This window comes from Sulfolobales archaeon, assembly GCA_038881635.1.
Classification (GTDB): domain Archaea; phylum Thermoproteota; class Thermoprotei_A; order Sulfolobales; family AG1; genus WYEN01.
The window spans coordinates 120369-178039 of record JAVZPJ010000002.1 but is presented as its reverse complement, the minus strand read 5'-3'; the positions used below and the strand labels follow the sequence as shown (position 1 = coordinate 178039).

Annotated in this window: 57 protein-coding genes and 1 tRNA gene (1 of these 58 only partly in view); 21 read left to right on the top strand and 37 right to left on the bottom strand. The window is 39.2% G+C overall.

Translation table 11 applies throughout. The features are described 5' to 3' along the window. On the bottom strand, window positions 1–104 hold the 5' end (the start) of the coding sequence (locus QXS89_02620; protein ID MEM3831074.1) for a twin-arginine translocase subunit TatC. It extends 754 nt beyond the left edge of the window; 104 of the gene's 858 nt are visible here — the first part of the coding sequence; its start codon is at window positions 102–104; the stop codon falls past the left edge of the window. Between the two features lie 226 nt (window positions 105–330). Here QXS89_02620 and QXS89_02615 point away from each other — a divergent pair, with 226 nt between their 5' ends. The 5 genes from QXS89_02615 (at window position 331) to QXS89_02595 (ending at window position 5293) form a co-directional block, all read left to right on the top strand. Further along, on the top strand, window positions 331–927 hold the full coding sequence (locus QXS89_02615) for a hypothetical protein (GenBank protein ID MEM3831073.1): 597 nt from the start codon (window positions 331–333) through the stop codon (window positions 925–927). Between the two features lie 14 nt (window positions 928–941). Continuing rightward, on the top strand, window positions 942–1781 hold the full coding sequence (locus QXS89_02610) for a TIM barrel protein (GenBank protein MEM3831072.1): 840 nt from the start codon (window positions 942–944) through the stop codon (window positions 1779–1781). A gap of 68 nt (window positions 1782–1849) precedes the next feature. Continuing rightward, entirely contained in the window at window positions 1850–2170 is a 321-nt protein-coding gene (locus QXS89_02605; GenBank protein ID MEM3831071.1) for a hypothetical protein, read from the top strand. 174 nt (window positions 2171–2344) lie between these two features. Then, window positions 2345–4888 (top strand): penicillin acylase family protein, encoded by a 2544-nt coding sequence (locus tag QXS89_02600; protein MEM3831070.1) that lies wholly within the window; start codon window positions 2345–2347, stop codon window positions 4886–4888. Between the two features lie 9 nt (window positions 4889–4897). Further along, complete coding sequence (locus QXS89_02595) at window positions 4898–5293, top strand: hypothetical protein (GenBank protein MEM3831069.1); 396 nt, start codon at window positions 4898–4900, stop codon at window positions 5291–5293. A 377-nt stretch (window positions 5294–5670) separates the two neighbouring features. On the opposite strand, the gene QXS89_02590 is transcribed toward QXS89_02595, so the two are convergent. Further along, entirely contained in the window at window positions 5671–6153 is a 483-nt protein-coding gene (locus tag QXS89_02590; GenBank protein MEM3831068.1) for an Lrp/AsnC family transcriptional regulator, read from the bottom strand. A gap of 135 nt (window positions 6154–6288) precedes the next feature. On the opposite strand from QXS89_02590, the gene glnA reads away from it, so the two are divergent. The 3 genes from glnA to QXS89_02575 all read left to right on the top strand — a co-directional run bounded on the left by glnA (window position 6289) and on the right by QXS89_02575 (window position 8650). Further along, window positions 6289–7608, top strand: coding sequence for a type I glutamate--ammonia ligase (glnA, locus tag QXS89_02585; GenBank protein ID MEM3831067.1), 1320 nt, complete (start codon window positions 6289–6291; stop codon window positions 7606–7608). Window positions 7609–7862: 254 nt separating this feature from the next. Beyond that, window positions 7863–8351 (top strand): Mut7-C RNAse domain-containing protein, encoded by a 489-nt coding sequence (locus QXS89_02580; GenBank protein MEM3831066.1) that lies wholly within the window; start codon window positions 7863–7865, stop codon window positions 8349–8351. Further along, a complete protein-coding gene (locus QXS89_02575) occupies window positions 8348–8650 on the top strand; it encodes a hypothetical protein (GenBank protein ID MEM3831065.1) in 303 nt (100 codons plus the stop codon). The genes QXS89_02580 and QXS89_02575 overlap by 4 nt, the downstream gene beginning before the upstream one ends. Window positions 8651–8883: 233 nt before the next feature. Here QXS89_02575 and QXS89_02570 read toward each other — a convergent pair whose 3' ends face one another. The 9 genes from QXS89_02570 to guaA form a co-directional block, all read right to left on the bottom strand. Then, entirely contained in the window at window positions 8884–9087 is a 204-nt protein-coding gene (locus tag QXS89_02570) for a hypothetical protein (GenBank protein ID MEM3831064.1), read from the bottom strand. 268 nt (window positions 9088–9355) lie between these two features. Continuing rightward, window positions 9356–10150, bottom strand: a complete 795-nt coding sequence (locus tag QXS89_02565; GenBank protein ID MEM3831063.1) for an electron transfer flavoprotein subunit beta/FixA family protein — start codon at window positions 10148–10150, stop codon at window positions 9356–9358. Further along, window positions 10147–11130 (bottom strand): electron transfer flavoprotein subunit alpha/FixB family protein, encoded by a 984-nt coding sequence (locus QXS89_02560; protein MEM3831062.1) that lies wholly within the window; start codon window positions 11128–11130, stop codon window positions 10147–10149. The genes QXS89_02565 and QXS89_02560 overlap by 4 nt, the downstream gene beginning before the upstream one ends. A 5-nt stretch (window positions 11131–11135) precedes the next feature. Then, window positions 11136–12281, bottom strand: a complete 1146-nt coding sequence (locus QXS89_02555) for a (Fe-S)-binding protein (GenBank protein MEM3831061.1) — start codon at window positions 12279–12281, stop codon at window positions 11136–11138. A 4-nt stretch (window positions 12282–12285) separates the two neighbouring features. Further along, on the bottom strand, window positions 12286–15681 hold the full coding sequence (locus QXS89_02550) for an FAD-dependent oxidoreductase (protein ID MEM3831060.1): 3396 nt from the start codon (window positions 15679–15681) through the stop codon (window positions 12286–12288). A gap of 1 nt (window position 15682) precedes the next feature. Beyond that, window positions 15683–16240 (bottom strand): 2-oxoacid:acceptor oxidoreductase family protein, encoded by a 558-nt coding sequence (locus tag QXS89_02545; GenBank protein MEM3831059.1) that lies wholly within the window; start codon window positions 16238–16240, stop codon window positions 15683–15685. Continuing rightward, window positions 16237–17121 carry a thiamine pyrophosphate-dependent enzyme gene (locus QXS89_02540; GenBank protein ID MEM3831058.1) on the bottom strand — a complete coding sequence of 295 codons (885 nt, stop codon included), beginning with the start codon at window positions 17119–17121 and terminating at the stop codon, window positions 16237–16239. Before QXS89_02540 ends, QXS89_02545 begins: the two co-directional genes overlap by 4 nt. Then, window positions 17118–18272 (bottom strand): 2-oxoacid:acceptor oxidoreductase subunit alpha, encoded by a 1155-nt coding sequence (locus tag QXS89_02535; protein ID MEM3831057.1) that lies wholly within the window; start codon window positions 18270–18272, stop codon window positions 17118–17120. The genes QXS89_02540 and QXS89_02535 overlap by 4 nt, the downstream gene beginning before the upstream one ends. Window positions 18273–18824: 552 nt before the next feature. After that, a complete protein-coding gene (gene guaA / locus QXS89_02530) occupies window positions 18825–20363 on the bottom strand; it encodes a glutamine-hydrolyzing GMP synthase (protein ID MEM3831056.1) in 1539 nt (512 codons plus the stop codon). 197 nt (window positions 20364–20560) lie between these two features. Here guaA and QXS89_02525 point away from each other — a divergent pair, with 197 nt between their 5' ends. Then, complete coding sequence (locus QXS89_02525; GenBank protein ID MEM3831055.1) at window positions 20561–20872, top strand: MTH1187 family thiamine-binding protein; 312 nt, start codon at window positions 20561–20563, stop codon at window positions 20870–20872. Window positions 20873–20946: 74 nt separating this feature from the next. Further along, complete coding sequence (locus tag QXS89_02520; GenBank protein MEM3831054.1) at window positions 20947–22059, top strand: M42 family metallopeptidase; 1113 nt, start codon at window positions 20947–20949, stop codon at window positions 22057–22059. Between the two features lie 3 nt (window positions 22060–22062). Here the strand turns inward: QXS89_02520 and QXS89_02515 are convergent, their stop codons facing one another. Then, complete coding sequence (locus QXS89_02515; protein ID MEM3831053.1) at window positions 22063–22317, bottom strand: MazG nucleotide pyrophosphohydrolase domain-containing protein; 255 nt, start codon at window positions 22315–22317, stop codon at window positions 22063–22065. Window positions 22318–22402: 85 nt separating this feature from the next. Between QXS89_02515 and QXS89_02510 the strand changes: the two genes are divergently transcribed. After that, a complete protein-coding gene (locus QXS89_02510) occupies window positions 22403–24187 on the top strand; it encodes an aldehyde ferredoxin oxidoreductase family protein (protein ID MEM3831052.1) in 1785 nt (594 codons plus the stop codon). On the opposite strand, the gene QXS89_02505 is transcribed toward QXS89_02510, so the two are convergent. Beyond that, on the bottom strand, window positions 24150–24998 hold the full coding sequence (locus QXS89_02505) for a DNA methyltransferase (GenBank protein ID MEM3831051.1): 849 nt from the start codon (window positions 24996–24998) through the stop codon (window positions 24150–24152). The two genes, QXS89_02510 and QXS89_02505, sit on opposite strands and share 38 nt — an antisense overlap. Window positions 24999–25140: 142 nt before the next feature. Between QXS89_02505 and QXS89_02500 the strand changes: the two genes are divergently transcribed. From QXS89_02500 to QXS89_02490, 3 genes are all read left to right on the top strand, one after another. Then, a complete protein-coding gene (locus QXS89_02500) occupies window positions 25141–25818 on the top strand; it encodes a VTT domain-containing protein (GenBank protein ID MEM3831050.1) in 678 nt (225 codons plus the stop codon). 158 nt (window positions 25819–25976) lie between these two features. Next, entirely contained in the window at window positions 25977–26591 is a 615-nt protein-coding gene (locus QXS89_02495) for a hypothetical protein (GenBank protein ID MEM3831049.1), read from the top strand. A gap of 33 nt (window positions 26592–26624) precedes the next feature. After that, window positions 26625–27194, top strand: a complete 570-nt coding sequence (locus tag QXS89_02490; GenBank protein ID MEM3831048.1) for a hypothetical protein — start codon at window positions 26625–26627, stop codon at window positions 27192–27194. A 7-nt stretch (window positions 27195–27201) separates the two neighbouring features. Here QXS89_02490 and QXS89_02485 read toward each other — a convergent pair whose 3' ends face one another. From QXS89_02485 to alaS, 5 genes are all read right to left on the bottom strand, one after another. Next, entirely contained in the window at window positions 27202–28032 is an 831-nt protein-coding gene (locus tag QXS89_02485; protein MEM3831047.1) for a metal ABC transporter permease, read from the bottom strand. Then, window positions 28013–28765: a metal ABC transporter ATP-binding protein gene (locus tag QXS89_02480; protein ID MEM3831046.1), complete on the bottom strand. Its 753-nt coding sequence runs from the start codon at window positions 28763–28765 to the stop codon at window positions 28013–28015. The genes QXS89_02485 and QXS89_02480 overlap by 20 nt, the downstream gene beginning before the upstream one ends. 7 nt (window positions 28766–28772) lie before the next feature. Further along, window positions 28773–29819 (bottom strand): zinc ABC transporter substrate-binding protein, encoded by a 1047-nt coding sequence (locus QXS89_02475; protein ID MEM3831045.1) that lies wholly within the window; start codon window positions 29817–29819, stop codon window positions 28773–28775. Between the two features lie 72 nt (window positions 29820–29891). Next, on the bottom strand, window positions 29892–30629 hold the full coding sequence (locus QXS89_02470; protein ID MEM3831044.1) for a DUF434 domain-containing protein: 738 nt from the start codon (window positions 30627–30629) through the stop codon (window positions 29892–29894). A 6-nt stretch (window positions 30630–30635) separates the two neighbouring features. Continuing rightward, entirely contained in the window at window positions 30636–33371 is a 2736-nt protein-coding gene (gene alaS / locus QXS89_02465) for an alanine--tRNA ligase (protein MEM3831043.1), read from the bottom strand. A 48-nt stretch (window positions 33372–33419) separates the two neighbouring features. Between alaS and QXS89_02460 the strand changes: the two genes are divergently transcribed. Further along, the gene (locus QXS89_02460; protein ID MEM3831042.1) at window positions 33420–34454 is read left to right on the top strand and encodes a MarR family transcriptional regulator; all 1035 of its coding nucleotides are present in this window, start codon (window positions 33420–33422) and stop codon (window positions 34452–34454) included. Window positions 34455–34469: 15 nt separating this feature from the next. Here the strand turns inward: QXS89_02460 and QXS89_02455 are convergent, their stop codons facing one another. The 3 genes from QXS89_02455 to QXS89_02445 form a co-directional block, all read right to left on the bottom strand. Then, window positions 34470–34985 (bottom strand): transcription elongation factor Spt5, encoded by a 516-nt coding sequence (locus QXS89_02455; GenBank protein MEM3831041.1) that lies wholly within the window; start codon window positions 34983–34985, stop codon window positions 34470–34472. A 283-nt stretch (window positions 34986–35268) separates the two neighbouring features. Further along, window positions 35269–36624 (bottom strand): hypothetical protein, encoded by a 1356-nt coding sequence (locus tag QXS89_02450; GenBank protein ID MEM3831040.1) that lies wholly within the window; start codon window positions 36622–36624, stop codon window positions 35269–35271. Window positions 36625–36816: 192 nt separating this feature from the next. Beyond that, on the bottom strand, window positions 36817–36939 hold the full coding sequence (locus QXS89_02445) for a hypothetical protein (protein ID MEM3831039.1): 123 nt from the start codon (window positions 36937–36939) through the stop codon (window positions 36817–36819). Between the two features lie 215 nt (window positions 36940–37154). Here QXS89_02445 and QXS89_02440 point away from each other — a divergent pair, with 215 nt between their 5' ends. Beyond that, the gene (locus QXS89_02440) at window positions 37155–38288 is read left to right on the top strand and encodes a hypothetical protein (protein MEM3831038.1); all 1134 of its coding nucleotides are present in this window, start codon (window positions 37155–37157) and stop codon (window positions 38286–38288) included. Here QXS89_02440 and QXS89_02435 read toward each other — a convergent pair whose 3' ends face one another. The 3 genes from QXS89_02435 to QXS89_02425 form a co-directional block, all read right to left on the bottom strand. Next, complete coding sequence (locus QXS89_02435; GenBank protein ID MEM3831037.1) at window positions 38289–39482, bottom strand: pyridoxal-phosphate dependent enzyme; 1194 nt, start codon at window positions 39480–39482, stop codon at window positions 38289–38291. Window positions 39483–39491: 9 nt separating this feature from the next. Next, window positions 39492–40034: a ParB N-terminal domain-containing protein gene (locus tag QXS89_02430; protein MEM3831036.1), complete on the bottom strand. Its 543-nt coding sequence runs from the start codon at window positions 40032–40034 to the stop codon at window positions 39492–39494. Between the two features lie 68 nt (window positions 40035–40102). Beyond that, window positions 40103–40813: a hypothetical protein gene (locus QXS89_02425; protein ID MEM3831035.1), complete on the bottom strand. Its 711-nt coding sequence runs from the start codon at window positions 40811–40813 to the stop codon at window positions 40103–40105. Between the two features lie 264 nt (window positions 40814–41077). Here QXS89_02425 and QXS89_02420 point away from each other — a divergent pair, with 264 nt between their 5' ends. Further along, on the top strand, window positions 41078–41524 hold the full coding sequence (locus tag QXS89_02420; protein MEM3831034.1) for a DUF123 domain-containing protein: 447 nt from the start codon (window positions 41078–41080) through the stop codon (window positions 41522–41524). A gap of 269 nt (window positions 41525–41793) precedes the next feature. Here QXS89_02420 and QXS89_02415 read toward each other — a convergent pair whose 3' ends face one another. The 5 genes from QXS89_02415 to QXS89_02395 form a co-directional block, all read right to left on the bottom strand. Further along, window positions 41794–43038 (bottom strand): DUF401 family protein, encoded by a 1245-nt coding sequence (locus tag QXS89_02415; GenBank protein ID MEM3831033.1) that lies wholly within the window; start codon window positions 43036–43038, stop codon window positions 41794–41796. Between the two features lie 78 nt (window positions 43039–43116). After that, entirely contained in the window at window positions 43117–43950 is an 834-nt protein-coding gene (locus QXS89_02410; GenBank protein ID MEM3831032.1) for a sulfite exporter TauE/SafE family protein, read from the bottom strand. Window positions 43951–43965: 15 nt separating this feature from the next. After that, window positions 43966–44121 carry a hypothetical protein gene (locus tag QXS89_02405; GenBank protein MEM3831031.1) on the bottom strand — a complete coding sequence of 52 codons (156 nt, stop codon included), beginning with the start codon at window positions 44119–44121 and terminating at the stop codon, window positions 43966–43968. A 333-nt stretch (window positions 44122–44454) separates the two neighbouring features. Continuing rightward, a complete protein-coding gene (locus QXS89_02400; protein ID MEM3831030.1) occupies window positions 44455–45819 on the bottom strand; it encodes a digeranylgeranylglycerophospholipid reductase in 1365 nt (454 codons plus the stop codon). A 204-nt stretch (window positions 45820–46023) separates the two neighbouring features. After that, window positions 46024–47301: a radical SAM protein gene (locus tag QXS89_02395; GenBank protein MEM3831029.1), complete on the bottom strand. Its 1278-nt coding sequence runs from the start codon at window positions 47299–47301 to the stop codon at window positions 46024–46026. A gap of 33 nt (window positions 47302–47334) precedes the next feature. Between QXS89_02395 and QXS89_02390 the strand changes: the two genes are divergently transcribed. After that, window positions 47335–47673 (top strand): hypothetical protein, encoded by a 339-nt coding sequence (locus tag QXS89_02390; protein MEM3831028.1) that lies wholly within the window; start codon window positions 47335–47337, stop codon window positions 47671–47673. Between the two features lie 14 nt (window positions 47674–47687). Here the strand turns inward: QXS89_02390 and QXS89_02385 are convergent, their stop codons facing one another. The 5 genes from QXS89_02385 to QXS89_02365 form a co-directional block, all read right to left on the bottom strand. Then, a complete protein-coding gene (locus QXS89_02385; GenBank protein MEM3831027.1) occupies window positions 47688–48911 on the bottom strand; it encodes a tRNA (guanine(10)-N(2))-dimethyltransferase in 1224 nt (407 codons plus the stop codon). Further along, window positions 48908–49450, bottom strand: coding sequence for an NTPase (locus QXS89_02380; GenBank protein ID MEM3831026.1), 543 nt, complete (start codon window positions 49448–49450; stop codon window positions 48908–48910). Before QXS89_02380 ends, QXS89_02385 begins: the two co-directional genes overlap by 4 nt. Window positions 49451–49466: 16 nt before the next feature. After that, the gene (locus tag QXS89_02375) at window positions 49467–50444 is read right to left on the bottom strand and encodes a helix-turn-helix domain-containing protein (protein MEM3831025.1); all 978 of its coding nucleotides are present in this window, start codon (window positions 50442–50444) and stop codon (window positions 49467–49469) included. Continuing rightward, on the bottom strand, window positions 50434–50928 hold the full coding sequence (locus QXS89_02370; GenBank protein MEM3831024.1) for a DUF61 family protein: 495 nt from the start codon (window positions 50926–50928) through the stop codon (window positions 50434–50436). Before QXS89_02370 ends, QXS89_02375 begins: the two co-directional genes overlap by 11 nt. An 87-nt stretch (window positions 50929–51015) precedes the next feature. After that, window positions 51016–51807, bottom strand: a complete 792-nt coding sequence (locus QXS89_02365; protein MEM3831023.1) for a 4-phosphopantoate--beta-alanine ligase — start codon at window positions 51805–51807, stop codon at window positions 51016–51018. 743 nt (window positions 51808–52550) lie between these two features. Here QXS89_02365 and QXS89_02360 point away from each other — a divergent pair. Continuing rightward, complete coding sequence (locus QXS89_02360; GenBank protein MEM3831022.1) at window positions 52551–53411, top strand: hypothetical protein; 861 nt, start codon at window positions 52551–52553, stop codon at window positions 53409–53411. 387 nt (window positions 53412–53798) lie between these two features. On the opposite strand, the gene QXS89_02355 is transcribed toward QXS89_02360, so the two are convergent. Then, window positions 53799–56027, bottom strand: coding sequence for an STT3 domain-containing protein (locus QXS89_02355; protein ID MEM3831021.1), 2229 nt, complete (start codon window positions 56025–56027; stop codon window positions 53799–53801). Window positions 56028–56152: 125 nt separating this feature from the next. Here QXS89_02355 and QXS89_02350 point away from each other — a divergent pair, with 125 nt between their 5' ends. Continuing rightward, window positions 56153–56566 (top strand): hypothetical protein, encoded by a 414-nt coding sequence (locus tag QXS89_02350; protein MEM3831020.1) that lies wholly within the window; start codon window positions 56153–56155, stop codon window positions 56564–56566. A gap of 41 nt (window positions 56567–56607) precedes the next feature. Beyond that, window positions 56608–56685 (top strand) — tRNA-Arg (locus QXS89_02345). Between the two features lie 73 nt (window positions 56686–56758). Here QXS89_02345 and QXS89_02340 read toward each other — a convergent pair. Further along, window positions 56759–57163: a DNA-binding protein gene (locus QXS89_02340; protein MEM3831019.1), complete on the bottom strand. Its 405-nt coding sequence runs from the start codon at window positions 57161–57163 to the stop codon at window positions 56759–56761. 97 nt (window positions 57164–57260) lie between these two features. After that, window positions 57261–57671: hypothetical protein (locus QXS89_02335; GenBank protein ID MEM3831018.1), on the bottom strand; the 411-nt coding region annotated here is incomplete at its 5' end.

Below are 57671 nucleotides of genomic sequence, written 5' to 3'. Positions count from 1 at the left end.
GCCGAAACAATCACATAGAATACTATTATCCTTTTAATCCTCACACCAAGTTCTTGGAAGTGCTCCATTAGAGGAGCTCTCTTTTCTTCTACTTCTTCACTCATGGCATTATTATCCGAATACTTATAATGAGGAGCGGGATATTAACTTCAGCTCATCAACCCGTAATCATCTCTCATACTATGTCGGCTTCATCATCTAATAATATATCTGATAATCCCAGCATATATGCTATAAATCTTGACAGTAGCTACCTACCTATGATATTATGTGTAAATGAATCTTCTTAATATTTTAACTCTTGAGTTATTCTAATCTGGTAGGGTTTGCTTGAGAAAGAGGTTCAATAGGATTCTTATACCGCTCCTGATCATAGTGGTAGTGGTTTCAGGTGTTATAGCGTACTTTAAACTCTCTCAGTCGGGAGCTGTAGAAAACGTTGGAGAAGGATATCTATCTCCTGGAACTCCTCCTAATATGATCCCTAATGGAGTTTATGTATGGGATTGGGATAAGAGTCTTTTCTACAGAGTTAATAGTAGTGGAGGCAGGTCTTATTATCTTCCTGAATCTGATGGGTATTATCTCTACTACTTCCATAATAATCTATGTCCGCACTGTCAGTACTTTGAATCAAAACTCCAGCCATTCTTAAGATCTGGGGGTGCTAACGATCTTAAGGGGAAGATCGAGATAATCCTCGTAGCATGCAACTGGTTTACAAGTGACTGCACAGATCCTATAGCTAGAAATACATTTACAGCGTTTAATGTGCTCTCAAGCCCTACATTTCTCCTGATTAGAATATCTAATGGAAAGATAGCTAATATCGTAGATATATCTCAAGAGTATATAAAGGCATTCCCAGGATCGAGTGAGTTTGAACCCGATAAAGTTTTTCTTCTAGTTAGAGCCTATGTATCTTAGCGAGGTCTAGCTCCATGAGACGTTTCACAAGACTTCTCTTCGGAACAGCTGGGATCCCCCTCTCCACATCTAAGAAAACTTCTCAAGCTGGTATCGTCAGAGTGAGAGAGCTGGGGCTCGATGCTATGGAGCTAGAGTTTGTTAGAGGTGTTAAGATGAGTATGGAGACAGCTCTTGAGGTTAAGAAGATTGCTGAGGAGAACAATGTAGTTCTAACAGTTCACGCACCTTACTATATTAATCTTAATAGCAGTGATAGCTCCAAGGTTAGAGAGAGTGCTGAGAGGATCATACAATCCGCTAGAGTAGGCTTCGCCGCTGGAGCTTTCTCCGTGGTATTTCACGCAGGATACTATGGGGGAGACACTCCTGGCAAGGCTTATCAAAGAATCAAGAATACTGTTAAAGAGATCTCGAGAGCTGTTAGAGATGAGGGGATCGAGATATGGCTCAGACCAGAGACTATGGGAGGACTTGCCGAATTTGGAGATCTTGAGGAGATCATATCTTTATCAGAAGAGATAGAAGGTATTCAGCCTGCAATAGATTTCGCTCATCTACATGCTAGAAGTATCGGTAGGTATAATACTTACGAGGAGATTTCATCGGTTCTCGAGCTCATTGAAAGAAGATTAGGTAGAGAAGCTTTAGAGAGGATGCATATTCATATGTCAGGAATCGAGTATGGTAGGCGTGGGGAGATTAAACATCTTAATTTAGAAGAATCTGATCTAAATTACAGAGATATTCTCAAGGCTCTTAAAGATTTCAAGGTTTATGGAGTAGTTATATCAGAATCACCTAATATAGAGGATGATGCTATTCTAATGAAGAAAACCTATGAGAATCTCTGAGCCTCCGAAGACCCATAATGAAAATACTGATATTAACATGATTGAACAATTTCTATTAGGAGAGTGAAATGTCTCAGGAGATATTTAAAGTCTCTAAAACTAGGAGAGGCTTCTCTATAAAGAATATGAGCAACGAAAAGATAAAATTGATATCTGCCGAGATCTTGTACTACTACACGATCTCATCAACTAAATCCTCTTCTGAGGAATATGCAAGTCAGAGGTATGGAAGAAAGCTAGATAAAGAAGTCATACATCTCGGAAGAGAGATAGGACCTGGAGAGGTCATAGAAATAGAGTTCCACCCTCCAGAATTGATCGAATCGATAAAGATTTTCTATGAAAGTAGAGAAGGGATCATGAAAAACATAGTATTAAAACCCAGCTGAAAGCATGATATTATCTTCTGCATGTACTTCTAGAGAAAATACAGAAACATTATATCGAATGAGAATCTGCTATACAGAGCTCTAGTGAGAGGTAAGATTAAAAAGTCATCATAAAAACATCATATAATGTTTTATATTTTATTATTTGTTTATACATAGATTGGCGACGGTGTTTTGAGCATCTTTAAAGAAACACTTGCTACAGTAATATCTCTCATACTTATAATACTGATAACAATGTCCTTAGGATCTGTGGCTTCTCTTATGAATCCTTACTCTGGTGTGTGGACAGAGATTGGAAGAGGAGATTTTAGAGGCGAAGTAAAGATCAGCATTAAAGGTCTTGACGGTGAGACAGTGATCTTATTTGACAAATATATGATTCCACATATATTTGCATCAAGCGATCGAGATGCTGCTTATGCTCTTGGATATGTTCACGCATACCACAGATTATGGCAGATGGATATTCAAAGAAGACTTGCAGAAGGAAGGCTCTCAGAGATACTGGGTATCTCAACTTTAAAACAAGATATATTTATGAGAATAATAGGACTCTATAGATCCGCTGTAAATACTACGAAATACCTTGAGAGCTCATATCCAGAGGTCTACTCGATACTAAAAGCATATGCAGAAGGAGTTAATAAAGCTATATATGATATGAAAAGTAGCAGAGAACTGCCTATAATGTTTAAGCTATTAGGATACGAGCCTGAACCGTGGAAACCTGAAGATAGTATTGCATGGTCTTTATACATGGCTTGGGAGCTTACAAACTTCTTTGAACCTTTAAAACTCACATATCTAGCGATAAAACTAGGGCCTGAAGATACTAATATCTTATTTCCTACTCATCCCTACTATGCTGATAACGTGACAGTGATTCCTGGTAATGGCAGTATTGATGCTATGAGAATAAATAAGGATCCTGAGTATCTCAGAAGTCTTAATTGGTTTTCACAGTGGGCTACAGGAATAGATCTCAGTGATCAGAATCTTACAAAACAGATCTTAGACGCAATAGAATCTATATTAGATCTCAGCGGTGAAAAACCTGCTAGCATAGGGAGTAATAATTGGGTTGTAGGACCATCTAGATCTGCTGTAGGTGGAGCTATGCTTGCTGATGATCCACATCTCTCTCTCAATATACCAGCTGTATGGTATGAAGCTCATATAAAGACTCCTGATATGAATGTAAGAGGTGTAACTCTTCCAGGCATCCCCTTCATAATAATAGGATTCAACGAGTACATAGCCTGGGGTCTCACAAACACTCAGATAGGAGTTATGGATTTCTATCTAGAGAAGATATCTAATGACTCTTACTATTACAAGGGAGAGTGGAGACCTCTGAAGATCGTTGAAGAACCTATAAAGGTTAAAGGTTATGGAATCTATACGCTGAAAGTTAACATAACAGCTAATGGCCCTATAATGAGCACTAGAGGAGCTCCTATATCGTTTAGATGGGTTGGAAATGCTGGTTATATGAATGATGACAGCGGGATCACCAGACAGTCTATAGCTATATATCTTGTGAATAAAGCTAGAAGCTATAAGGAGCTTATCGAAGCACTCAGATATTGGGATGTACCTTCGCAGAACTGGGCTTTCATAGATAGGGAAAACAATTATGGGATAATAATCCCTGGCCTCTTCCCATATAGAAGTATAAGACTTCCTGATGGCGATATGGTGAAAGTTGTAGGATCCAGATCTATATTAAACGGGAGTGGAGGCTATGAATGGGAGGGCTACATACCTTACGAGCAGCTACCGAGAATTATCAATCCTCAAAGAGGATGGGCTGCAGCACCTAATCAAATGAGTGTAGGCCCTTACTATCCTTATTTCATTCTAGGAGCTTGGTGGGATCCTGGCGCTAGAGCTCAGAGAATATTTCAGCTTCTCTCGAGTAAAGATAGACATTCTGTGGAGGATATGATGAGATATCAAGCTGACATATATCTATGGTACGCCTCGTCCACAACTCCTCTTCTGATTAGAACTCTCGAGAAGTTCAGAGATCTAGATCCTATAGAGATAGAAGCTCTTAAAATCCTCGCATCATGGGATTATAGGATGGGTAAAGATCTTGTAGCACCAACCATATGGTGGGCATGGTTCTCAGCTTTGTACGATGAAGTTTTCTCAAAGATCTACTTAGATAGAGGAATTAATCTTAGATTCTATCCTTCAGAGGATGCGATGATATGGTTGATCCAGAATATGCCGAATTCAAAATGGTTTGGAGGGAATCTAAGCGAGGTATTTAGAAGAGCTTTCTCTAAGGCCTTAAACAGTATTAAATCAGTTTATGGAGATGATATAAACTCCTGGACTTGGGGAAGGATTCATATGCTATATATAGCTCATTTAAGCGGGTTAAAACCTCTTTCTATAGGACCGATACCAGAGGATGGAGCTTCAGCTACTCTCATGAATGCGGGCTTCTCATATGATCTTAGAAACCTTGGTGGTGGTACTTATGTTAGGACAGGTCCTAGCTGGAGGATTGTAGCTTATGTTGAGAAAGGCTCTATAAAAGCCTACGGAATATATCCAGGTGGTCAGAGTGAGAATCCATTCAGCAATTACTACGAGAACTTTTTCAATACCTGGTATAACTACAGCTATAGAGAGCTAGATCTGCCTACATCTCCTGATACTGTAGAAGATCGCATAGCCCTAATAATCATGATCCCTGGATAGGTGGTTTCAATGAGCATAATTAAAGATCATGTCATCCCGATCTCACTAGGAGTAGTACTTGGAGTATCAGGAGGAGTTCTAGGTATCGAGTGGGCGTGGATTTCAATTATCATAGCAGCGCCTGCAGCTCTTCTCTCATCAAAAACTAGTAAGAGCATTCTCAACACTCTTATAACTTCCCTAATAGTCTTTACAACACCTCTCATAGTGTATATCTCTAGAGATTCTCAAGTGATAAAAGTATTAGACATACTATCATCTATAGCAGGAGTCAACCAGATGCTACTCCTAATCCTTCCAGTAAGCATATACGTAGTCATATCAATACTCTCATGCATATTAATAGTATCTTTAAAGAGAATACTATTATCTCTCACATCTACCAGAGGTTCAGCTATTATATAGATTTATATCCGTTGATTCTATCACCTCATTTTTCTCTGTATTTTACTCGGGTTCTCATCGGGCTAAGGGTGTTAGGACAACCCCAGATACTACACATCTCGGGATGTCTCGAGGAGAGCCATATCTAGGGCTTTACAAAGATTTTCAATCTCTTACTCGAGACTGGCTTCATATGTTGCTGGTAGAGTACTTAAGCGTTTTCTATGCACTACACAATAGATATAGAACCCGAAATAGCTACACAAGAACTTGCTTCCTAGATGATTATTATTATCAGCTGCACCTATCTTTTGATTCGAGAGATATTCGACTAGCAGGTAAGATCCATGGGTATGCAGGGATCCTGGTATTATCATTCTCTCATGCCTGAAAATATTCTAAGATGAGAATATCAGCGATAGATCCTCATCTATATTAGGTTTTTCCTTAGCTATTCTAAGAACTATGTTGGTGACAGATCTCTTTATATAGGGGTTTTTCAGTATTCTTTTTATGAAGCTATTGAGATCTTCTACATCTCTAAATGTTGTTATTATAGCTACATCATATTCTCCTGTTATATCATATACAGCTCTCACATTCTTCTCTTCTGAGAGTATTCTCTCGATCTCTTCTATGTAAGCTCCCTCGACTTGTAGAAGTGTTAGAGCATTGATCTGATAGCCTAAAGCCTGGTAGTCTATGATCGCTGTGTAGCCTCTTATAATTCCTAGTTTCTCTAGTCTTTTAATCTTACTTGATATAGTTGAAGGAGGTTTGCCCAGTCTTCTAGCTATCTCTCTTATATTTTCTCGGGAATTTCTTTTGAGAATCTCGAGAATTCTCAGATCGGTTTCATCCAGTATTACCCTCTTGAACATAGTACTCACACCACGTAATATAATATATACAAAAACTATATTTAAGATGGATATGCTCAGAAATCGTTCTAAAAGATCCTCTTAAAAATATTACTCGTCCGAAAAAACATATACCCCGTGAGACGTGAGAATAGAATGAATGAATCTGAGGAGAGAAAGAGATTATTAATACACTACACAGATCTAGCAGGATTCTTAAGAAGTGTTGAAACACAGTATAATAATAGCAGAAAATTCTCAGCAACATTTGATGGAAGTAGTGTGAAAGGTTTTGCAGATATTAATAAGAGTGACATGCTTCTAGACTACGATCCTAGAACCCTAAGGATTGTTCCATGGGATAAGAGCATGTATAGAGCTATAGGGAGGGTATATAATTATGATGAAAGAAGATCTGATAGAGATCCAAGGTATATTGCCGAGAAAACAGATTCATATCTAAAGGATCACGGCTACAACGCTTTAGTAGGTGCCGAGATCGAGTTCTTCATATTCAATTCAGTGAGAATACTTGGAGATAGATCTCATTATGAAAGCGGTTTCTCAGTAGATCCTGGAGATAGATTTAGACCTGAGAAAGGTTATCATACGCTAGACTCAGGAGATAGGATAAGTTCATTCAGACTACTTCTAGCAAAATACCTCGAAGAACTAGGCTATAGTGTTGAAACATCGCATCACGAAGTCGCAACATCACAAATCGAAACATCACTAGGCTCAGGAGATCCTGTGACAGCTGGTGATAGTGTTATCACAATTAAATGGGTTGCAAGACATATCGCTAGAGAAAGCGGCATGATAGCTGTTTTCATGCCTAAGCCTATATATGGTGAGAATGGTAGTGGAATGCATCTCCATATAAGCTTGTGGGATTCTGATAGAAGAAGGAATCTATTCGCCTCGGAAGACAATGGATTAAGCGATGTTGGAAGATACTTCATAGGAGGATTGATAGAGCATTGTAGAAGTCTCTCAGCTATTGTAGCTCCTACTAGTAATAGTTATAAGAGACTTGTTCCAGGCTACGAAGCTCCTGTATACTGTGTGTGGGGTTTCTATAATAGAAGTGCTGGTATTAGAATACCTTATGCAGGAGATCCTAGGAGGATCAGATTAGAGTTCAGAGTACCGGATCCCTCTTCAAATCCCTATTTAGCAATATCCGCAGTTCTCATGGCAGGTCTTGACGGGATCAAGAAGAAGATAGATCCAGGAGAACCTTACGAGGATAACATATATAGATTATCGGAGAAAGAAATTAGAGAGAAAAGATTAAAAGTACTTCCAAGAGATCTAATTCAAGCTCTAGAAGAGCTTGAGAGCGATCAAGAATATCTAAAACCTGTTTTCAGCAGAGATCTCATAGAGAAGTATATAGAGATTAAAAAACAAGAAGCGAGAGAAGTTCTTATGAGACCACACCCCTACGAATATATCTTATACCTAGATCTTTAGTTAGTTTTTAAATCCCCTGAAAACCCTAGCTATAATTCTAACTCAGCCTGAATTATGAGATTTCTCTCGATCACGGAAGAGGATTGTGAAAACTCGTTGATGATAAGTAAGCGAAGCTAAACCAATCAAACCTATGAAAACAGAATCAATTATGCTATATATCTGGCTTCTGATATAAGTGTAAGGATTCTAGATTCCACTCGATTCTGGTGATACTGCTTATATTAGTTGCTAGCATCTATTCTCATAGGTGGATGAGCAGATCAATGTCTCTAGAGCTTAGATTCATAGTTGATACGATGCTTGGCAGTCTCGCCAGATGGCTCAGGATCTTAGGCTATGATTCTCTCTACGATAGAAATTATGATGACTGGAGAATTATAAGGATAGCTTCAGAAGATAGAAGAATTATAATTACAAAAGATAGAGGTCTCTACATAACTGCTAGGAAAAAAGGTTTAGATGCCATACTTATAGAGGATGAAAACATAGCAGAAGCTCTTAAAAATCTTAGAAGAAGATATGGTATAAAACTAGAGATAGATCCGAAGAATACGAGATGCCCTATATGTAATAATCTTCTGAGAAGAACATCATCAGTAATAGATATCGCAGGGAGAGTGCCTGAAAGTGTTGCGAAAAACTATAAAGAGTTCTGGATATGCGATAAATGTGGAAGGGTTTACTGGAGAGGAAGACATTGGAGAAGTATTGAGAAGATTCTTTCTCAGGCGAGATCATGATAGGAGAATCTGAGGATGCTAGAGTTATTGTGAAGATCTATGGAGTTTTAAGAGATACTCTAGGCTGGAGTGAGAAGATCTTTAGAATAGAGAAAGGAATCTCTCTAAAAGAATTTCTAGAAAGAGAAGTACCCGAGATCATAGACTATATAGAAGGAGAGAGCCAACAGAACTTTGAAAGCGATAGAGGAATCATACTACTTGTAGGAGGTGTTATAACACCTCTAAAAGATATTAATAAGATAATGATCTCGAGAGATCTCGAGATCGAGATACTACCATCAATAATAGGAGGCTGATCTCATATATACCTAAGCTTTTGAAGAAGATTCTCTACCTAGAGATGGTATTAGCAGAGGCACTAGAATGCTTCATCATAAAACTTTTCTCAGGATCTTTGGCGACACCTTGAAGCATGATCTAACGAAAAACTCAGAGAATCTCCACATACTATAACCCTGTATAACCTGAGAAAAAGATTACACTAAACACAGAGAGTATAGCATCATACATTTATTCTAAACTCTTAAAATTAGTCGGCGGAATAAGTCTCCTCATATAGCTCAGGATCAGGACATGGAGATACATAAAGCTCGTGAGCTATATGAAGATCATAATCTTCCTTATACACATCATGCCCGCAATTAAGGCACCACATGAAGTCATACCATGATATATTCTTTCTAGCATACTCATGACAGAAACTATCTCTACTAGATATAATCCTTCTCTTCATGCAACATCCAAGAGAAGGATAATGAAGAACAGGTCTCCAATAAATACAATTTCTACAAATCTTTATAGTATAATAACTCATAGAAAACATCCCCATAATATATTATGCTTAAAGGTATATTTATTTATACATATATGTTTTCATAAGATGATCCTCAATTTAATATTAAAATAAATATAGCTGTTAACGTAGATAATACCAATTTATTAAGAAACTGTATTAAACCCCTAAATTACTATCATCACAAGTAAAGTTCTTGGATACTATGTTAGATACTCTTTAGAATTCTGAGGAATTCCTCAACGCCTTCATCTATGTTTTCAATAATTCTTCGAGCTCTTTCAGGAGGCTTGATCTCTACAAGTTCTCTAACTCTAGAAGGAGATCCTATCAGACCTACCTCATCAGGTTTTAATCCGAGATCTGCTGCACTCCATATTGTTAGCTTGTACTCTTTCTCAGCCCACTTCTTTCTCCTGAAGTCCGGGAATCTAGGTGTATTGATACCGAGCTCTATTGAGAGTACTGCAGGTATTGGAAGCTCTATATCTTCATAACCTCCCTTTATAGTTCTTCTTACGACTACTCTTCCCCTCTCGAGATCTAGGTCAAGTATTTTCGATACATATGTGGCTTGAGAGTATCCAAGCCATGCAGCAATTCCTGGAGGAACCTGACCTGTGGAGCCGTCTGAACTTTCTTCGCCACATAGAACTAGAGTTGCCCCACCTATCTTCTGTATAGCTCTTGCCAGGACCATTGATGTGACATAAGCATCGCTTCCTGCAAGAACTCTATCGCTTATTAGTATGGCGTCGTCAGCACCCATTGCTAAAGCTATTCTAAGAAACGGATCGAAGAAGGGAGGTCCCATAGAGAGTACTAGAACTCTGCCGCCATATCTCTCTTTAAGCTTTAGAGCTTCCTCAAGTGCATTCTTATCGGCTTGATTAATCTCGTTTGTTGCCTTAGATCTATCTACAGTTTTTGTATTCGGATCAAATCTGATCTCCTCAGTTTTAGGAACAACCTTCATAGTAACCACGTACAGAGGCTTACTCATCCTCCCACCTCCTCAAGTCTTTTTCTAAGCTTTCTAAGAAACTCATATAGATCTCCTACTATGAATAGATCTGAGTACTCTCTTATAGGAGCCTCAGGATCTATATTCACAGAAACCACATATTTACAATCTCTGATCCCTGAAACAAAATGAGGAGCACCGCTAGCTCCTAGAATCAGAGCTATCTTAGATTTAACAGATATACCTGTAGACCCCACCTGAAGATCTCTTGGAGCGAGTCCTGCATCAGCAATAGGTCTTGTCACGGCGTATTCAGCCCTCATAATTCTAGCCAGATCTTTTACAGCTTCAAGATCTTGAAGACATCCGGCTCCTGCTATCACAATTCTCTCAGCCTTAGAGATGTCAGGTCTAGCTTCCTTGAATCTTCTGATTTTCCTAATGCTACTACTGAGGTCTCTGGCGATCTCGCTTTCATCGATGATCTCAGGCTTCAGATCCTCTCTAGAAACAGGTTTGAAAACACCAGGTGTCACAGTAGCCATCTCGGGGATTGTAGTACACTCGCAAACCGCAGCAATGCTACCTCCAAATCCTGGAACCATCGCGTTCATCCTCATGCTACTAGGCTCTATATCTATAGATATAACATGTGCAAGAAGACATGTTCTAAGCATCACAGCAATTCTACCAGCAAGATCTCTAGAATCTCTTGTTGCAGGAAGTAGAAGGTATCTAGGCTTATACTTTCTAATCAATCTAACCAAAGTTTCTGAGAACAGATCCGAGTGATATGATCTGAAGAGAGGATTCTCAACATATATAATTCTATCAGCACCATAAGAATATATATTCTTCACTATATCTCTCGCAGAATCTGCTAGGAGAAATGCTGACACAGGGATATTAAATTTATCGCCAAGTTCTCTTACTCTTCCTAGTATCTCTAGAGATGTTTCTTCAACAATCCCCTCATCCTGTTCTATATACACTCCAAAACCTCTCCACTCAGCCTCCATAAAGATCACACCATATTAGATGAGATAAGCTCTGAAACATCAGCAACACTTGATATACTAGACTTCCTGATCTTAAGCTCGTCCACGAACATTCTCATACAGAACTGGCATGCTGTGGCAAGAACCTCCGCACCTACAGCCTCAGCTTCTCTAATTCTATTCACAGCTATTCTCACACTACTTTCCCTGGCAAAGATCATCCCACCACCAGCACCGCAGCATAGAGTATTTTCTCTAGTATGCTCCATTTCAATGAATCTTATCCTAGGTATGTTTTCTATGATATTTCTAGGCTCTTCATGTATCCTCAAGTATCTAGCCAGATAACATGGATCATGATATGACACTATATGAATGTTTTCAGGCTCTCTAACTCTTATCTTACCTTTAGAGAGTAGTTCTGAGAGTACCTCTGTATGATGGTATACTTCTACGGGCATTTTAAACCCTAGATCTGGATATATCTTTCTAAACATGTAGAGTGTGTGAGGTGATAGAACTACTAAAGGTGCTTCGATCTTCTCGAGAAGCTCTCTAAGTCTTCCAATATATTCTTCTAGGAAGTAGATCTCTCCAGATTGATATGCTACATCACCACAGCACATGGAATCTACTACCCCAATGTTAAAACCTGCAGCTCTGAAGATCTTTATAACAGATCTAAGAATCTTCTGAGAGAGAGGATCTATGGTTGTGAAACAGCATGGATATATAACATAATCAGGTTTAGAACCGCTAGAAATCTGAAGATCTCTGAAACTGATCCTGAATTTCCTGATCTCGCCAGATCCATAACCCCAAGGATTTCCAGCTTCATAAAGTCTCCAAAGAACTTCTGAAAACCTCTGATCCCTCTTCTTCTCGGATAAAATCTCTCTAAAACCTCTTATTACACCTGGTATGTCAACCCCTCTAGGACAAGATGAAGCGCATACACCGCAGGTTGTGCAGTTCCATACTATTCTAACTAGATCTTCTTCAGACGGTATGATCCCGTACTGAGCGTATTTAACTAGTTTTCTTATATAGTTTACCGAGGAATCTCCTGCTAAAGGACATATAGCAGTGCATGTTCCACATTGGTAGCATAACCCGAGGGTTCCTGAGGATCTTCTTATAAGTCTTTCTCTAATACCTGGATCAACTCTCATAAGATCACCTGCCGATTGATTTACCCAGTTTTACAATAGTTTCTCTGACCTCCTCTGGTTTAAGAGATGCTATAACTCTTTCAGCTTCTCTCATAGCTTCAACAAGATCTGTTACATCGGGGGCTCCGAACAGTCTTAGCTGAAGTCTCTCAGGTCTTATGCCTAGATGCTCGATTCTCTTCCTCCACATTTCAAATCTTCTCACGGTATTGTAATTAGCTGTTATGAAGTGGCAGTCTCCAAGCCTGCATCCCGTCACGAGAACCATTCCAGCACCTCTGGCAAAAGCTCTCTCAATATGCTTCCAAGATACTCTTGAAGAGCATAGAAGTCTTATGGTCCTCCCCACTGCAGGATACTGTAGCTTTAGTATTCCCGCATTATCTGATGCCGCGTATGAACAGTAGGCGCATGTGAATACTATAGCTTTCTTCTCGGGTTCTTCTTCTAGAGCTGCATCTATCTGAGCGAATATATCTTCATCTGTGAATGCTGGTATGGTAATCGCACCTGTAGGACATTCAGCAGCACAAGCACCACAACCCATGCATGCTGCAGGTGAGAAGTTCAGATACTTACCAACCTCACCCTTTAAAGCTCCATAGGGGCATACCTTGGTACAGAGCATGCATAATCTACACTTCTTCATATCGATCTGAGGTATGAAGGGATCTTTCTCGACAAAACCTATGCTGAGAACAGATATAGCTCTAGAAGCTGCAGCCATTCCATGAGCTATACTCTCGCTAATACTCTTAGGACCTTGAGCTACTCCTGCTAGAAAGATCCCTGCTGTAAGAGTTTCTGCAGGACCTAGTTTTGGATGGGCTTCTAGTAGGAATCCTTCTCTATCCTTTGATATTCTAAGTATACTAGCTATCTCATCAATACTCTTCCCAGGCGCAAGCCCTATATTGAGTATCACTGTATCTACGGGGATTTCAATCTCTGAACCCAATTCTCTATCGAATACTTTCAAACCTTCATCATCGAGTCTCACAACTTCTGTAAGATCAGAGTCTCTAGGTATTCTAACGAATATAACACCTTCTCTCGCAGCCTCTCTATATAGATCTTCTGCTTCAGGTGTGTATGCCATCAGATCCTTATATATGAGATATACCTCTCTACCGCTTCTCTTAATCTCCAAAGCCTTGTAAAGTGCCAGCTGGCAGCAGAACCTAGAACATCCTCTGAGCTTGTTTCTAGAACCCACACAATTCACTATAGCAACACTCTTACCCAGACTTTCGATACCTACTCTCTCTAGGTCTAGTGTTGTGAGAACATTCTTTCTAACACCGTAGCCCAGCTCATTAGGCGTGTAAGGTTCTCCGCCTACTGCGACAATTATACCACCTACTGTAAGCTCTTCACCGCTACTTAATCTAACCTGGAACTGTCCTACGAATCCTGAGACCTCTACAACTCTTGTATTTGTAAGTATCTTCACACCTGCCTCAGAAGCTTCTCTAACAAGATCCTCTAAAAGCTCTCTAGCATTCACACCTCTAGGAGCTATTCTGCTGAGGATCCTGAGAAAACCTCCTACCTCAGGTTCTTTCTCTACTAGTATAGTCTCAATTCCTGCTCTCGCAGTTGCTATAGCTGCTGCAAGCCCTGCAGGTCCTCCACCTATTACTAGAACTCTTTTAACCACGGGAACCTTGATCTTCTCCAAAGGTCTTAGATAGAAAGCTTTTCTAACAGCCATTTTAATCATATCAAAAGACTTCCTAGTAGCGATAGAAGTATCCGGATGAACCCATGTACAGAGGTTTCTTATGTTAGCCATGTCAACGGTATAGGGATTCATACCTCCATTAGCTGCAGCATCTCTGAAGAATCTAAGATGAGTTGCAGGACTACATGCTGCTACAATCACTCTATTAAGCTTCTTCTCTGCAATAACCTGGCTAATCCTATCAAGTCCTGACCTGGCGCATGCAAACATGAGATCCTCAGCATGAACAACTCCGGGAAGCTTAGAGCTCATCTCAACAAGCTTAGGAACATCAGCTACACCAGCTATGTTGGTACCACAGTGGCATATGAACACTCCTATTCTAGGTTCTTCATATCTTATCTCGGGATCTGGTTTGAATTCTTTGTAAGGCCACTCTCTAATTCTTATACTTCTCTGAGCCATAGCAGCTGCCGCAGCACCTTCTATAACGCTATCGCATATATCCTTAGGATGCGATGCCGACCCGGCTACATATACGCCCTCTCTAGATGTCTGAACAGGATTAACAGGAGAAGTTCTAATAAACCCGTGTTCATCGATTTCGACACCGATTATCTTAGCCAGCTTCTCAATATCTCTTGAAGGCTTCACCGCCGGAGCTAGAACAACTAGATCGAATTCTCTCTCCTCGATAAAGCCTTTCTCAGTGTTCTCGAATCTAACTAGAAGTTTTCCATTTCTTTCAGCAATGCCTACAGGTTTTCCAAATAATATTTCAACACCTTCTTCTCTAGCTCTTCTATAGAAATGTTCAAAACCTTTACCATAGGTTCTTATATCATTCATATAGAGTATTGAGACATGCTTTATATTATGTATCTTAGCTTGTATAGCTTGTTTAAGAAGATATGTACAGCAAAATGCTGAGCATGTAGGTGTATACCTTCTATCTCTAGAACCAACGCATGATATGAATAGAATACTCTCAGGCTCTCTATGATCGCTTGGCCTCACTATATGACCCATCGAAGGTCCTGCAGCATTGATCATTCTCTCCCACTGATAAGATGTTATAACATTAGGATACTTACTATAGCCAGTCCACGGGATCTTAGCCGGGTCTATGAGTTCATATCCTGTGGCTATTATTATCGATGATACCTCTCTCTCGATTATAGTAGGTTTCATGAGAAAATCGATAGCCTTTATATCGCAGGCTTTGACACATCTATCACAAGGCATATAGTTGGGAGGTTTATTAAGACAGTTGTATATATCGATCATATATCTTCCAGGTTCGGCTTGCGGGAATGGTAGAAATATAGCTTTTCTAAGCCCTATCTCTCCATCAAATTCAGATGGAACTACTACAGGACACTCCTCAGCACACTTACCACATTTAGTGCATGCATCAGTAACATATCTAGGATGCACGAGGATCTTAACCCTATAAGGAGGTTTATCTCCTGAAACCTCTATAATCTCAGCAGGGGCTAGAAGCTCTATATTAGGATGTCTACTTGCATCAGATATCAGAGGTCCTTCTATGCAAATACTACAATCTAACGTGGGAAATGTCTTGTCTAGAAGAGCCATCTTACCTCCTATAGTAGGAGATCTATCTACTAGAACTACTTTAACACCTGAGCTTGCTAGATCTAGAGATGCTTGTATCCCTGCTATACCTCCGCCTATAACCAGAACTCTGTTCACACTACTCAAGTTTGACACCTCCTATCCTCGCGATCTCTCTTACATATTCAAAGCCTTTGTAAAATGCTGTGACATTCATATCTTCAGTTCCCTTCCTCACAATACTTCTTATAGAACTCTCGACATATCTAGGATCTATGAATCCTGAGAGAGCTACTACACCACCTACTAAAACCATGTTCATAGCAATTCTCCTCTTCACACTTTTTTCCGCAATGCTTATCGCTGGGATTCCAATCATCTTGTCAATGGTTTTCGAAGGCTTCACAAGAGAAGACTCATAGATCAGAAATCCCTCGAGAGGTAATGATTCGATTTCTCTCTCATACATCTCCTGAGTGGTTACAACAAGTATATCAGGTTGGATCAGATACGGATAGTCTATCTCCTCATCAGATATTATAACATCAGCTTTAGACCACCCACCTCTCTGCTCAGGACTATACGCTATGGTCATTATAGCATCATAACCAGCATATATGGCTGCAGTACCTAGTACTCTACCTGCTAGAAGTATTCCATGACCTCCTAAGCCTCCAAATCTTACTCTAAGCATCATTCTCTCCCACCTCCTCTAGAGATCTTCTCTACAAGTTCTCTATACATCTCCTCATAGGTCTTCTTTCTAGCTTTGTAGAAGTTTCCTAGAACTAGAGGTTCTGTCTTCTCTAGTGAGATTCCTATCCTCCTTAGATCAGCTTCATGATCTATGATACATCTATCTCTAAAGTACTTTAGCATATCAGTATAGGATGGGAATTGATTCCTCTCACCATATAGAACACATGGAGCTACTATCTCTACCACTGCAAATCCCTTGTGCTCGAACATCTGTAGAAACGCATCAACCATCTGAGCATAGTGAAGAGGAGTCCATCTAGCTATGAATGTAGCTCCAGAAGCATATGCCAGCAGAGGTATGTTAAATGAGTACTCTAGATGTCCATAAGGCGATGTGGTTGTAAGAGATCCCACAGGTGTTGTAGCGCCATACTGTCCTCCTGTCATTCCATATATGAAGTTATTAACTATAACAACATTGATATCATGATTTCTTCTAGCAGCATGAATAAAGTGATTACCTCCTATCGTTACTATATCTCCATCTCCGCCTACTACTGTGACCTCTAGCGCTGGATTAGCAAGCTTAAGTCCTATAGCAAATGGTATAGCTCTTCCATGGGTCACATGATATGCGTCAATTCTCAGATATCCGGGAAGTCTTCCAGTGCATCCTATTCCTGATACTCCTACATGTTTTTCGACTGGTATTCCTGATTTGAGTATAGCTTCCGCCAATCCTTTCAATACTATTCCAAGACCACAGCCTGGACAGAATATATGGGGCATCCTATCTATTCTGATGACACTCTCCAAACCTTCATACTGGCTGGCTAGTGCGATTTTCGAGAATTCTTTTAATCTAAATCTCTCACTCATGCTCCATACACCTTCATTAAAATACTCTCAATATACCCTGGATCCGGCATGTATCCAGGTGCGTAGGGTGCGTGAAGAATCTCTACATCTCTAGCAGCATACTCTCTTACAAGGTGGAAGACCTGACCCATATTAATCTCGAATACAACGATCTTGTTAATCTTCCTTGAAAGTTCTTTAAGTCTCCACCAGGGGAATGGCCATGCTGTCTTAGGTCTATAAAGTCCTACTCTATAACCTCTCTTTCTCATACTCTTAACAACCTCTTTAACAGATCTCGATGTGCATCCATAGGCTACTGTCAGAACCTCGGCATCTTCTGTCTCGTACTCTTCCCACTCAGCGATCTTCATTTCATTCTCTCTGATCTTTCTTACAAGTCTCGATACAAGCTTGAAAGAATCTTCACGATCAACTGTTGGATAGCCTATGTCAGTATGGGTGAGACTATCATAGTTAACTCTATACCCCGACCCTGCGATAGCCATGGGAGGCACTAGATATCTAGAGTCAAACGGCAGATATTCCTCGGGAGGTACCTTAGGAGTTTCTCTATAAACGATCTCTATCTCACTATACTCGGGTACCACAAGCCTCCCAGTCATATGACCTATAACCTGATCTGCTAGGACTATCGATAGAACTCTAAACCTCTCAGAATTATTAAACGCCTTGATAGTCATATCAAAAGCCTCCTGAACACTATTAGGAAGATAAGCTATGATCTCGTAATCACCGTGAGAACCCCATCTAGCCTGCATCACATCTCCCTGCCCAACAAGAGTTGGTATACCAGTGCTAGGTCCGGCTCTCATCACATCAATTATAACCGCAGGAATCTCCATCATAGAAGCCAGTCCAACAGACTCCATCATCAGACTAAAACCAGGACCGCTGGTTGCTGTCATAGCTTTAACACCTGCTGCAGAAGCTCCTAATACAGCTACTATAGATCCTATCTCATCCTCCATTTGAATGAACACTCCACCAACCTCGGGAAGTCTTCTAGACATCCACTCAGCAATCTCATTGGAAGGTGTTATAGGATATCCAGCATAAAACCTGCACCCAGCTATGAGAGCTGCTTCAGCCATAGCTATGTTGCCTTGCATAAAATACTTCCCAGGTTTCAGAAGCTTCTCAGAACTCATTCATTTCACCTCTTTAGAGTAATCTCCTTCGCAGGGGCTCTGATGATCTTTTCAAGATATATCGCATAATCCGGGCAAAGTCTTTGACACATACCACACGCTGCGCAACTCATCTCCATACCCTTCTTGATCTGAGGATAATGATAGCCTTTTAGATTCACGTTTTCAGAAAACTCTAGAATACTTCTAGGACAGAACTCTATACAGAAACCACAGCCCTTACAAAGTTCTGGAGAGATTCTGAGAACGCCTATAGGAATTATAATCCGATCTATGTTTAGAAACCTCAAAATACATAACCCATATAAATGCTTTATTTGCAAGGAATATAAATCTTAATTAAAATATTAAGATAGATTTAATTATGAGAACAATATCATGATAGATAGTGATTCGTATTAAATTAATACACAAACTCTATAGAATAAAGAGATAAGTTCTAATAAAGATCTAGCTAAATTCAGAATTACCCAGATCTGCTTATTAATATCTTATAAGACTAGTATGCGAGAGTAGAAGAGAAGCTTTATATAAAAATCTCTCTCAGCTATTTTACTGAGCTTCTATGGTTGAAGGAGGCTTAGGCGTTACAGCATATGCTACCATTGTAATTTCAGGTATCTCACTTGTTATTCTTAGAGAGATTCTATCCAGAACCTCATAGGGTATCCTAGCCCAGTCAGCGGTCATTCCATCCTCGCTTTCAACAGCTCTCAGGATCAGTATGAATCCTTCTCTTCTTACATCTCCTGCCACACCAACCCACATGCTTTCTGTAAGTACTGGAAACACCTGCCATAATCTCTCATACAATCCTGCTCTTCTGATCTCCTCTTCAACTATAGCTGAAGCTCTTCTAATTATTCTAAGCTTTTCATCGGAAATCTCACCAAGGATTCTCACAGCAAGACCGGGACCTGGGAAGGGGTGTCTTCTGAGGATATTCTCAGGAATTCCAAGTCTTCTCCCGATCTCTCTCACCTCATCTTTGTAGAACTCTCTTAAGGGTTCGAGAAGTTTAAGTCCTAGATCCTTAGGAAGTCCTCCTACATTATGATGAGTCTTGATCTTTGCAGAATGAGGTCTTGAACCGCTCTCTATAACATCAGGATACGTAGTTCCCTGAGCAAGCCATTTTATGCTGGGATCTTCTCTTACTATCTCTATGAATATCTCTGCGAAGATCTTTCCTATGATTCTTCTTTTCTCTTCAGGATCTGAAACACCTTTAAGAGCTCTGAGAAATCTCTCAGAAGCATCTATATATCTAGGCTCTATACCAAGATCTCTGAGACTTCTCAGAACCTCTTCAGCTTCTCCTTCTCTGAGAAAACCATGATTAACGAATACCGCTACAAGTCTATCTCCAATAGCTTTTCTAATTAGAAGAGCTGTGACAGTAGAATCCACGCCACCACTTACAGCACAGAGAACCTTCTCATCCTTGCCAACTCTATCTGATATATCCCTTATAATATTCTCAACCATATCTCCAGCTCTCCAGCTCCTAGAAGCTCCCGATATTCTTATGAAATTATCCAAGATCTTCAAACCTTTCTTCGTATGAGAAACCTCTGGATGGAATTGAACACCATAAACAGGCTTATCTCTAAGTTTGAAAGCTGCTATATACCCTGTATCCTCGGAGACCGCTATCACATCTGAATTCTCAGGAGGTTTCTCAACATAGTCTGAATGGCTCATCCAAACCTCTTCTCTATCTTCCAAACCCTCTACTATAGGATCTTTATAGAGAATTCTTATGAAGGTTCTTCCAAACTCACCTCTCCCCCTCGAAACCTTTCCACCAAACTCCTTAGCCAGAGCTTGATGACCATAACATATTCCGAGAACGGGAATTCCAAGCTCTGTAATCCATCGTGGAGGTAGTGGCGAGCCTGGGTCGAGAACACTTGAAGGACCTCCAGATAGTATGACTCCTTTAGGTCTGATCCTCTCAACAAGATCTCTAGACAGATCTCTTGCAGCCACAATCTCACTATACACGTTCAATCCTCTAATTCTTCTAGCTATAAGATGCGCGTATTGCCCTCCAAAATCTATTATGAGAATGGTATCTCTACTACTCATTAAGATCCTCTCACCATTTTCTATATCTACGATAAATAATATAGTGAGAGATATATAATCATCAGATGTGATATGCTACATCTACACTTTATTAGAGAATACAGAGACACAAGTTCTACCATAGAAAAACGCATACCGCTAGATTTCATCTAATTATATTAGCATTAACAGACCACGTAATAAGGAGGTGATATGTTTTGAAGATCCTTGCAACAATCAGAGTTATCCCTATAGGAACCAGCTCTACTAGTCTTAGCAACTATGTTGCTGAGGTGGTGAAAATACTGGAGAAGAAAGGAATTAGATATGTTATAACACCTTTCAACACGGCTGTAGAACTTGAGAATCTGAAACTTTTAAATGATTTAATCGAGGAGATCTCAAGCAGACTTAGAAGTATAGGTGTTATGAGGATTGCAATAGATATCCAGCTAGATCTCAGATTCGATAAAGAAATATCTTTAGAGTATAAGGTTGAGAGTGTGAAGAAGAAACTAGATGAGGTATGATCGAAGAGGATCTCACACCTTATACTAGCTTAATGATTTTTAAGTTCTATAAACCATTATTCTAGGGTGTGTCTATGGCTAGAGATACAGATCTTAAAGAAGAGATCTTCCAACTTCTCAAGAAGGTTTCTGAGGCTATAGCTCCCTCAGGCTATGAAGATGATGTAAGAGGTATCGTTAAAGATATTCTGAAGAATACGGCAGATGATGCTTATATAGATTCTCTGGGAAATGTAATAGCTGTTAAGAAAGGATCTAGAGGATCTGGGAGGATAATGCTTGCGGGACATATGGATGAGATAGGATTATTCATATCATTTATAGATGAGAAAGGTTTTCTAAGAGCACTCCCCATAGGAGGTGTTTTCGAGAGATCTCTGATCTTCCAGAGGATCGCTATCAGAACTAGAGATGGCAAGATCTATAGAGGTGTCATAGGTTTAAAACCACCTCATATAGCAAAACCTGAAGAAGCTAAGCAGGTTCCTGATCTTAGAGAACTCTTCATAGACGTAGGAGCCTCCTCAAGAGCTGAGGTAGAGAAGTTAGGAATCAGAGTAGGTGATATAGCGGTATTTGATAGAGATCTCACGAGACTTGCAGGAGACAGGGTTACGGGAAAAGCTATAGATGATAGAGTAGGTCTTGTCACGATGATTAAAGCATTCGAACTTGTCGAAAGAAATGAGGCATCAGTTTATGCGGTAGCAACAGTCCAGGAAGAAGTAGGACTTAAAGGAGCTAGAACAGCTGCTTTCAATATATCTCCGGATGCAGCTATAGCTCTCGACGTCACCATAGCAAATGATATACCTGGGGTGGCGGAGTATGAGTGGTACACGAGTCTTGGTAAAGGTCCTGCTATAAAGATCGCTGATGGAAGAGGTGCTAGTGGTCTGATCGCGAACCCTGAGATCATTAATAAACTCATCTCAGTAGCTCAAGAACTTGGAATACCATACCAGCTAGAAGTTGCGGCAGGAGGAACTACCGATGCCTCGGCTATTCAGCTTAATAAAGAAGGTGTGCCGGCAGGTGTTATATCGATACCGTCTAGATACATCCACTCTCCAGTTGAGATGATCGATCTTAATGATGTCGCCAACGCTGTAAAGCTTACCAAAGGGTTCTGCGAGAAAAGCGATGTAGAGTGGCTCTTAAGACTTCGAGGTTTTAAGATAAAGTAGTCTCTAGCCCTTCTCTTCAGAATACTTATTTTTGAAAGCATTCTCAACATCTATCCCGACTAGATTAGCTACTGATAGAAGCCATGCCAGTACATCAGCTATCTCTTCCTCCACAGATCTCATATCTCCTTCTAGTAATGCTTCGGCTAGTTCTCCTACTTCCTCAACAAACCATGTGAATGTAGCGTAAAGCCCTCTACTACTATCTCTATCAAAATATTTTCTCCTAATAAGCTCTTGAGCTTCTTTAATTCTCAAATATCTCACCAAATCCTTTTTCTAGAGCTTGAATTAAGAATTAGAGATATATATCTCTAGAGGAAGAATTTAAGGAGGTATCTATATGGTTTTGAAAGGTTATTCTGAGAAGATTCTTCATATAGATCTCACTAGCAGATCCTTTAGAACAGAAGATCTAGATCCAGGACTTGCCAGAGCCTATATAGGTGGGAAAGGTCTTGCAAACTACTACCTATATAAATACGGGATCTGGAATCACAAACCTTACTCTCCTGAGAATCCTCTGATAATAGCTTTAGGACCTTTCAGCGGTACTCAGATCCCTATGGCTACTAGAGCTTGGGCTGCTTTCAGATCTCCTCTCACAAATATTCTAGGAGGATCTAATGTTGGAGGTGTTCTAGCTGCTATCATGAAATATTCAGGTTATGACATGGTTTTTATAAGAGGATCTTCTGAAAAACCTATTTATATAGTTATCGAGAGAGGATCTGTTGAGTTTAGAGATGCATCACATCTATGGGGTTTAGATGCTATAGAAACCGAAGAGATTCTTAAGAAAGATCATGGGAGAGATTCCGCAGTCCTATCTATAGGACCTGCAGGTGAGAATCTAGTTAGATTCGCCATGATCAACCATGATAAATGGAGGCAGTTTGGAAGAACCGGAGGAGGTGCTGTGATGGGTAGTAAGAAGCTTAAAGCAGTAGTATTCATACCTGGAGATAGAAGAATCGATATTGCATACCCTGATAAGTTCAGAGATTTCATGAGAGATTTTATGGCGAGATTTACCAGAGAAAGCGGTACCCAAGCTCTGAGAGAAGGTGGAACTCCTAGAATCGTTGAAATCGCAAATAGAATGGGTTTCTTCCCCTGCTTCTACTGGGCTCAGGTCACCATAGAAGGGTGGGAGAAGATCGAGTGGAAGGCTTTTAAAAATAACTACTTCATAGGACCTGCAGCATGTTTATACTGTCCTGCCGCATGTCATAGACTTGTTGAGAGCAAGAGATTTTCTACGAGAGTTGATATAGAGTATGAAACCATATTCGCGTTAGGAGGATTGATAGGCGTCACAGACCCTGATTGGATTATACAGTATAATGATCTTGCTGACAGACTTGGGATGGATACTATATCTCTAGGTAACGTGATAGGATTTGCAATAGATCTCGATAGAAGAGGAGTTCTTAAGCTGAACATAAAATGGGGTGACGCTGAGAAGATAAGAGATCTCATATATGATATAGCGTATAGGAGAGGAGTCGGAGATCTTCTAGCTGAAGGTGTTGCAGAGATGTCAAGAAGACTCGGCGTAGAAGATCTAGCGGTACACGTTAAAGGCCTAGAACCAGCCGGCTACGATCCTAGGAGTTTGAAAGGAATGGCATTGGGATACGCTATATCGGGTAGAGGAGCAGATCACCTGGGTACAATGGCTTACGCTATAGATATAGCTGGGAGAGCTGGAGGAAGACAGTACCTAGGGGAAGAGAAGATTAGAGCAATAATAGATTACGAGGATCTAGGTGCTCTAATGGATTCTCTTCTTCTATGTAAGTTCGGTAGATATATATACACATTCGACGTTATAACAGAGCTTCTCAACATAGTCACAGGATTTAACTACACAGTTGAAGATATTAGAAGAACCGCGTGGAGGATTGTGACGGTTACAAGAATTATAAATTCCAGAATGGGTGTCAACAGATCCTCTGACATGCTTCCTAGAAGATTCTTCGAACCTGTGAGATTTCAAGATTCAGAACTCATGTTATCTAGAGAGGAATTCGAGAAGGCTTTAGATACGTATTACAAGCTTAGAGGGTGGAGTTCTAATGGTGTTCCTACCGATGAGACTTTGAAACTACTTGGGATCTTATGATTCTTTCTGCAGCAGCTTCCGCATAGATTCTATTAATTTCTATAAGTATGAATCTTCTTCCAAGCCTTTTCGCGACAACTCCCGTAGTTCCAGTTCCGGCCATGGGATCTAGAATTAGATCTCCTTCTCTCGTTGATATTCTTATAACTCTCTCTAGAATCTCCTCAGGTTTTTGAGTTGGATGAAGTCTTCTACCTTTTTCATCTCTCAATCTCTCTCTACCTACAGCGGATCTAACCCTCCATACATTCAAAGCAATCCTGGATCCGAAGTCTTTCATACTGTACTCTCTGGCTATCTCAGAGTTATAAGTGTAATTCTTAACATTCCTATCTCTAACAGCCCATATAAGGAATTCAGTAGCATTAGACATTCTCACATTATACCAGTTAGGCATTGGATTGGTTTTGAACCAAACAACTGTACCAAGGATCCAGAAGCCTAGGTCTTGTAACAGCCTGCCTATCCTAAATATATTATGATAAGATCCTATAGCCCATAAAGAAGCATTAGGCTTCATTATTCTTCTAATTTCTCTTAATATCTCTTCAAGAAATCTATCATACTCTTCATATGACATGAAACTATCCCACTCGCTATGAACTGTATTAACAAGAGTCTTGCTATGCCATCTCACAAGCTTCTGATTAGGAGGTAGTTGGAGGTAGTACGGCGGATCTAGGAAGATCATGTCTACAGATGTTTCAGGAATCTTTTTAAGAATTCTTCTGGCATCACCGATAATAATCTTGTTAATAAGATCTTCTAGATTAACATTATCTATAGATGCTTCATCAAGTAGAATGCTCATCTTAAATCCTGAGAATTATATTATCTCCGGAAATTAAGAATCATGTCACAGATATCTCATGCTATAAATTTAAGAAGCATAAGACTTATACTATGTGAGGATGTCTTACATAGATCTATTCCATCTGATTAGAGAGATTGGTATGGTGAATCCGGTTCTTCTAATATTCCTAGTCTCACTCATATCTAATATCATACCATTCGCATCAGTGCCCTACCTACTACTTCTAATAAATCTAGCTCATAGATATAGAGATTATACATCATTATTCTCCCTGGTTCTAGCATCAGCTTTAGGAGCTGCGGTAGGTAAGATGGCTATATATCTCATCGGAAGACTCATGTCTAGAGCTGTGTCTGAGAACACTAGAGAGAATCTAAACTATCTATCGCAAAGAATGAGAAAATGGGAGTTCCTCGCTGTATTCATAGCAGCTTCAACACCTGTTCCAGATGATCTGGTTTATATGCCGGTATCTTATGCAGGCTATAATGCTCTCAGCTATTTCATAGCAGTTCTCCTAGGCAAGTTTATATTAAAGCTCGCCACAGTATATCTAGGACTTTCATTCATAGAATTACTAGAGGGCGTCGGTGTGGACTATATATTATCATCAGTGATCCTAGGAGTTCTATCTCTGCTACTCATATACATCATATCAAAGATAAACTGGAGAAAGGCGTTAGAATACTATGATAGAAGAGATATAAGAGGTATGCTCATGTCTATAGCGCGTGATACCATAGATTCTCTTAATATTCTCAGATTGTTAAAGAAATATAACAATAAGATCAAGACATACCTTAGATCTCCACGCTAGCAATTTGATAGCGAAGATTTATTAATTCTCCAGATTATTTATGAAGTTGGCTAGCAATCTAGAGAGTGTGAGTTGAAACGAGTAGCGGTAGTTCCTCTAGAAAACCCTCTTCAAAGATCTCTGAAGTCTTAGGAGTTAGGGGAGAGATTAAAAATGCTTTGAAACTGAAGAGAGTAATAATCTCTCTAGTTCTTCTAATACTATTTCTATTCCTATCTATATTCTACATGATATCCGTGTATAAGAGCTATTACACATATACCTCTGTAGATCTTGATGGCGCGTACTATAGCTACATTGAAAATGGTAAGAATTCCTCTTTATCATTAGGTTATTATATTAGCTTTAAAGGTTCTTATGATGATCTATCTATATCATCATCATCTGTAGCTATCGCATATATATCATATGATAGGAATGCATCCGTATATAATGTTTATTGGATCGGTGATCCTGTGATTCTTCAGAAGATCCTGATAGGACAGAATTCAAGAATCTACTATAGAGTTATTTCCCTAGCAGATATATTCTACAATATTTCTTCCCAGAGTAGTAATATCAGAGCATTAGAACCTGAGAATATCTATATAGATGTAGAGAATCTCAGAAACTCACTAGGTTGGAGAACGGTTATTCCGTATAATATATCTCTCGATAATAACACTATCATCTATATCTATGTAGATGCTATAACTATGATACCTGTCAAGATAGATATAGAGTCACAGAGTTTTAACGCTGAAGCTTTTCTAGTAATAGCTAGAGCATCTTAAAAACTTTCAAGAGAAATAAGTTTAGGGAAGTAAATGAGCATGAGGAAGACTCAGATCCTGATCATGGCATCCTTACTTCTGGCAGGCATCGCCTTAGGAATTGTGATATCGATAATAATCCCACTTCCTTTCAGAGAAGGTTCGACACAGGATCAGTACTATAGTTTGTATCAGGATCTTTCTAGAGGTCTTAGAAGCTATGCTTATCTGAATATACTTTATAACATGAAAGATCTGGTTATATACACAGCTAATGCTAGGATTATGATCATGATAGCTAATATAACTAACTCCACAGATATACTAGCTCTATCGAAAACATCTCTTGAGACAGCTATAAACACTACTAATAGAATTAATCAAGATATAGCCATAATCAAGGCTCTTAATATAAGTCCTACGGAGAGAAACGCTCTAGATCAGGTTGGAGCCGAGATTTCGAGAGTGAGATCATCACTGCAAAATCTTCTGAACATGGTTACGAGCTCTATACAGAGTAAGAGTATAGATCCAGATCTTCTTAATGCAAGTAGTAGCGTTTATAATGATGTTACTCAGAGTGTAGATAGAGCATCCAATATAATTCAGATAATACTTTCATAATACAGCCCTAGGATCTTTTTAGAAACAGGTTTGGCACCACGTAAGCTATTATAGAGAGAACACCTAAAACCGCTCCATATGGCATGTTTGCAAGCAGAGATATAATTAGAGAGCTGAGAGATACTAAAACAGCGTAGGGAAGAGCTGTTCTCACAGATAATATTCTGGTAAAGGGTGTTATTGAGGGAGCTATGAGTAGAATATGAGCGGCGATGGCACCTATAACTCTTGTTAGAAGAACGCTTGAGACTGCTACCATAGAGTACACTAGGATCCTATAGCTCAGAAGACCTCTAGATCCTTTTAGAAACTCGAAGTACTCGGGATCGAAAGATAAAAGCAGTATTCTATGCCATGCGAGTATTAGAATTATGAAGAGCAACAGCGACACTATGGTCACAGCTATAACATCTCTGATCAGAATAAAGAAAGGTGATCCGAACAGTATGTTATAGACTATCGAAGGTCCTACAGGAGACCATAGAGCTAGTCCGTATGATGATATGGTTGCTATCGTTGCTGAGATAAATGCTACCACAGCTATAGAGGTATTCTGCTCAACTCTCTTATAATCTAACACTCCTATTAGTATCATGAGCAGTATCATCAGAGTGTAGGTCGTGATCTCAGGAGGTATAGAGGGGAAGAAGAGATTGATCAGGTAGCCTGTTGAAGCTGCCGCAAGTATCATATGAAGAGATTCTACTGCTAGAAACTGTGTTTGAGTATATCTTATTAGAACGCTCATGACTGCTCCGACTAATGATACTAGGACTACACCTATCAATCCTCTTATCACGTAGGGTTGTAAGAATAATTCAATGATGCCTTGGTCCATGTTCTTCGCCTAGGAAAAATGTTTTCTCTCCAATATATGCCAGCCCGTACATTTTCGATAGATTCTCTATAGTTATAACCTCGCTAGCCTTGCCAAAACCTATTAAAACTCTATTAAGAAGTAGTACATATGGATCGTATTTGAGGCAGTGTGAGATGTCGTGCGACACTACTATTGTACTCATATTCTCTCTTCTAACTATGTTAAATAGAAGATCTATAATACTCTCTCTGCTAGATATATCAACCATCGAAAGAGGTTCGTCGAGGAGTAGTAGTTTAGCTCTCTTAGCTAGAGCTCTTGCGACAAGAACCCTCTGTCTTAAACCTCCTGAAAGCTCGTGAAAGTATTTATCAGCATACTCTTCAAGACCTGTTATCTGTAGAGCTCTATCAACAAGATCTCTCTCCTCACCTCTTAGCACCTGCGATGTTGATACTATCTCTCTAACTCTAAGAGGGATGCCTAGATTAAGATATGAGATCTGAGGCATGTATGAGATGATATCTCTGATAGAATCCTGGTTCTTCTCAGGATCAACTCCAAAGACTTTGAGAACACCTCTATCTCTTCTAATAATACCTGCTATGGTTCTTAGAAGAGTTGTCTTACCACCTCCATTAGGACCCATTATAACTAATACTGAGGGATGCTCTAAGCTGAATGATACATTCTCTAGAACAGTGGATCCTCCTAGCGAGACATAGATGTTACGTGCTTCTACAGCATACATAGAGACTCTACCTTCTCATACTAGCTCTTTTATAGATAATATAGATGAGAGCTATCGAGACAGCTATCGAGTATGCTAGAAGAGCATAGGTTGCAATATTTAAAGTCTGAGAAGCCCCAGCTTCTGAAGACTGAGATCCTGTGCAGGAATTCTCAAGAGCTGAAGCTACGAGAACAGGAGCTATGTATGGAGCTCCTGCTAGCATAGTCTCACGTATGTTAACAATAACAGGCTTCACACCCATACTTTCTATCTCGCTTAAAACTCTATCACTATATTCCTCCATACCTTCTAGAACTAAAATACACTTTGCATTTGAATTTCTCAGATCTACTAATGCTCCCGGAGTAGGCTCTTGATCTGGTTCTTCGAGAAGGGTGTAAACAGGATCTATACCAATAGATCTTACAAGATACAGACTTACAATACTATATAAAGCTACACCCTCTAAGCCTGAAACCTTAGATCTTGCGTACTGATAAGAGTTTTCTACTATTCTCTTGAGAGTATCAGCTGAGGCATTTATGCTAGAGGAAATCTGCATAAACCTAGCCATATCGTTAGAGAGCTTCTCTCTTAGAATAGCTGTTATAGCATCTCTAGCTATGTCTATGAATAAAAGTGTTGCATTTAGATCAAACTCTATATGAATATCAGGAGCTCCCGAACTTTTATTGAGAGGCTTCCAACCTCTTTTAATAAGCTCATCGTATATCACTAGATATTTCACACCTCTCTCTTTAGCCGCTTCAATAAGCTTAGAAGCTATAGGAAGATGACCTATAACATCTACTATGACAAGATCAGAGTTTACAGCGCTACTGATAACTTCCGGCGTAGGCTCATACGTGTGAGGATCAACACCTGGAGGCATAGGGTTTTTAACGTCTACAAACCCGTCTCCTATGAAGCTCAGGTATATGGCGTAGAGTGGCGGTACTGCGGTGACTGTTATCAGAGGCTGGGTCTGAGAGTATGTTATTGAGATCGTAGGTAGAATTAGAGAAGATAAAAATAGAATCATGAGAGATCCGATGATTATATATCTTTTCATAGAGTATCACATCTTATTCTATAAGGACACAAGCTTATAAGCTTTTAGGCTCAACCTAAAATTTTTACTCAATTATTTTAATCTCTTTTCGAGTATGCTCATGAGATCTACTATTCTAGTTCTGAAGATTCTTTCATGAGCACTTCTAATAATAAAGCCTGCTAGATCAAATACTTTTAAAGCTTTCTCTAGGACTAGGAAATCACTTGAGACGACAACTCCTCCTCTAGCTGTTGATAGATCTATTATCTCTCTATCAGCTTTCTCCGCTAGTAAGTAGCTGCTTAATAATCCCGCATGGAATGATCTATCTGTTAATATTCTTGAGATCTCCTTACTTTTAGACCTGCTCTTATCGGCTACATATATGATCTCTCTGACACCTAGATCTCTTAGAAAGCTTACTATGAGGTCTGATGCTTCATGTACCGATTCATTTGATTCAATACTTCTAATACCTCCAATATCCCTTGCAAAACCGTCATCACATAGGTATATGCATCCTCCGGCTAGAGCTGTTGATAGAGTGCTTAGCACGTTAAAAAGATCTATGAGTATAAGCTCTCCTCTCATGTTATCTGGCTTGATTATTCTACCTCTGATTCTCTCCAGATAATCTTTTCTATGAACACATCTCATTATAAGAGATCTCTCAGATCTATTTAAAGCATATCTTCCTGAGATCAGATCTAGTGATGATTTCTGAGGATAACCTCTTTCAAGAAGATATCTATAATCCTCGCAAGCATTTAAAATCCTATCATTAATCTCTATACACTCGGAAGAGTTTTCCTCACCCGAGTTCCTCATATGATCTCACAGAGATCTAAGAAGCTCTTTTAGACTCCTAATTATCTTCTCTGGATCCGCTTTCACAACACCTTGAGAATGATCCTTCTTACCTCCTCCTCTACCTCCAAAGATCTCTGCAAGTCTTCTAATCATTACACTAGCATCAAACCTGTCTAAAAGATCTCCTGATAGAGAGATCTCAACCCTACTACCTTCACCTCCTCCCGACACTATTACCGAAACCACCCCTCCCCTGCTAGTAATCCTTCTAACAAAATCTCTCGCCACATCCTCTTCAGGAGGATCTCTTACTACGAAGAGCTTCACCCCACCAATGATCTCGCTCTCCTCAAACAATCTCTCAAGATTCTCAATCCAGAGAATCCTATACCTCGACAGTGTATTCTGAAGATTTCTGAAACTCTCGGCATAAGATCTAGCTCTAGAAACAATACTCTCATCAGCAGAACCTCCTATAATACTGCTCACATCTCTCAATATACTCTCAAATCTCGAGGCTTCCTCAGCAACCCTACTACCAGCGACATATTCAAATCTGATCACGCCATCAGCGATCTTAGACACGCTTGTTATCTTAAACCCTCCCACCTCTCCTGTATGAGGAAGATGTGTTCCGAAACATGCTTGAGCATCCCATCCTTCGATCTCTACGATTCTAATCATAGGATCCTGAGGAACTCCTCCTTGATATATTGAGAATCCATAAAGCTTTTCAGCTTCATATCTATTCATGATACTCGCTTTGATAGGTCTTCTTTCATCGATAATCCTGTTGACTAGTTCTTCGATCTTCTTTACCTCGATAGGATCAGGCATTTTATAATGTGTTACATCAAGTCTTCCTCTAAACTCATTCTTATCAGCTCCAGCCTGCCACACATGATCTCCTAGAACTCTTCTGAGAGCACCGAGTAGAATATGAGTTGCAGTATGATGTCTCATAGTTCTATATCTCTTCTCCCAGTCCACTACAATCCTAACTCTTCTCCCCACAAGATCTTCTGAGAGAGCTCTGTCAACTCTATGGAGTATGACATCTCCTATCATCAAAACATTTAGAACTCTATATCTGTCTCCGTCAATCTCTATAAAACCTTCATCACTTCTCTGACCTCCTCCTAAAGGATATAGACAGGTTTGATCTAGGACTATAAGATCTTTATTCACACCTATGATCCTACCCTCACAATACTTAGCCATGGGATCCTCATGAAAGATCCTTCTAGTAGAATTAAAAGATGAGACCCATTTAACAAGCTCCTCTGGAACCTCTTCCCTTTTCTTTATAGGAGCTCTAGAATGTCTCGAAGCTACTATCGAGTAGAAGTTCCGCGGGATCTCAATAGAAATACCATTAGAAGAAGCGATATCTGAAACTATCTCAGGAGGTATTCCATGGCTATCATATATTTCTATAAGATCCTTCAGATCAAGACCTCCTCTAGCATATCTTCTCACGATAGAAGGCGCTCTTCTTATATTCTCCTTATATCTCTCCTCCTCAGAATCAACAACCTCTAATATATAACTTGAATTCCTACTAATACTCTTGAAGAAATCACCCCATCTGCTGATCTGGAGTTTCATAAGATCTCTTAGACTTACATCAGATCCTATTCTTGCTAGGTTTCTCATGATTCTTCTCAGAACAAGTCTTGCTAGATAACCTTCACCAGTATTAGAAGGAACTATACCATCTCCAAGCATAAGAGAGAGTGTTCTAGTATGATCTAGTACTGCGAAGACGTTTATAATATCTCTAATGCTACTCTCTACATCAATCTTGTTTCTACCAAGATCCCTAGAGACTCTATCGATGAAATCTGTAAAACTCTGAGGAGAATCAGGATCTATTCTTCCAGAATATATAGATGCCGTCCTAAGAAGCTCTTCATCGGGTTTAGAAACCCCCAACTTATCGAAGAACTTATCAACTAGATCCCTTCCATACACAGCGTGAAATGCTGTAGGAGTCTTATTAACAAGCCACGTGATCCTCTCAATACCATACCCTACATCAACTATCTTAAGAGGGATCTCCTTATAACCGTTCTCAGTAGTTGAATACTGCATGAAAACCAGGGTAGCAACCTCAAGACCTCCTACAGTGACCTCCATGCTAGGTCCTGCGTTTCCTCCACCCTCCCACCAGCTTTCTTTAAATGTAAGTTCATCTTCTGGAACACCTATTAGATCTCCGAAGAACTTCTCAGCATATTCTACAGTCTTATCTTTCCAGTATATGAATCTATCTGGATAATTAAAAGCGTGATGACCTCCCATTATAAAGCTTGTCATATGCCTGCCGAATGTAAGTCCTACGTTATCTATATCTTCAAGTCTTATGCATGGCTGCGCTATGACAAGTGGATTTGCTGGTGGTGGTACTCTCCCTGATGTGACATGTGGTTGAAATACTACTATCGAAGCTATTGTGAGGTAAAGATCCTCTCTCCATCTAGCTACTACAGGAGCCGGATCAACTATTGTGTGACCTTCTCTCTTGAAGAATTCTAGAAAGAGTCTCACAGTATCCTCATAGCTCAGATTCTTAAGTTTTAGAGGTATATCGAAGAATCTATAGTCTGTGCATGGTATGTCATTACATATATCTGAAGATCCTTTGGTCCAGAAAGGTGTTTCGCATACTTTACATATTCTTCTAGAATAGTTCTTCTCATTAAAAATCCTTAACCTGTACTCCGAAGGATCTCCGAGCTTTGGCAATAAAACGCTCACCACTAGCTCATTATTAATAGCCTAGAGATTAATATAAATTTGAGATTAATGAGAGAGCGTAGTAGTATTAAAGATAAGATACTCAGGATCATAGAAGAAGCAGGACCTAGAGGTGTAAGTCAGAGAGAGATAGTATACATAACAGGATCCTCGAAAGGTTATGTATCAGATGTTATAGATGAACTTGAGAGAAGAGGGCTTGTAATAAGATATAGAGGACCTGGAAGAATAGTCTTCGTTAGACACGCCAAATACGTGCATCCACTCACGGGAAGGCGTATCAGGATAGGCTTTGTAAGAGCGTCCGAGTATATATTCATGCCGGATATGATCGAGGGATTAAAAGATCTAGGTTTTACAACAGAGGTTGTATTGTTTGATAATGTATTCGATGTAGCGAGATCTATATCGAGAGGAGAGATCCACATGGGTATGATCCCTATCTACACTCAGATAGGATATAGAGCTTACGGAGCTCCTATAAAAATGATCCCTGGAGGAGCTCTTGGAGGAGGTTTCCTAGCATCTCTAGAGGATGTAGAGGATATAGCAAGCAAGCATGATAAAGTGATCATAGCCACAAGCCCTCTCTCTACTATGGAGATTCTCTCACACTCTATAATGAGAAGCATGAGAATATCCTATGAAATAGGCTACTACAAAAATCCACGCGAAGTAATAGAAAAACTAAGCTCAGGATCCGCTCATGCCGCAAGTCTTTGGGAGCCGTATGCTTCTGAGAGCTCTAGAGCTCTTAAAAATATAAAGATAAGATCTTATAGAGAGATCCTGGGAGAATACCATTGTTGTACTCTTGCAGTGCATGAGAATCTTGTCCAGGGATTATACGATGAAATCCTTAAGATCTATATAGAATCTCTAGAGAGATCTAGAAAGAACATGGATAGAGCTGTAGAGAGATACTCTAACATGATTAATACCGACATAAACGTTCTTAGGAAGAGTGTTAGAGAATATGAATATAGAGACTATATAGATCCGAAGATTATAGGAAGAATTATTAGAATGGGTGGAGGTTATATGATCTCTGAGGATATTCTAAGAGATCTGATGATATCATAACAAGCTTTTGAAAATCTACTGCTGAACAGGTCTTACAAATTCAGCTGGAAGTGTTATAGTCATTGGAAACTGAGATTCTGCTATATAGACTGAAACCTCCTCCCTCTCTCTATCTATAGATTGTATAGTTCCTCTAGAACCTCTGAAAGGTCCTGCAACTATCTCTACCACCATTTTCTCTCTAAGCATCTCTATAATAGGTTTGACTCTGATCATCTCCTCAAGATCTTTATAACTTATAGATCCTGCAGCTCTACCCTTAACCTGTCTTATATCTCTAACAGCTAGATATACTGTATGAAGGTTTTGAACCTCGAATATGACATAGCCTTTTATATCCGGAGGAACTATGATAGCTCTTATATCCTTTAAGTAGCTTAGAGTCTGATCTGTTGGATTGACATTCTTCAGAGAATTTACTATTGTTTCAACGGTTAAAGCTACGTCAAGTTCTCTACCACCTATAGTTCTCACAACATATAGCTGAAGCTTTCTAAACTCCTCGCTAGCATCTCTACTACTCTCACTCATAAGCCTCCCCCAAGCCATGTGAGTATGTAGTATGCCAGTAGAGATATTGTAAAGCCTATGAAGCCTACGAGAAAGAATCCTAGGAATATGATTCTTATGAAGAGCTTGTATTCTTCAGAATCAGGTCTTCTAGCAAGCTCTAGAATTCTTCTCCAAGATTCTATGAGATTAGAGAATCTATCAGCTATAATCTGGCACCTCTACTCTCAAGAGATATGTTACATGATGAACTTATATACTTACCACTCCCATCCTAGAGATGGTTCTCGCAAGATCTAATATCTCATATTCTCTCTCTAAATGATATGAAGATTATCAGCATAGCTAGAGTGAAGAGTATCCCTGCTGAGATCATATTAGCAAGACTGTTGGATTCTATGAGATCTCTGAGAAGAGTTGATAGCAGAGATGCTCCAGGATTTTCTATAAGCTGTCTGACGGAGCAGGTGTAGAATTGATTCTCTAGAAGCTTTAGATCTTGAAATGCACAAGGATACGGTGTAGATGATAGAACAATAGAATTCTCAAGAACAGAATATGTGGAGAGAGAAAGAATCAGGATCTTCTCATATGTTCTTCCGTGATTCAGGATATAGTATACTGATAGTGAGAGCAAAACCGTTACAGGGGTTAGAAATCTAGGTCCGTAGGATAAACCTCCGTGAAAATCATGCCATGAAGAGTATACTATGAGAGGTATGATTATCATCGCGACATATGATACCTTGAGAAGCCTTTCTTCCAAAAGGTCTAGGGATCTATATAAATAGATTAGGGATATAAATGAAGCCGGATAAAGGCTTAGAAGACTCTTCCTAGGATCTATAAGCTGTGCTACTAAGCCTGCTGGTATTAGACTGAGATTAAATCCGGATCCTAAGCCTCTCTCCTTCGAGTACAGTACTTCTGGAAATATAATCATGCTTCCAGTAGTACTGGCGTTATAGTATGCCTGAAATACAAGAGCTGGAGAGAATATTATAAGCCACTCTACTATAAATAGAATCATTCTACCTCTCTTTAGAATACCTCTTCTAACGAGATAGCTTAATCTCGTAAGCGCAATAGATGAGAGAGCTATGATGAGAATAATTGTTGAGGGATCTGATAGAAATGCTATGAGAGAGAATAGAGAGTGTAATGCTATAGAGAGACTATTAAGATCTCTGCTAGAGAGGATTCTCTGAGTATAAAGAATCAATGCAGAGTAGCACATTGTAAGAATAGCCTGAGGAAATATATGTGATGAGTAGATCCATGGTAGTGATGATAGTACCACTATGAGAACTGATGTAAGAGCATATCTGCCTGACGATAATTCTCTTAGAAAGTAGAAGAAGAGGACAGCCGATATTATAATACTTAAACTCATTATAAAACCTCCTGCAAAAAGAATCTCCACTTTATTATCGAGAATACATGCTAGAGGAGAAAGAATTAGAGAGACTCCTATAGGACCTGCAAATACATATCTATTATCTATCACTATGTAATCTGTATAGAACCACTCAACTTTCTCGAGATATAAAGATCCTCTACACATGCTCTTCGAAAGTTCTATGAGAGAAGCTGTATATCCTGTTAGAAGTGTCGTATTTATGCTAAATATCATCAAGATTAGCATTGCTACTATGATCATGTGTTCTCTTCTAGCTATGCTAAGTCCCTCTCAACTGTTTCAAGTTTTATCATTAGTTTATATCCAGTTAATATCATTCCTTAGATATGTTTAAAGCTTAGAATTCTATTCATGAAATTCTCTAACCTTTTCTCACCTACTCTAAGTATGTAGATAACATAGTGGTTGCCCGTGCCACTTATTTTGGTTTGTTCAGGTGTTTTCGATTATCTCGAGTATTATAGCTATGGACTTCTCCCTCATCACCTGCTCACCATTCGCAGGGTCATCGAGAGCTATATCAGCAGGCACCACGGAGCCTGCCTCGAGATACATATCTTCAGGAACCTATAGCAGCTAGAACAGCTTAAAAACTTTTTACTATAGATACAGTCTTCTCTCCCATGCTTTTTAACACTACATATGATAACATCAGCTCTCACCAAGCAAACTAATAGGTACAAGATCATTCGATCCTTTAGATCTCTTCAAGCTTATGAAGCCCGGGTTTTTAATTTAAGCGTGTTTAGACAACTCTAGTGGAGAGAATTATGCTAAGAGATCGGAGGAAGGTCTATATCGTGACAGCTTCTATAAATCCTCTTGATAATCTTGATACACTTCTAAGAGTTGAAAATAGAAGACCTGAGAAGATTATTGTAGTTGATGAGGGTGATGAGAGTATTAGAAAGTATAATAGAGAGATCCTCTCTAGATACGATGTTGAACTTGAATTCTACGGGCCTAGAGAGCGTGAGAACTGGTTTAGAGAGAGATTTGGATCATCGTACGAGAGATTTCTATCAGTTATACCTGAGAAAAGTCATGCAGAGACAAGTTTTGGTTTTCTCGTATCTTACGAGGAGAACTCAGATTATATTATAGAGATTGATGATGATGTTTTTCAATTTGAGAACTATAAGATTATTAAGGATCATGTTGAGAATCTAGAGATGAGTAGAGGTATTCTAATATCTTCATCATCTAAATGGGTTAACACCATAGATTTTCTAGAGGTGAGAGGAGGAAACGGTAGGATCTTTCCTCGAGGTCATCCCTATGATTCTTCGGTGAGGATCTACAATTACTCTTCTAGAGATGCAGAAGATGAATGTATTCTTAATATGGGGCTCTGGACAGGTATTCCAGATCTTGATGCTGTGACTATTCTAATGTTCGGAGGATTAGATGGAAGACCTTCTATATATTCTGAAAAGATTCTCCATGAAAAGATCATAGTAGATAAAGGATCTTATTACGCTGTTTGTTCTATGAACACATCATTCAGAAGAGATCTGGTGCCAGCATTCTACCAGCTTTATATGAGATATATGAATATAGATAGATTTGATGACATATGGTCTGGAATCTTTGCAAAGAAGATTAGCGATGTAGTGGGAGGTAGATTCTGTATAGGAAAACCTGCTCTGAAGCATGAGAAGAGACCTAGATCTGTGTGGAAGGATCTCAGAGCAGAGCTTGAAGGTATGATCATAAATGAGATCTTGTGGAGAATAGTTGATGAAGCTCCTATAAGTAGTAGGAATTATCATGATGCCTACAGAGACCTAGCTGAACATCTAGAGAAAAATCTCAATAGATTCAATGAGGAGATCCACTTTAAATTCATGAAGACACAGGTTGACAAGATGCACCTATGGATCGAGATTATCGATAGGATCTGATTATTTTATCTCTCCAGAGAAATATCTTGAGAACTGCTCGATATATTTAAATCCGTTGTCTGGAAATATCAGCACATAGTCACCTTCATCGAGAACTCCTTCAGATACGAGCTTTTTAAAAGCTCTAGCTACAGCACCACTACTAAGTCCTACGAGAATACCTTCACTTCTCGCAATATCAAGAGCTCCCTCTATAGCTTCGCGTAATCTAATATCTATGATCCCCTCGTAAGAAGCCATGTGAATCCACTTCATCCCAGTTTCAATCCTTCTGATACCAGGTATGATCTCGCCAGGAGCTGGTTGAACAGCATATGCTTTCACGTGAGAGCCTAATCTGTTCTTGAAGTATATTGAAAGTGCTGAGAAATGTCCTGAGGTTCCAATTCCAGCTATTAAACCTTTCATCTTAAGACCTGCTGATCTTATCTGGAGATCTAGCTCTTTAGCTGTATATCTGAAGTGCACGAGAAAATTCGCATCATTATAGAACTGATTAAGATGTACTCCACCAGAGCTTCTCGAGATCTGTTCTACCTCATCTATCATCTCTATGGTAAGAGTCTTAGGTCTTCTCTCAACTTTCCCTCCCATAACTTCTAGAAGTATATCTGAGGCTTTTTGAATAGTGCTTGGGATGAATAGCACTGCTTTAAAATCATTCAATCTAGACATAGCTGCTAAAGCCATGCCTGTGTTGGTTGATGTCGCTTCGTAAATGGTTCTTCCAGTGAGCTTTTCACCTTTCTCTTCAGAGTACACCTTAACCATATACCATCCAATACGATCTTTGATACTCATGCTGTAGGGATTATAATACTCTAGCTTTGCCCATGCTCTGACTCCTCCGCTAGATAGAGATCTGATCCTTAGCAGAGGAGTCGGCCAATTTCTGTAGAGAAGTTCTTCAGAATCTCTGAATACTCTATAAGGTTGTGGTGATATATCATCATAGAATCCTAGGTCTTCTAAGCTATACCAATCCTTAGAATCCTTTTCACAGGAGTATACATGTCTGCATCCCATCATATATAACACCTTTAAGATCCTCAGATCCTCTCTAGATAAGTTATTCAGATCAATACATCTAAAACCTCCTTCTCTGAGAACTCTCGATGCGATCTCTATGAACTCTCTTAATTCGATCTCAAACTTTAGGGATCCTACAATGTCTCTAAGATCAACTCTTCCCATCAAGATCTCCTATGGTATTCTATTGAGACTGATATTAATCTGAGGAACAGATCTGCAAAGAGTATGTCTACTAGTCTTGTAAGGTAGAAGAGATCCTGTTAATCCAGCTCTGATCACAAGTTCTTTTGAAACGATCCAATCACTTCTCCAGCTATCAACATTTATACAAGGATCTCTGTAGTCTATTAAGAGAGCCGGGATCCTTTTCTTCCCAATACTCTTTAGCACTTGAACTCTGTGATGACCATCTAATATTATGAATGTATTATACTCTACGAGAATAGGCTTCTCAATAATGCCTCTACCTAGTATATCTTCCTCTAATTCTTTCAACCTCACAGGATCTATGTTCTCATGAGGTTTGAGCATCTCTATAGGAAACAAGATCACTGGATACGTGTCTATACAGCATATGAAATCTCTACTTAAATCTACGATCTCTTTTAAGATCTTATTCTCCATTATACTACCACAACATCTAGACACATCAAGCTCGCTGAAGATTCTAAATAAATCTCTACCTCCAGTTAGATCGCTGAATATAGAGTTCATTATATCTCCGCCTAGATTCCGATAAAGATAATATAGAAGCTGGGCTAATAAACATGTCTTTAGAAGATTTATTCTACAAATTCATTGAATCTAATCAAGCTCACACTACTTAAAGGTATTCTTTTAGGAGGTACGTAGCTTTTTCCTATGATTATAATCCTTCCATCATTGAGATCTATTCTTCTGATCTCTGAAGCTACAAACCTTATGTCGAGATCATCGTTAAGAGATCTTACTAGATACTCTATACCACTATTAAGTTCTCTGAAAAGTAGTGTGACCTCTCCCACGTATATATCTCTACAAACAATATCTCTACCAGCTTCTGGAATGCTTTTCTCAAGCCATTCTCTGAGGTTCTTAGCCCATGTAGCTTTTGTTCTACATAGGTTTAGTTTCTCCATATATTTTATGATCTTGTCATAAACTCTCTCTTTAAAAGATCTGTAGATCCATGAATTCTTAAACTCTTCAATAGTGAAAGGATCGAGGGAAAGAGTTTCTGAAGAATCATAGTATTCAAATAGTATTAGGAACAACTCTAATTTCCTCCTCAAATTAGCCATAATGATACTCCATGTCTTAAAGAAACTACCTGTAAGTCTCATAACTCTAGGGTAAACAAGAAGAGAAGTACTTCTAAGATGAGGAAGTATACGAGGGTATCTGAGAATCAACTCTACAACTTCTTTCTTGTCAAGAGTCTTAAGCTCCGAAAATTCTATCTGACCACCCGAGATGATACCTATCTTAGAAACATGCTCACCCAGAGGAAACACCTAAGATTTTATAATTAAGACATCTTTAAATTCTTTAGATATAGGATTCAGAGATCGAAGTTCGACCCTATATAAATTTATATCGATCTATTTAATATCGAATCTATACCTCTCTTCTCTCTTAGATTTCAAGATTTAAAGAGAGAGTAAGACTATGTTTTCAAGACTAACATCAATATGGATATGCAATAAAATACTTCCTTTTACTACGGCTCACCGATAGAAGTAATATAAGGCTTCTAATATAAAAAGATCTGTGATTGATTGAAAGACTATGCTAGAAGATCTATAGATAAGCTTGTTAGCGAATTGTTCAAGAGAATTCTATCTGAAAGTCCTAGAGACAATAACAAAAGAGATGTATACTCATACATACTTCTAGTAAAATGCAGCGAGAAAAAGATCATAAGAACCCGAGGGAGAGAGTTTCAAATAGATGAAGGCTACTACATATATGTAGGATCATGCGGTAGAGGATGCTCGAGAGTAGTGAGACATCTCTACTCGAAGAAAAGAAAAATGTTCTGGCACATAGATTACCTTCTATCAGAATGCATAGCTCTAGAGGCTCTGATAACGCCGGGTATAAGCGAAGAGAAGCTGGCTGGGATCCTCTCAAGAGAAAAATTCTTGAAACCTGTTAAAGGATTCGGTTCTTCAGACGATCCTCATAATCCCTCTCATCTTTTCAAAATCTCTATACCCCGATAGAGAAGGCCAGCTCCTTTCCATTCTCTCTGGATAGCTCTTGGATTTATAATCACTCTTAGTCGGGCAACGCTTAGATTATTATATACTTTCTCTCTAGAGCTTCTTGATATTCTCCTCCTTCTCTCCTGTGGTAGAGGATCTGGTCTTCCCACTCCTCTTCCTAGATACTCAAGGTATGAGGTGCCTAGATCTCCTGAAAGCGCGAAAATATGATTCTTGAAGTCTTTATGAACTGCGTTTAATGTTTTGAATCGATGCCGGCAGATATTTTAAATACCTCTACTTATTGAAGTAAGAATCAGAGTTATGATGAGTGTGAGCAGAGCAGATGGTATTATATATCTATAGGGTTTTGTAATAGCACAATTATAATATCTAGCGGAGAGAACCAGACACGCGTGAGAAGGACTTAGCATGACACCTGTGAAGCCTCCTAAAAACGCTATCTCTACATATGTCTTTGAGGTTTCGAATACTCCTAAAAATGGTGGGAATGCGAGTGCTACATAGGCGAATTCGGCTGCTGTTCCGAAACCTATTATCATAGGAACCATTAGTAGTGCGAGTACTAAGTATCCTGAGGTGATCCTGCTGATGTCTGTTGCAAGGTCTGTGACACGGATCAGCTCACTGAAAATGAAGATCTCTATTAGAAGAGCTATTATCGATATGTTCAGAGAATATCTTAAAGCTCTGAGAATAGTCTGAGTGCTCGGTCTATAGATGAGTATGAATAGAATTAGAGTTATGAAGAGTGTGAGAGGTAGGATCACGTTTAGAGCTAAAGCGAGTAGTGATATTATTATGAAAGGCCATACATGAAGTAGACCTCTTGGATCGCAGCCTGAGATTCTTTTCCTTTTTTCTAGAGAGTGTTCGCTGAGATCTCTGGTATCTATCTCTTTTCTTGACAGCTTATTTCCGCCTTTGCGTAGAATATATAGAGATATGATAGTTCCTGATAAAATGCTTGAGAGTGTAATTCTCCAGTTGATATCAAAGATCTCTTTAACACTTACTCCTAGTAATGCTGAAGCTATTAATATATTCTGATAGAGAGGCCATATAGGAACCCATATATGCCTAAACCAGTAGTTTATATACGTCTTCTCCTCAGACTTAAAACCTACCCTAGTGTATATAGGGTCTGCCAGCACCGCTGATATGTAAGCTCCTCCGGGCATTGGAAGCAGACCTATAATTGCTGGTGTTATAAATCCTGATAATCTCTCGCCTAAGCATGAGATTCCTCTGATCATTTTTGTTGCAACACCGCTTTCTCTATATAGATCTGCTAGAAACATAGCCTGGATCAATGATAGTAGTATGAATAAAGCCTGTGCATTCTCCAGACCGCCTAAAACTTTCTTCAGATCCTCTATTTCTCTGATTGTGAGCAGAGAGTATAGAATTATTCCCAGTCCTAAAGCTATGGATATGTCGATTCTCCTAATTATAAGTATGACTGTTAATACTATAGATGCTAGAAACGCGTATGCCGGCTCTATCATCATGCTATTTCATCCATAGATTTTCTTCTTTGCTTAACAGTTTTCTATTGTAGATCTCTTTAACACCTATAAATTCTTAACTCAAACTAGACTGAATAACCCCCCTAAATTCCTGATCATAATGTATATCGCTACCGCTATTATTATGAGAGCATACATCTTTTTTAAGAGGTCTCTTGGCATTCCAACAGATATAAGAGATCCTATGTATCCTCCTACAACACCACCAATCAAGTAGAAGAGACTTACAACAGGCATAAGATAACCGTAGAAGGAGTATACGATTGCAGATGTTAAACCGAAGGATCCCACAGCTATGAGAGATGTTCCAACAGCATTATTAATAGAAAGCCCTACAAATAGCAGTCCTGGGACTATGAGAAATCCTCCTCCGATCCCGAAGAAGCCTGATGCGAATCCTATAAGAAATGCTATAGGTGGTATGAGACATTTTCTAACTCTTCCAACAGATCTTCTCTCAGCTCCTGAGTGTCTTAGCATCATTAGAGCAATAAAGATCATGAAAACCCCGAAGAAGAAAAGCAGAGATCTTCCAGGGATTATATGGCTCACATAGCTTCCAACTAGAGCTCCTCCAACTCCTGGAATTGTAAAGTAGATACCTTCAGACAGTCTTATGTTGCCACGGCGATAGTGCACATATGCGTTGATATAGGCATTCAACCCTACGGCTAGTGCTGTGGATCCTAGTGCTATATGATCTACTATGTTCTCATATTCGCTCGCTACCTCAGCATATTGACTTGGCACATGAGCCAGCCCTACTAGGTAGAGGAGAAGAGGAACTGCGAGAACAGATCCTCCTCCTCCAATTAATCCTAAGCTGAATCCAACTAGAAATCCTGAGAACACTACCAGAATATACTGGATCGGAGATAGAAATATCTCGATCATAGGGATCATCTCTTGCTATCTTGCTACATAAGCTGTTTTCCAGGAAAGATAGTATGAAACCTCTATCCTTAGAAATATCTGAAGACTCAAAGATTCAGCCAGATATAGATCTGTAGTAGATACTTTCATCTCTTCAATTCTTCTCTCTTGCACTACTCCTTGTAATCGCATCACCCCCGAAGTTTTTAATAGCATCTTAAAATTTTTAAATCTTATAATATACCTCTTACATCAGATTCTTCTCGTGATCAGGATTGTGAGCCTGCATTCGCAAGATTCTTACTAGATATAAGAGATGTGAAATAGATGAAATCAGCAGAACAATCATTGTAGGGAGACAATATTAATCGATGTGAAACCTGATGAACCTTGAAATATCTATTGAAGTAGTTCACCTACATCGCTCATCATATGGTTTGTGATTTATAAAGTATTCGTGATAGGAGAAAGAATTTTCCTTCAAAAGAAATAATGATCTGATCTGAAGAATTTTGAGTCTAAAAATCATCTTAGCACTACTGATGTGAACTCACTATAGAGGTTCCTGATCTTCTCAATCCACTCATAGATCTTCTGAGGATCTTCAGGATACTCCTCATAGAGCCTTCTGATCTTCTCCATATAAGATGCTACCTGGGCGAGCTTGTAGAGTAGTGAAGGTCTTCCAAGTCCTGCAAGGATTCTTTCCAGTTTATCGAAAACAGATCTTCTTATAACACCAGTGCTACTAGTCTCATAGAGATCTGATTCTCTCATGATTCTTTTTCTAAGACCGTACTCAATATCATCATCACTAAGCTTCTGAAGGAATATCCTAAAGATATCTAGTGAAGCTTGTTTAGCCCCATAGTATCTTATATAGAGCTTGTTAACATTCCAAAGACCTCTAGCACTGAAGTCTCCCATCTCGAAAGCCTTCTTGATAGCCTCTGCAGAGGCTTTAGCTGAAAGCATTCCAGAACCTTTCCCCCCTCCATGAACAGGATTTACAGTGAATGCGGCATCTCCAATCGCTATAACACCGTTCCAAGCCATGGTTGATAGAGGTCTTCTTGTTGGGACTAGAGCTCCTCCGCTTTCTATGATTCTTGAGTTCTTGTATTCTTCTCTCACAAGAACATACTTATAGAGATAATCTCTAGGATGTCCATAGCCCATTCCACCTTGAACTCCTATGCCTACGTTAGTTACATTCCTATATTTACTCTTGGGAAAATCCCACCAATAACCTCCTGGAGCTACCTTGTTTGAGACGTATATCTTTATAAACTCAGGTTCTTCTACATCTCTCTGAAGCTCTCTAATCTCTCTGTAAGCTATATTAGAGTCTCTAGGATCTAATGTTTCCACTATGGGCCAGTCGTTTGGAAGTCTCTGAATAATACTTCTACTATTACCAGAGGCATCTATAGTTACGGGAGCTCTCAGCTCTGTCTTAGAATCTCCTCTGAAGATCTTTACCCCTCTTACGAAGCCTCCTTCAATTATAGGTTCTGACACCTTTGTTCCTCCGAAATATTCAGCTCCTAGATCTACTGCTTCTCTGATAAGTCTTTGAGTAAATTTAACTCTATTGATCTCGTAGCCCTCACCCTCGATTCTTAAAACAACCTCCTCAGAAGGGCTGTAGAGAAGTATTCCTCTAACAAATCCATCTAGATCTTCTCCTGATGGAGGTTTTATTCCTACTTCATCAAAATGATGTTTTCCAATTGCATCTCCGCAAGGCTTGTCTCCAGCTCTATCCCAAGGCTTTGAATCAATTAAAGCTACTTTAAAACCTTCTCTACTGAGAAGCAGTGCTGCTGAGGATCCCGCTACTCCTGCTCCTACAATTATCACATCATACTTCTTAGGAATCAGATCCATTGAACCACCTATATTACTTATACCAGGAAGTATTTATAGAACTCTAGAGAAAGAGAAGAAAACTTATAAAGGATATCTCAAGCAATTTTTCGTTACACTCCTACTTGTACGACCAGATGTAATATCTCGACTTTTGCTGACGTCTTGCACTAATGATAGAAATTCTTAGACAGTATAGCTAAGATCTCATCGTCAGCATTCTACTTAGAAATCTTCTGGTCTATAACCTTTCTTTTCAAATGTTATTTCTCTGAATATTATTCCTCTCTCTTCCGCATATCTCCATACTTCTTCAAGTTCTTTTCTCGTAGGTCTTCTAGCTATATCGAAGGCGTCTTTATTGAAAAGAGGAGATCTGGGATCTGCTTGATACTCAGGTCTGTACTGATCCATGAGATTCACAGGTGTCTCAGGGATGTTTTTAGAGATCCAGTCTATCACAGGTTTCGAACAACATTCAACATGATTAGGCATTATGAGATGTCTTATAACTATATCCTCACCCCACTCATATAATATCCTAAGATTCTCTGTAGCAGTCTCCCAATACCATGGAGTTCTGGAAAGCCTTATAGAACACCTGCCAGGACCGTACTTAAGATCTGGAAGCCATATATCTATGAGAGGTCTTAGTATGATTAGAGCTTCTCTACTGAGGAACATGTTAGTATTAAATAGCATTGGAACATTAAACTCTCCCTCATAATATGCGTATCTTATATCGTAGGGGTATAAGAAGAAATCATGTTTAACTCTGAGTATCACATCGAGATCTTCTTCTGAGGGTCTGAGTCTGAAACCTTCATAAGCTAGATGCCATATTGCTGTCACAATGCTGTGAATATGAGGGGTAGGCTCTCCACCAACCCAGTTGATATTATGACAACCCTCGATCCTCAGCATGTAAGCCATTTGAGCTAGCTGTCTCGGGGTTACCGGAATCCCGTTGAACCTATCCTTAGATATATCAGCGTTCTGGCAGAATAGGCATCTCATATTACACGATGTAAAGAAAATAGTACCAGACCCGTGAGTTCCTCTGAATATAAGTTCTTCACCAAGATGGTGAAAATATGATGAGACTCTGCTCTCGGTTGTCAGCATGCAGGCTCCAAGCCTACTCTCATTACTTCTATCAACTCCGCATCTCCATCTGCAGAAAACACATTTTCTCACGATCTTCCATACAAGATCCTTGGCTAGGTCTAGAAGACTATAGCTAGGTATTTCGAGACTGCCTAGCTTAAGACCATTCTCAACATCTCTCTTGATCCTGAGAAATTCTTCGGTAGCTTTCTCGTAGATCTTTAAACCCTCTTCCACGCTTATCTCAGAATTCTTGTCAAGAGGAGTCGGAGTTCTCTTAGCGATAAGATATTTTGCAGGCATCTCATTAATTGAAACCTTCAGATACCATGAAACTCTTCTACCCAGATACTTCCATATCCATAGATTTCTGAAGTTTGTATAGACACCGCACATATCAATATAAAATTATGATGTGAGAGAATATATTTGGTGTATGCTACGAAAATACCTGATGAGAATCATGTTAGAATTTTCAGAGATCATATGATGAAACTAGGTGTGGAAAGGATCATCCTAACCAGAATGAAGTGGTGTTACAGCGGCTATATAGAGTACAAAGGTTTTGTTCTCGAAGCATTACTAGGACTTGGTGGTAACGGCTATTACTATCTGAAAATATGTTGGAAACCCTCAGATCTCATGGATTGTGATCATATTCTCTATAATCCTTATGGTTTCTTCGTGTTCTCAAAAGATCTAAGAGAGTTAGCCGAGAAAACATTGAAGAAACTGGGAAAACTTGTTGAAAAGAATCCTAGTATTTGATCTCTTACTTAATTCTAGTATCTAGAGGTATTCCTAAAACAATCTATAACATCCTTAAATTCCGCATCAGTTCTAAATCCAATAGAACTGAAATGAGTTCTAGAAGCTTTAAAACCTCTTCTAGCGAGACATTCTAGAACACTCGATAGAGGTGGCTGACTCTTCTTAAGAGTGGAAGCTATAGATCCTGTGGTGTAGTGATAGGGTGTTTCTATATCTGCTTCGCTTTCTATTATCTCTAGAAGTCTTCTAAATCTCCCCCCGATCCACGGCGTCTCTTCTAATTCTCTTAACATTAACTCTATGATCTCTCTACTCCATATCTCTCCCAACCATAGAGGTCCTATGAGATTCAGCTTTCCACCACAATAAGGACATTGAAAATCTCTTGTTCTCCCTAGATCCTCTAATCTTATAATATCTCTGTAGAAGCATTTAGAACAGTACCTGTAGTAGCCTAGCTTCTCTAAGTTTCTACTACTCTCTCCAGCGCTTTTATTAACTTCGAATAATATCTTATAATAGTGATCCGAATAGAATGAGATCAAAGGCTTAAGAACTCGATCTTTTTCAGCTCCTCTTCTGACTATGAACCCAATTAATACTCTTATCCCAACCTCTTTACCGAAGTCTGTTCTCAAGACTTTAGACCCGTATCTTCTCAAAGCTTTTAGAGGATAAGATCCTGAGAGAGATGCTATATCTGTTGCTGTCACGCTTAGAAATCCTCCTCTTTTCACAAGTTCTATAGCTGAGTCTATGAATGGTGCAGGAGATCCGTAGGGATCTAGATCATTAAAGTCTACCTTAATACCTCCCCTGACAATTTCTACGGCTGTGATATTATAATCGCTACAGAAGATCCTCGTTCTATCATGAACACTATTAAGCCTCGTATTGATCGAGGTGATATAACATGCGTAAGGATCTATGTCGCCCATAAATATTTCTTCCACAGGTGTTTCAAGAGCTATTCTAATACCTCTAACTCCAGTGGCTGACATAAGATCTGATGCTCTTCTAATCCTATTCCTCTTGCTAACTACTCTAAGAAAGAGTATCGTGGCATCTCTATTCATACTCATTATAGGGTTATAGAAGACAGGAGCCCATGCAGGCTCGAAAACACCGTCTTCACGTACGTAGAGATCTTTTTTTGGAGCACATATGCTGGCAAGCCCTTCTCTTACGGTCTCAAGATTCTTAGGACATTCAAATTCTCGAATCTCTATGCTCATCTCTCCCGAGATATGTATCTTATGATTCTTGAAAATATATCTAAAGAAGCTTCAGATCTGTTAGCCTCTGTAATTCTATATATTTGAGCATCATGATATCTTCTCATCAGCTCTCCAACAATTCTCTCGTGAACTACGTAGACTCCTGGCTTCTCCGAGGATAAGAATCTATCTATAAGATTTCTCAAAGAATCTATCATAAGCTCCATAGGCCCTATCTCATCTACTGCTAAAACAGCTGAACTATAGAATCTTTCTAGAATCTTCAGCGCGATTCTCTCAGCATCTTCTCTGATCACACAGTATCTCCCGATTCTCCCGACACATGTGCCTTCAAATCTATCTCTAGCCAGTGCAAGCCATCCGCTCTCACCTGTCTCTATATCAACTATTCTAAATCCTATCCTCACACCACCTTCTCTAGCTTCTGGGCAGTAGAATCCTAGAACCTTTGATCCCTCTCTTCTAAGCATCTCTACAACTTTCATAAAAACCGTTGTCTTACCAATTCCAGGTCTTCCTGTTATAAATATCTTCAATATGAAGCCATCCACCTTATTTTCTGAGAGCACTCTTAAGATCTCTTTCCAAGCTATTAGGGCTTAAAACCTCTAGATCTCCCTTTAACCCTCCCTCCAGATCTTTATCTCTTAGGTCAGATCCTGACGGTATGAAATATGTTCTGCATTTAAAATATTTAGAGAATTTGATGGTCTCTCTCAACTTCTTAGATATATTCTCTTCTCCTCTTCTCTCTACTACTATTGTAAACCTATTATCATCATAGGAACCTATGATATCAGGAGCTGTTCTCCAGAGCCTTATAGCTGTGAGACCTGCCTTGTTAATCCTCCTAGCTATAGGATCCTCATCTGAAGATCTGATTAAAAGCCTTTCAAGAACCTTCTCTCTATCTATCTGATACAGTGTATCTGAGAATAGATCTATTTCTCCCACTATTTCTTCTCCGAATATTTCGATCAGTTTTTCAGCACGATCTATCTCTGGATCCATTGAACCTTTCTCGTACTCATAAACAGTTTTCTTACTTACCTTGAGCATTTCAGCAACCTCGCTAATTCTCATATTACTCTTCTCTCTAAGCTCTCTAAGAGCTTTGCTGTTAATCCTCACATAGAAGGATCCCTTCCACTCATATATAGATACACCACGTCCAGAGGTGTAATCGAGAAATGTATCACTACTAATAACTCTAACACCATGCTTCTCAAATACTATTCCTGGCATAACTTTCTCACCATATATCTTATCAGATATTATAAGTGTTGACGTGCTGAATAGAACGGATGCTGCCATAAGATCATTGAATTCTTTTTTTGAAACTCTTTCCACATCTTCAGAAAGTTTTATAAGAGCCTTCTCTCTAACTAGTATATCAACAGATCTCTTCTTCTCAGGATAGTTCATTACCTCAGCTTCTAATCCTCTTCTCCTGAGTTCATTAAGCAAGCTCATAAGCTTCTGATTCAAATCTCCTCCAAAGTCTAGATCCGACTTCTCTCTACGGCTCATTACCACCCTCGCTATCCGAGCTACTTACATCTATATATGATTTTTGATATATGGTTAATATTATTAAGCTCCCATACCTCTTAATAAGATTTCTTGTAGCATCATATCTTAGAACACATGATGTGAGATCTGCAGCATCTCTGCTAATTAAACCCTCTCTAATTAGAATATCTATCATAGCCTGGATAGTACTATCACATTCAGAAAATCTATAGAGAGAAATACCATGTATTTTGCCGAGTATTATTGGAAGAAGAATCTTCTTTCTAAGATCTTCTGGAAAGATTCTTGAGAAATCTCTGAGTTCTTCTCTAGAGAACATATGTCTACTACCATCTCTAAGGCTTACTCCAGGATATTCTTCTTTCAAGAGTTCCTCTAAACTCTTCCTCTCGGTAGGAGTGCCGGAACTTATTCTATCTATGAGATGCTTGTAATACCTAACATACCTATTAAAACTACTATCCTGATCTAAGCCTCCCAAAACCTATACCATTCTACTTGTAAGCTTCCCGGAATATATTATTAGACCTGACATTCGCCCATATATTGCATTATCATATCTGCGATCTTAAGAAGAGATGCACCCCACCCTCTCATCAGATCCTCTCGCTATGCTTTCAAGTCTTCTGGCTATATGAAGTAGTGCTTGTGATAGAATTCTATTATTATCATAGTTTTTAAGAATCTTCATCGCATACTGCTTATAGGAATCTCCTAAAGCCTTGATCCTTCTTACTTCATCAATTATTCTGGGCATTGCCCTCACAACATTATCAACAATAGTTATGCTCGCCGCTCTAGAGGTTCTAGAGAGAGGATTTAGATCTATTGCCACAACTATTTTCCCCATCTTTCTAAGAGCTTCAGTTCTGTCTCCATCTTCTAAAGGTACTAGGACAACATCTGCTTTTAAAATACCCTCTGGACTTACTCTTCTTCTCTCACTATGTATCTCAGGAATCACAGCAATCGCATCTTCAACTCCTAAAACTCTCTCAGCACCTTCTCTCATAAGAAGATCTCTTATCTTAATAGATCTCTCTATAGTTCTATAGAATAAATTCACCTCAATCAAAGCACCAACCTCTCTAGCGAGCTCCACAATCTCTCTAGCTACGAGAGCAGCAGTATTCCCATTAACAGATATAACAGGATGCACCGCTGTTAGTAGAGCTGCCGCAGCAGCTCTAATAGATTCATATGCAAACTCGGTAGTACACTCACCAATGAGATAATCAAAACACTCACCTCTTCCATGAGCTATAAGTCCCTGAGGAACCACGATGCCTTCTTCCATAGCCTTGCTTATGATCTCTCTATAGAGAATAGATCTGTATCTAGGATGTCTAGGATCGAGCATGTCTTACTCTCCATAATTTCTTTCTTAGCGAAATTCTTATAATCTATAATCTCTCCAGATTCTTACTAGGAGAATCTGCTAGAGATCAGCTTATGAAACTATTTTGAGAACAGATCTAAAGGGGTTCAGCTCTTAACACAGGTTTATATCGCTTGGTTTTATAGCCTCATCTCTGTTCCCCTGCATCGGTCTTGGGCTTGCACCACCCTTAGATGTGTTTAGGAGCATCTCTAAACCCTACATCTTAAGTATCTGTGGAACAGGTTTATACATGCGATAAAGTCTCTATCACCTACGAATCCACATTTAGTACATTGTAGTATTCTACTTATTCTACTGCTATTATCTTTCGATCTACCTCCACACCTTGGACAAGCTGATGATGTATTCCTTAAGGTAAACGAATTCTACTTCGTAAAGTATAGCGTTATAAAGTATAGGAAGAATAATATAGCTCTCTACCCACTAGGAAGAGATAAGAAGAAGATAGAATATCTCCACGGAAAACAAGTATACATAATATCATAGAAGAAGAATAAAATAAAACAATAAATCTAAAAGCCGAAACAGTTGCTTTAGGCATAAATCACTATATATATTTAAAGGTGAAATAGAGTAAGGGTGTATCTTTAACGAGCAATTGTCTTGAAATACCTCTTCATATAAGTGGTGTATGGACTCCTCATTATCATGAGGATCCTCTGAGGAGTGGGAGTACTGGAGTTGGAATAGTTCTAAAGCCGATGACTAGGATCTGCTATGATGAGGTAGGATGCGACCTATACGTAGACTCAGAATGTGTGAATCTTGACATGATATCTCTCGCCAGAAGATCCTATGGAGAGTCTTATAAAATGAGAGTGATATCGGAAATACCTCTAGGAGCAGGAGCTGGAGTCAGCGCGAATATAGCAATAGGATTAGGCTTTAGAATAGCTTCAAAGATCCTAGGTGGAGAGAATATTAGAAGAATATTAGTTTCAGCAGGCTTGATAGCTCACGAGCTTGAAGTGAGATCCATGACAGGACTTGGAGATGTGATCTCAGAGCTTCTAGGATACGGAATAGAGGTCAGAAAAATACCAGGAGCCCCCTGCTATGGATCTCTTGAGAGTAGTTCTCTTAAAAACTTCTCCGTAGTAGTAGGCATATTACCTCGAGGAATTTTCACTCCTGAGATGCTTAGAAGACTCACTCCTGAAATCATAGCAAGAGCTCGAGAGCTTATAGGAAGATACGAGAAAAATCCTGAACCCGAGGTCTTTGTAGAGATATCTCATAGCTTCTCTAAAGAGATAGGATTTCTAAGCAATGAGATTGATATGCTTGTGAAAAACTCTTTAAAAGATCGCATGTCTAGAGGCGAGATTTTAGGTTATTTCATTAAAAAATCACTGCTAGTAATTCTAGCTGAAAGGGATATAGAGTTAAATCCTGAGGATCTTAAGGATCTCAAGATCTCTAAGATAGTATATTTAAAGCCTTTGAACAAGGATGAGAGTATTATAAGAGAAAGAGATCTTGATCTATGGTGTTCTGATTCGATAGAGATCTACAGAAAACTTACATCCAGAGATCTAACGAGTAGGAGAATTATCCTCTAGAAAAGACTTCTCAAGTCTTCATCTCTAGAAAACACTTTCTCGCCATCGAATCTTTTCAATATTTGATTCTCTTATAGCTCTACAACAGACTGCTAATTCTAGCAAGTGAAAGAGATTCTATGCGTAAGTTTCTAGATAAGATCTCTCTAAGATCTCAAGATGCATAACTCTCATACAGATTTACACAAGCTGACCTCATGTATCGTACCTACTATCTCAAACCTTCACTAGTTTTTATCGAGCTGAGAGCTTTTAGAGCTATTTCCTACATCTATCTCTTAATGCTTATACGAAGAAACCATATAAACCTATTTCTCGAGAGGTATCATTAGATAGGGTGTGGGAATGCATTCTTAGACTATTTGAAAAGAAATCATGTGAAACAAGCTAGCCCGTGAACTTGTATATGAATATAACGACGTAGGCTGTATAATAACCTCCTACGTTGATCGGTATGTATGATGGTATTATAGCTGCAGGTTGGAAGTGGCTGAATGTAGGTCTTTCGACAGGTGTTCCTCCATTGGCTGGGTCGTCGGAGTAGAATGAATATCCTGGGAATAGTCTGAGCATTCCATCGATCATGATCCCGTAGAGTAGTGTGTTGCTTATATTTGGAGAAGCCCAGTTAGGTTTTATAGTGTAAAAACCTCCAGGCTGGACTACTACTCTAACATACTTCTGAGGTCCTGAACCTATTGTATAGTATGATGGAGTGTTATTCCCGTATATGTCATAGTCTATGTTTACACCGGCTATTCTAAGAATTGCTGAAATACCTTTCGCAGCATCAGCCCAATTAAGAGGTACTATATACTCTCCGAAAGTATTGACTAGGAATGCATCATATACAAGTACATATGTTTTATTGGGTTGCAGATGTAGGTATTCTCTCATTAGTCTCACAGCTTCTGTCTCGTTATCTGCTGAAAGTATCTTAGCCAGGATCTCTATCTGTGTAGCATTTATAGTGGATCCGTCTGCCACCGAAGCTCTTTCTCCGAGTGGTGTGATCCAGTATCCATAATCCCACCAAGCCATTATCACAGAATCTTTAGGAGTCTGAGTCCTGATCCATTCAAGAGCTCTAAGCCATGCATCTGAGGGAGCTGACATGGATATTCCCGAGGTAAGTATCATGGGGAGATGACTTCTATATGCGGGAATATGATAGCTGTATACTATGTATACATGTGATAATAGTACTGCGATTAGTAGCAGTAGCGAGAATACTGAGGAGAAGCTTACATATCTTCTAATCCTAGTGAATATCTGCGAGGAGTTTTTAACGAGAAAACCTATAAATAATGAAGCGATCATAGTCATAGAAACCACAGCATACGAGATGAAATAGCTTAGATTTGATAGTACGTAGAGAATAGCTATATTTAGAATAGATAGATAGAATGCCGTCAGATCTCTTCTGCTTAAGACTAGGTAGAATCCATATAGTAGAGAGAATATAGAGAGAATGACTACAGTGCCATAGACATTAAGCACGTAACCCATGTTAGTAGGCTGGTACTCTGCTATCGTGAATGATAAAGTTCCTAGAACATGATATATTCCTAGAGCCTGTGCTGCTTTTCCAGCTAAGCTTATAAAGCCTGTGAAGATCGCTAGGAGACCTATAGCTATTACTCCTACTATTGATGCTATGTATATCTTGAGGGAGTTCTTTGGCGTAATCTTCTGGTATAATCCGTAGAGACCTATTGCTAGTATTGATGCTATGGGTATGATACCTAGATTTCTAGTTATATAGTCGATCCCGTATATAGGTGTAGATATGAATACAAGGATTAGAGGAGCTGAGATATACACTAATTCCATGATCATTCTGAGCGGAGATTCCTTACGATAGACGAGAGGTGATAACACCATCGTAGCATATATAGATAGATATGGTGCTACGAATAAACCTGTTGAATATGCTGAATATGCTAAGAGAAGGCCTGTTACTATGAAGTATATACTTTTTCTATAGTTAAATGCTTTGATAAAGAAGTATGTGATCCATGGGAGAGTCATGATAGCTATGGTGTATTTAACAATGAAGCCGGCTACGGTTCGATCCATGAAGAAAGTAGCTAGAAGACCTGTAGTGATAACAGCAGCTATATTACTTCTAGAGATCTCTCTTGCAGTAAGAAAAACTCCTATAAAAGCTATTGCTGAAGCTACAACTGGTAGGAGGAACATGAAGCTCATGAGATCCATTACACCTGAGAATGGTATGTATAAGAAGTATATAGTATAGTATATGCCAGGAACATCTGTAGCTGGAAAATCTCTACCCCAGGGATACCAGAATAATGTTGCAGCAGGGTTCGGAGGCTTCAGATCCCAGAATGATAGAGGTCCATGTTCTAGCATGTATTTAACTACATAATAATTAGAATAAGGATCCAGCTCATCTAGGTATGGTGTGTATCCGAGCGAGAGAGAATTCGCTAGAGGTAGTATTCTGAGATACACTCCTAGAGATCCTATGAAGACCAGAAGTGTTAATGCCACTATAAAACCGATCCTCTGCACACCTCTACTGATCAAAGCTTCTGCAGGGATCCTCTCTTTCATAATTCTTCTATTCTCTCTCTGAACTTTCCTCCCCAAACTCACACCTCCTATACAATACCTTCTAGTAGTATATATCGAATTAAACTAATATAGTGATTAGAATAGCTAAAGGATTGTGGTATATTAGCTATCTCCCACTAGTATTAATGGGGATAGCGCATATGATTAGAGAGTTTAGCAGTGTCAAAGATCTTATATCATACATAGATGGAAAGCTAGTTGAATATAGAAAGATCTTTGGAGAACTGATTAGAGGTGTTGAGGAACTTAGGAAAAAAGCTGAGACTCAAAGAAAGATAGTGGGAATACTAAGTAAGCTGGGTACGGAAGTGAAGCAGCAGACCTCAGTTGCTGAAATAGATCTTAAGTCTGTGAAACTTTCTATAAATCCCTCTCCAGATGCAGAGCTTAAGTATTATGAGAAGTATCTAGAAGATCTTAATCAGAAGATCACTAGACTTGCTACTATGAGAAAAGATCTTGAGACAATAAGTGTAGAGCTTTCAGATATCCCGGGAAAGATAATAGTATTGTTCAAGGATGACGTACCAGAAGTACTCATACTAAAGATCTAAGGCGAAAATTAAATTTTTCTCCATCTCAAAATACAATACTAGGGCCCGTAGCTCAGCTAGGATAGAGCGCCGGCCTCCTAAGCCGGTGGTCCGGGGTTCAAATCCCCGCGGGCCCGCCACACCTCTCCTGAAAATAGTTATAGGGTAAAGATTATCATCTCAGCTTGAGCTTTAAATCTCTTAGTTAAAGAACTATTCTTCTATCTCCCATGCCCTCAACCCGTATTTCCAGGGTTTTCTCTCTAGAGGTTGTCCTGGTACTTCTTGTATGTATACTTCTGCTAGGAGTGTGATTCCTCTTATTAGATGTCCTCCTAAAACTGACCCATCTCTTCTTCCTAGTGTGACGTGAATATGAGGAAAAACATCTCCATCTGCAAGACTTATATTACCTGTAAGCGAGGTTATTTCAACGATCTCTTTAAGTTCTCTCGGTATGTATCTTTGAAGTTCTATATCGTAGTAAGCTATAACAGCTTCTTTAAATGATCCGATTCCTGAGACATAAGCTTTATAAATACCATGATTCCTAGCATAGGTTTTAAGAAACTCAATTATATCGCTATCCTCAGGAACTCTAAGAAGAAAACTCCTCATACTAGGCACATTATACTAATGATATTATGAAGCTAATAACGTGTTTTAAAGAAGTATTCCCGGAATCTTTTGCTTAGAAGATTGGAAGTTCTAGAGATCATCTGGTGATGTACTTATTCAGTTCTTTTAATGCTTTAACCAAGCTTGGAATAGAATCTTCTCGTATCTCGGCTACTAGTTCAACCATGTTATTTCTTGTGAATGCAGAGAGCCTATGTATTCTTAGTTCCACTCTGTCGAGAAGTCTATCTATGAAATCTATGTCATGAGGATTTTCATAGTAAACAGCATACTCGCCTTTGGATGTCTTTATAACTCGTTTAGAAATCGCTTCTTTCCTTGTAGAGAGATCTTTTAATAAGATGTCATGCATCCTCTTGCTACTCAAGGCGACTACATGAAGATCTCTTGCTACACGTCGTTTAGAATTCTCAACAGCTATCTCTAATAAGTCTGCTCTCTTAAGAGCTTTTGCTATAGGATAATAAAGGATCGAATGTCTAGGCAT

Excerpts from the sequence above, each read along its gene's own strand:
- QXS89_02610 (MEM3831072.1), top strand. The coding sequence starts at position 942 with ATGAGACGTTTCACAAGACTTCTCTTCGGAACAGCTGGGATCCCCCTC.
- QXS89_02605 (MEM3831071.1), top strand. The coding sequence starts at position 1,850 with ATGTCTCAGGAGATATTTAAAGTCTCTAAAACTAGGAGAGGCTTCTCT.
- QXS89_02595 (MEM3831069.1), top strand. The coding sequence starts at position 4,898 with ATGAGCATAATTAAAGATCATGTCATCCCGATCTCACTAGGAGTAGTA.
- QXS89_02590 (MEM3831068.1), bottom strand. The coding sequence starts at position 6,153 with ATGTTCAAGAGGGTAATACTGGATGAAACCGATCTGAGAATTCTCGAG.
- glnA (MEM3831067.1), top strand. The coding sequence starts at position 6,289 with ATGAATGAATCTGAGGAGAGAAAGAGATTATTAATACACTACACAGAT.
- QXS89_02580 (MEM3831066.1), top strand. The coding sequence starts at position 7,863 with ATGAGCAGATCAATGTCTCTAGAGCTTAGATTCATAGTTGATACGATG.
- QXS89_02575 (MEM3831065.1), top strand. The coding sequence starts at position 8,348 with ATGATAGGAGAATCTGAGGATGCTAGAGTTATTGTGAAGATCTATGGA.
- QXS89_02570 (MEM3831064.1), bottom strand. The coding sequence starts at position 9,087 with ATGAAGAGAAGGATTATATCTAGTAGAGATAGTTTCTGTCATGAGTAT.
- QXS89_02565 (MEM3831063.1), bottom strand. The coding sequence starts at position 10,150 with ATGAGTAAGCCTCTGTACGTGGTTACTATGAAGGTTGTTCCTAAAACT.
- QXS89_02560 (MEM3831062.1), bottom strand. The coding sequence starts at position 11,130 with ATGGAGGCTGAGTGGAGAGGTTTTGGAGTGTATATAGAACAGGATGAG.
- QXS89_02555 (MEM3831061.1), bottom strand. The coding sequence starts at position 12,281 with ATGAGAGTTGATCCAGGTATTAGAGAAAGACTTATAAGAAGATCCTCA.
- QXS89_02545 (MEM3831059.1), bottom strand. The coding sequence starts at position 16,240 with ATGATGCTTAGAGTAAGATTTGGAGGCTTAGGAGGTCATGGAATACTT.
- QXS89_02540 (MEM3831058.1), bottom strand. The coding sequence starts at position 17,121 with ATGAGTGAGAGATTTAGATTAAAAGAATTCTCGAAAATCGCACTAGCC.
- QXS89_02535 (MEM3831057.1), bottom strand. The coding sequence starts at position 18,272 with ATGAGTTCTGAGAAGCTTCTGAAACCTGGGAAGTATTTTATGCAAGGC.
- guaA (MEM3831056.1), bottom strand. The coding sequence starts at position 20,363 with ATGAGTAGTAGAGATACCATTCTCATAATAGATTTTGGAGGGCAATAC.
- QXS89_02520 (MEM3831054.1), top strand. The coding sequence starts at position 20,947 with ATGGCTAGAGATACAGATCTTAAAGAAGAGATCTTCCAACTTCTCAAG.
- QXS89_02510 (MEM3831052.1), top strand. The coding sequence starts at position 22,403 with ATGGTTTTGAAAGGTTATTCTGAGAAGATTCTTCATATAGATCTCACT.
- QXS89_02505 (MEM3831051.1), bottom strand. The coding sequence starts at position 24,998 with ATGAGCATTCTACTTGATGAAGCATCTATAGATAATGTTAATCTAGAA.
- QXS89_02500 (MEM3831050.1), top strand. The coding sequence starts at position 25,141 with ATGGTGAATCCGGTTCTTCTAATATTCCTAGTCTCACTCATATCTAAT.
- QXS89_02490 (MEM3831048.1), top strand. The coding sequence starts at position 26,625 with ATGAGCATGAGGAAGACTCAGATCCTGATCATGGCATCCTTACTTCTG.
- QXS89_02485 (MEM3831047.1), bottom strand. The coding sequence starts at position 28,032 with ATGGACCAAGGCATCATTGAATTATTCTTACAACCCTACGTGATAAGA.
- QXS89_02480 (MEM3831046.1), bottom strand. The coding sequence starts at position 28,765 with ATGTATGCTGTAGAAGCACGTAACATCTATGTCTCGCTAGGAGGATCC.
- QXS89_02475 (MEM3831045.1), bottom strand. The coding sequence starts at position 29,819 with ATGAAAAGATATATAATCATCGGATCTCTCATGATTCTATTTTTATCT.
- QXS89_02470 (MEM3831044.1), bottom strand. The coding sequence starts at position 30,629 with ATGAGGAACTCGGGTGAGGAAAACTCTTCCGAGTGTATAGAGATTAAT.
- QXS89_02460 (MEM3831042.1), top strand. The coding sequence starts at position 33,420 with ATGAGAGAGCGTAGTAGTATTAAAGATAAGATACTCAGGATCATAGAA.
- QXS89_02455 (MEM3831041.1), bottom strand. The coding sequence starts at position 34,985 with ATGAGTGAGAGTAGTAGAGATGCTAGCGAGGAGTTTAGAAAGCTTCAG.
- QXS89_02450 (MEM3831040.1), bottom strand. The coding sequence starts at position 36,624 with ATGATCATAGTAGCAATGCTAATCTTGATGATATTTAGCATAAATACG.
- QXS89_02445 (MEM3831039.1), bottom strand. The coding sequence starts at position 36,939 with ATGTATCTCGAGGCAGGCTCCGTGGTGCCTGCTGATATAGCTCTCGAT.
- QXS89_02440 (MEM3831038.1), top strand. The coding sequence starts at position 37,155 with ATGCTAAGAGATCGGAGGAAGGTCTATATCGTGACAGCTTCTATAAAT.
- QXS89_02435 (MEM3831037.1), bottom strand. The coding sequence starts at position 39,482 with ATGGGAAGAGTTGATCTTAGAGACATTGTAGGATCCCTAAAGTTTGAG.
- QXS89_02430 (MEM3831036.1), bottom strand. The coding sequence starts at position 40,034 with ATGAACTCTATATTCAGCGATCTAACTGGAGGTAGAGATTTATTTAGA.
- QXS89_02415 (MEM3831033.1), bottom strand. The coding sequence starts at position 43,038 with ATGATGATAGAGCCGGCATACGCGTTTCTAGCATCTATAGTATTAACA.
- QXS89_02410 (MEM3831032.1), bottom strand. The coding sequence starts at position 43,950 with ATGATCGAGATATTTCTATCTCCGATCCAGTATATTCTGGTAGTGTTC.
- QXS89_02405 (MEM3831031.1), bottom strand. The coding sequence starts at position 44,121 with ATGCGATTACAAGGAGTAGTGCAAGAGAGAAGAATTGAAGAGATGAAA.
- QXS89_02400 (MEM3831030.1), bottom strand. The coding sequence starts at position 45,819 with ATGGATCTGATTCCTAAGAAGTATGATGTGATAATTGTAGGAGCAGGA.
- QXS89_02395 (MEM3831029.1), bottom strand. The coding sequence starts at position 47,301 with ATGTGCGGTGTCTATACAAACTTCAGAAATCTATGGATATGGAAGTAT.
- QXS89_02385 (MEM3831027.1), bottom strand. The coding sequence starts at position 48,911 with ATGAGCATAGAGATTCGAGAATTTGAATGTCCTAAGAATCTTGAGACC.
- QXS89_02375 (MEM3831025.1), bottom strand. The coding sequence starts at position 50,444 with ATGAGCCGTAGAGAGAAGTCGGATCTAGACTTTGGAGGAGATTTGAAT.
- QXS89_02365 (MEM3831023.1), bottom strand. The coding sequence starts at position 51,807 with ATGCTCGATCCTAGACATCCTAGATACAGATCTATTCTCTATAGAGAG.
- QXS89_02360 (MEM3831022.1), top strand. The coding sequence starts at position 52,551 with ATGACTAGGATCTGCTATGATGAGGTAGGATGCGACCTATACGTAGAC.
- QXS89_02350 (MEM3831020.1), top strand. The coding sequence starts at position 56,153 with ATGATTAGAGAGTTTAGCAGTGTCAAAGATCTTATATCATACATAGAT.
- QXS89_02340 (MEM3831019.1), bottom strand. The coding sequence starts at position 57,163 with ATGAGGAGTTTTCTTCTTAGAGTTCCTGAGGATAGCGATATAATTGAG.